General features: G+C 38.2%; 54 protein-coding genes and 1 pseudogene (1 of these 55 running past the window's edge). 40 read left to right on the forward strand and 15 right to left on the reverse strand.

Annotation, left to right across the window (positions count from 1 at the left end):
- Nucleotides 1–342 precede the first annotated feature (342 nt).
- Nucleotides 343–1,368, reverse strand: coding sequence for an IS110 family RNA-guided transposase (locus ABXG98_RS15305; protein WP_353539566.1), 1,026 nt, complete (start codon nt 1,366–1,368; stop codon nt 343–345).
- A 151-nt stretch (nt 1,369–1,519) separates the two neighbouring features.
- On the opposite strand from ABXG98_RS15305, the gene ABXG98_RS15310 reads away from it, so the two are divergent.
- The gene (locus tag ABXG98_RS15310; protein ID WP_353539567.1) at nt 1,520–1,882 is read left to right on the forward strand and encodes a DUF2059 domain-containing protein; all 363 of its coding nucleotides are present in this window, start codon (nt 1,520–1,522) and stop codon (nt 1,880–1,882) included.
- 72 nt (nt 1,883–1,954) lie between these two features.
- Here ABXG98_RS15310 and ltrA read toward each other — a convergent pair whose 3' ends face one another.
- On the reverse strand, nt 1,955–3,283 hold the full coding sequence (ltrA, locus tag ABXG98_RS15315; protein ID WP_353539568.1) for a group II intron reverse transcriptase/maturase: 1,329 nt from the start codon (nt 3,281–3,283) through the stop codon (nt 1,955–1,957).
- 623 nt (nt 3,284–3,906) lie between these two features.
- Here ltrA and ABXG98_RS15320 point away from each other — a divergent pair.
- A complete protein-coding gene (locus tag ABXG98_RS15320) occupies nt 3,907–4,800 on the forward strand; it encodes a hypothetical protein (protein WP_353539569.1) in 894 nt (297 codons plus the stop codon).
- A 240-nt stretch (nt 4,801–5,040) separates the two neighbouring features.
- On the opposite strand, the gene ABXG98_RS15325 is transcribed toward ABXG98_RS15320, so the two are convergent.
- Complete coding sequence (locus tag ABXG98_RS15325) at nt 5,041–6,021, reverse strand: transposase (RefSeq protein WP_353539704.1); 981 nt, start codon at nt 6,019–6,021, stop codon at nt 5,041–5,043.
- 304 nt (nt 6,022–6,325) lie between these two features.
- Here ABXG98_RS15325 and ABXG98_RS15330 point away from each other — a divergent pair, with 304 nt between their 5' ends.
- From ABXG98_RS15330 to ABXG98_RS15385, 12 genes are all read left to right on the forward strand, one after another.
- Nucleotides 6,326–6,910: a hypothetical protein gene (locus ABXG98_RS15330; RefSeq protein ID WP_353539570.1), complete on the forward strand. Its 585-nt coding sequence runs from the start codon at nt 6,326–6,328 to the stop codon at nt 6,908–6,910.
- Nucleotides 6,911–7,429: 519 nt separating this feature from the next.
- Nucleotides 7,430–7,918, forward strand: a complete 489-nt coding sequence (locus ABXG98_RS15335; RefSeq protein WP_353539571.1) for a hypothetical protein — start codon at nt 7,430–7,432, stop codon at nt 7,916–7,918.
- Between the two features lie 197 nt (nt 7,919–8,115).
- Nucleotides 8,116–8,451, forward strand: coding sequence for a hypothetical protein (locus ABXG98_RS15340; protein ID WP_353539572.1), 336 nt, complete (start codon nt 8,116–8,118; stop codon nt 8,449–8,451).
- 173 nt (nt 8,452–8,624) lie between these two features.
- Nucleotides 8,625–9,188: a hypothetical protein gene (locus ABXG98_RS15345; RefSeq protein WP_353539573.1), complete on the forward strand. Its 564-nt coding sequence runs from the start codon at nt 8,625–8,627 to the stop codon at nt 9,186–9,188.
- A 183-nt stretch (nt 9,189–9,371) separates the two neighbouring features.
- Complete coding sequence (locus ABXG98_RS15350; protein ID WP_353539574.1) at nt 9,372–10,682, forward strand: metal-dependent hydrolase family protein; 1,311 nt, start codon at nt 9,372–9,374, stop codon at nt 10,680–10,682.
- A gap of 310 nt (nt 10,683–10,992) precedes the next feature.
- Complete coding sequence (gene recC / locus ABXG98_RS15355) at nt 10,993–14,589, forward strand: exodeoxyribonuclease V subunit gamma (protein WP_353539575.1); 3,597 nt, start codon at nt 10,993–10,995, stop codon at nt 14,587–14,589.
- Nucleotides 14,586–18,377, forward strand: a complete 3,792-nt coding sequence (recB, locus tag ABXG98_RS15360) for an exodeoxyribonuclease V subunit beta (RefSeq protein WP_353539576.1) — start codon at nt 14,586–14,588, stop codon at nt 18,375–18,377. The genes recC and recB overlap by 4 nt, the downstream gene beginning before the upstream one ends.
- Complete coding sequence (recD, locus tag ABXG98_RS15365; RefSeq protein ID WP_353539577.1) at nt 18,377–20,428, forward strand: exodeoxyribonuclease V subunit alpha; 2,052 nt, start codon at nt 18,377–18,379, stop codon at nt 20,426–20,428. The genes recB and recD overlap by 1 nt, the downstream gene beginning before the upstream one ends.
- A 144-nt stretch (nt 20,429–20,572) precedes the next feature.
- Nucleotides 20,573–21,082 (forward strand): DUF3087 family protein, encoded by a 510-nt coding sequence (locus ABXG98_RS15370; RefSeq protein ID WP_353539578.1) that lies wholly within the window; start codon nt 20,573–20,575, stop codon nt 21,080–21,082.
- Between the two features lie 37 nt (nt 21,083–21,119).
- On the forward strand, nt 21,120–21,503 hold the full coding sequence (locus ABXG98_RS15375; protein WP_353539579.1) for a VOC family protein: 384 nt from the start codon (nt 21,120–21,122) through the stop codon (nt 21,501–21,503).
- Between the two features lie 130 nt (nt 21,504–21,633).
- Nucleotides 21,634–22,635 (forward strand): ABC transporter substrate-binding protein, encoded by a 1,002-nt coding sequence (locus tag ABXG98_RS15380; protein ID WP_353539580.1) that lies wholly within the window; start codon nt 21,634–21,636, stop codon nt 22,633–22,635.
- Nucleotides 22,636–22,649: 14 nt separating this feature from the next.
- Nucleotides 22,650–23,933, forward strand: coding sequence for a GGDEF domain-containing protein (locus ABXG98_RS15385; RefSeq protein ID WP_353539581.1), 1,284 nt, complete (start codon nt 22,650–22,652; stop codon nt 23,931–23,933).
- 139 nt (nt 23,934–24,072) lie between these two features.
- Here the strand turns inward: ABXG98_RS15385 and infA are convergent, their stop codons facing one another.
- From infA to ald, 5 genes are all read right to left on the reverse strand, one after another.
- Entirely contained in the window at nt 24,073–24,291 is a 219-nt protein-coding gene (infA, locus tag ABXG98_RS15390; protein ID WP_011043571.1) for a translation initiation factor IF-1, read from the reverse strand.
- A 181-nt stretch (nt 24,292–24,472) separates the two neighbouring features.
- Complete coding sequence (locus ABXG98_RS15395; RefSeq protein ID WP_353539582.1) at nt 24,473–25,189, reverse strand: arginyltransferase; 717 nt, start codon at nt 25,187–25,189, stop codon at nt 24,473–24,475.
- Between the two features lie 26 nt (nt 25,190–25,215).
- Nucleotides 25,216–25,959 (reverse strand): leucyl/phenylalanyl-tRNA--protein transferase, encoded by a 744-nt coding sequence (gene aat, locus ABXG98_RS15400; RefSeq protein ID WP_353539583.1) that lies wholly within the window; start codon nt 25,957–25,959, stop codon nt 25,216–25,218.
- Between the two features lie 28 nt (nt 25,960–25,987).
- Entirely contained in the window at nt 25,988–26,938 is a 951-nt protein-coding gene (gene trxB / locus ABXG98_RS15405; protein WP_353539584.1) for a thioredoxin-disulfide reductase, read from the reverse strand.
- 204 nt (nt 26,939–27,142) lie between these two features.
- Nucleotides 27,143–28,261, reverse strand: coding sequence for an alanine dehydrogenase (ald, locus tag ABXG98_RS15410; protein ID WP_353539585.1), 1,119 nt, complete (start codon nt 28,259–28,261; stop codon nt 27,143–27,145).
- A gap of 160 nt (nt 28,262–28,421) precedes the next feature.
- On the opposite strand from ald, the gene lrp reads away from it, so the two are divergent.
- From lrp to ABXG98_RS15485, 15 genes are all read left to right on the forward strand, one after another.
- The gene (gene lrp, locus ABXG98_RS15415) at nt 28,422–28,904 is read left to right on the forward strand and encodes a leucine-responsive transcriptional regulator Lrp (RefSeq protein WP_353539586.1); all 483 of its coding nucleotides are present in this window, start codon (nt 28,422–28,424) and stop codon (nt 28,902–28,904) included.
- A gap of 50 nt (nt 28,905–28,954) precedes the next feature.
- A complete protein-coding gene (locus ABXG98_RS15420) occupies nt 28,955–31,480 on the forward strand; it encodes a DNA translocase FtsK (protein WP_353539587.1) in 2,526 nt (841 codons plus the stop codon).
- A gap of 34 nt (nt 31,481–31,514) precedes the next feature.
- Complete coding sequence (gene lolA, locus ABXG98_RS15425; protein WP_353539588.1) at nt 31,515–32,198, forward strand: outer membrane lipoprotein periplasmic chaperone LolA; 684 nt, start codon at nt 31,515–31,517, stop codon at nt 32,196–32,198.
- Between the two features lie 119 nt (nt 32,199–32,317).
- Nucleotides 32,318–33,655, forward strand: a complete 1,338-nt coding sequence (locus ABXG98_RS15430; RefSeq protein WP_353539705.1) for a replication-associated recombination protein A — start codon at nt 32,318–32,320, stop codon at nt 33,653–33,655.
- Nucleotides 33,648–34,049 carry a fluoride efflux transporter CrcB gene (gene crcB / locus ABXG98_RS15435; RefSeq protein ID WP_353539589.1) on the forward strand — a complete coding sequence of 134 codons (402 nt, stop codon included), beginning with the start codon at nt 33,648–33,650 and terminating at the stop codon, nt 34,047–34,049. Before ABXG98_RS15430 ends, crcB begins: the two co-directional genes overlap by 8 nt.
- Nucleotides 34,050–34,087: 38 nt before the next feature.
- Nucleotides 34,088–35,368, forward strand: a complete 1,281-nt coding sequence (gene serS, locus ABXG98_RS15440) for a serine--tRNA ligase (RefSeq protein ID WP_353539590.1) — start codon at nt 34,088–34,090, stop codon at nt 35,366–35,368.
- A 197-nt stretch (nt 35,369–35,565) separates the two neighbouring features.
- Nucleotides 35,566–36,072, forward strand: a complete 507-nt coding sequence (locus ABXG98_RS15445; protein WP_353539591.1) for a TlpA disulfide reductase family protein — start codon at nt 35,566–35,568, stop codon at nt 36,070–36,072.
- A gap of 69 nt (nt 36,073–36,141) precedes the next feature.
- Nucleotides 36,142–37,284 (forward strand): M14 family metallopeptidase, encoded by a 1,143-nt coding sequence (locus ABXG98_RS15450; RefSeq protein WP_353539592.1) that lies wholly within the window; start codon nt 36,142–36,144, stop codon nt 37,282–37,284.
- A 304-nt stretch (nt 37,285–37,588) separates the two neighbouring features.
- Entirely contained in the window at nt 37,589–39,097 is a 1,509-nt protein-coding gene (locus tag ABXG98_RS15455; RefSeq protein WP_353539593.1) for an alanine/glycine:cation symporter family protein, read from the forward strand.
- A gap of 108 nt (nt 39,098–39,205) precedes the next feature.
- Entirely contained in the window at nt 39,206–39,532 is a 327-nt protein-coding gene (locus tag ABXG98_RS15460; RefSeq protein ID WP_353539594.1) for a zinc ribbon domain-containing protein, read from the forward strand.
- 7 nt (nt 39,533–39,539) lie between these two features.
- Nucleotides 39,540–39,893: a YeaC family protein gene (locus ABXG98_RS15465; RefSeq protein ID WP_353539595.1), complete on the forward strand. Its 354-nt coding sequence runs from the start codon at nt 39,540–39,542 to the stop codon at nt 39,891–39,893.
- Nucleotides 39,894–39,968: 75 nt separating this feature from the next.
- Complete coding sequence (locus ABXG98_RS15470; RefSeq protein ID WP_353539596.1) at nt 39,969–42,866, forward strand: DUF349 domain-containing protein; 2,898 nt, start codon at nt 39,969–39,971, stop codon at nt 42,864–42,866.
- Between the two features lie 71 nt (nt 42,867–42,937).
- The gene (locus ABXG98_RS15475) at nt 42,938–43,132 is read left to right on the forward strand and encodes a DUF1289 domain-containing protein (RefSeq protein WP_353539597.1); all 195 of its coding nucleotides are present in this window, start codon (nt 42,938–42,940) and stop codon (nt 43,130–43,132) included.
- Between the two features lie 947 nt (nt 43,133–44,079).
- Complete coding sequence (locus tag ABXG98_RS15480) at nt 44,080–44,394, forward strand: hypothetical protein (protein ID WP_353539598.1); 315 nt, start codon at nt 44,080–44,082, stop codon at nt 44,392–44,394.
- A gap of 43 nt (nt 44,395–44,437) precedes the next feature.
- Nucleotides 44,438–46,207 carry a bifunctional lysophospholipid acyltransferase family protein/GNAT family N-acetyltransferase gene (locus ABXG98_RS15485; protein ID WP_353539599.1) on the forward strand — a complete coding sequence of 590 codons (1,770 nt, stop codon included), beginning with the start codon at nt 44,438–44,440 and terminating at the stop codon, nt 46,205–46,207.
- Here the strand turns inward: ABXG98_RS15485 and ABXG98_RS15490 are convergent.
- The 4 genes from ABXG98_RS15490 to ABXG98_RS15505 are packed head-to-tail and all read right to left on the reverse strand — an operon-like array spanning nt 46,173 to nt 47,967.
- Nucleotides 46,173–46,451: an NRDE family protein gene (locus ABXG98_RS15490; RefSeq protein ID WP_353539600.1), complete on the reverse strand. Its 279-nt coding sequence runs from the start codon at nt 46,449–46,451 to the stop codon at nt 46,173–46,175. The genes ABXG98_RS15485 and ABXG98_RS15490 overlap by 35 nt on opposite strands.
- Before the next feature lie 8 nt (nt 46,452–46,459).
- Nucleotides 46,460–46,990 (reverse strand): DinB family protein, encoded by a 531-nt coding sequence (locus ABXG98_RS15495; protein WP_353539601.1) that lies wholly within the window; start codon nt 46,988–46,990, stop codon nt 46,460–46,462.
- Nucleotides 46,991–47,024: 34 nt separating this feature from the next.
- Nucleotides 47,025–47,300 carry an anti-sigma factor family protein gene (locus ABXG98_RS15500; protein WP_353539706.1) on the reverse strand — a complete coding sequence of 92 codons (276 nt, stop codon included), beginning with the start codon at nt 47,298–47,300 and terminating at the stop codon, nt 47,025–47,027.
- A gap of 7 nt (nt 47,301–47,307) precedes the next feature.
- Nucleotides 47,308–47,967: a sigma-70 family RNA polymerase sigma factor gene (locus ABXG98_RS15505; RefSeq protein ID WP_353539602.1), complete on the reverse strand. Its 660-nt coding sequence runs from the start codon at nt 47,965–47,967 to the stop codon at nt 47,308–47,310.
- Nucleotides 47,968–48,071: 104 nt separating this feature from the next.
- Here ABXG98_RS15505 and ABXG98_RS15510 point away from each other — a divergent pair, with 104 nt between their 5' ends.
- The 9 genes and pseudogenes from ABXG98_RS15510 (at nt 48,072) to ABXG98_RS15550 (ending at nt 52,294) form a co-directional block, all read left to right on the forward strand.
- Nucleotides 48,072–48,698 carry an HvfX family Cu-binding RiPP maturation protein gene (locus ABXG98_RS15510; RefSeq protein ID WP_353539603.1) on the forward strand — a complete coding sequence of 209 codons (627 nt, stop codon included), beginning with the start codon at nt 48,072–48,074 and terminating at the stop codon, nt 48,696–48,698.
- A gap of 251 nt (nt 48,699–48,949) precedes the next feature.
- A complete protein-coding gene (locus ABXG98_RS15515; protein ID WP_353539604.1) occupies nt 48,950–49,384 on the forward strand; it encodes a hypothetical protein in 435 nt (144 codons plus the stop codon).
- A gap of 57 nt (nt 49,385–49,441) precedes the next feature.
- The gene (locus tag ABXG98_RS15520; protein WP_353539707.1) at nt 49,442–49,525 is read left to right on the forward strand and encodes a hypothetical protein; all 84 of its coding nucleotides are present in this window, start codon (nt 49,442–49,444) and stop codon (nt 49,523–49,525) included.
- Between the two features lie 39 nt (nt 49,526–49,564).
- Nucleotides 49,565–49,735, forward strand: coding sequence for a MerR family transcriptional regulator (locus tag ABXG98_RS15525; RefSeq protein WP_353539605.1), 171 nt, complete (start codon nt 49,565–49,567; stop codon nt 49,733–49,735).
- A 207-nt stretch (nt 49,736–49,942) separates the two neighbouring features.
- A complete protein-coding gene (locus ABXG98_RS15530) occupies nt 49,943–50,332 on the forward strand; it encodes a heavy-metal-associated domain-containing protein (RefSeq protein ID WP_353539606.1) in 390 nt (129 codons plus the stop codon).
- Nucleotides 50,333–50,383: 51 nt separating this feature from the next.
- Nucleotides 50,384–50,600: pseudogene (locus tag ABXG98_RS15535) on the forward strand (Tn3 family transposase); the annotation flags it as partial.
- A gap of 183 nt (nt 50,601–50,783) precedes the next feature.
- Entirely contained in the window at nt 50,784–51,434 is a 651-nt protein-coding gene (locus tag ABXG98_RS15540; RefSeq protein WP_353539607.1) for a hypothetical protein, read from the forward strand.
- Between the two features lie 83 nt (nt 51,435–51,517).
- Nucleotides 51,518–51,766 carry a DUF3297 family protein gene (locus tag ABXG98_RS15545; protein WP_353539608.1) on the forward strand — a complete coding sequence of 83 codons (249 nt, stop codon included), beginning with the start codon at nt 51,518–51,520 and terminating at the stop codon, nt 51,764–51,766.
- Between the two features lie 114 nt (nt 51,767–51,880).
- Nucleotides 51,881–52,294, forward strand: a complete 414-nt coding sequence (locus ABXG98_RS15550; protein WP_353539609.1) for a GNAT family N-acetyltransferase — start codon at nt 51,881–51,883, stop codon at nt 52,292–52,294.
- Between the two features lie 30 nt (nt 52,295–52,324).
- On the opposite strand, the gene ansA is transcribed toward ABXG98_RS15550, so the two are convergent.
- Together ansA and sppA are read right to left on the reverse strand one after the other, a co-directional pair.
- On the reverse strand, nt 52,325–53,350 hold the full coding sequence (ansA, locus tag ABXG98_RS15555) for an asparaginase (RefSeq protein ID WP_353539610.1): 1,026 nt from the start codon (nt 53,348–53,350) through the stop codon (nt 52,325–52,327).
- 2 nt (nt 53,351–53,352) lie between these two features.
- Nucleotides 53,353–55,260, reverse strand: coding sequence for a signal peptide peptidase SppA (gene sppA, locus ABXG98_RS15560; RefSeq protein ID WP_353539611.1), 1,908 nt, complete (start codon nt 55,258–55,260; stop codon nt 53,353–53,355).
- A gap of 188 nt (nt 55,261–55,448) precedes the next feature.
- On the opposite strand from sppA, the gene ABXG98_RS15565 reads away from it, so the two are divergent.
- Nucleotides 55,449–56,147, forward strand: a complete 699-nt coding sequence (locus ABXG98_RS15565; RefSeq protein WP_353539612.1) for an HvfX family Cu-binding RiPP maturation protein — start codon at nt 55,449–55,451, stop codon at nt 56,145–56,147.
- Between the two features lie 63 nt (nt 56,148–56,210).
- Here ABXG98_RS15565 and ABXG98_RS15570 read toward each other — a convergent pair whose 3' ends face one another.
- Entirely contained in the window at nt 56,211–57,134 is a 924-nt protein-coding gene (locus ABXG98_RS15570) for a DMT family transporter (protein ID WP_353539613.1), read from the reverse strand.
- Between the two features lie 462 nt (nt 57,135–57,596).
- Here ABXG98_RS15570 and ABXG98_RS15575 point away from each other — a divergent pair, with 462 nt between their 5' ends.
- A protein-coding gene (locus ABXG98_RS15575) for an NAD(P)H nitroreductase (RefSeq protein ID WP_353539614.1) crosses the window boundary here: on the forward strand, nt 57,597–57,671 show its 5' portion. It continues 468 nt past the right edge of the window; the window shows 75 of its 543 coding nt (coding positions 1–75); the start codon lies at nt 57,597–57,599; its stop codon lies off the right edge, out of view.

Below are 57,671 nucleotides of genomic sequence, written 5' to 3' on the forward strand. Positions count from 1 at the left end.
AAAAAACAGTTTGCTGTTTTTCGTACCTCAAACATTTTAGCAAACAATTTTTTGCCTCTTAGCAAGGCTACATGGACTCCCCTTTGTCAAGCAATAACATCTCTTACAACAAGAAGATCTGACAGCAGCTCTACATTCGGCGTTTATTAGCTTTATTACGCTATCGCCCTGATGATTTGCGCTTGAGCAATGCCTCATTCGTTAAACAGAGTTTTTCAAAAGAATTACTCTTCCCGATTAAACAGGCTTTCTTGCTCTCGGTCTGACCGTGTTATCGTCATTTGCTATTACTGCGACTCGGTGGGGTTAACCTTTTGGTTTACCTCTTACTACATTAAAAAACTACTTTACATAATCTACCTGATATTCTTTGTCTGAGTGTAACAGTGCCCAGATTAACCGTGCATTTTTGGCGGCTAAAGCAACCGTTGCCCGTTTGAATCCTCGTCGTTCAACAAGGTCTTTTACCCATAAACTGGTTCGGTCGGTTTTATTTTTGCAATTAGCAATAACAGCGCGTGCACCATGAATGAGTGACGTGCGTATATGTTTTTCACCTCGCTTGCTAATTCGGCCTAAGTGAACTTTACCGCCTGTGCTATATTGCCTTGGTACTAACCCTATCCATGCTGCAAAAGAGCGACTTGTTTCAAAGTGCTTAGCATCGTTCACCGTTGCTACAACCGCAGTAGCGGTTATTTCACCAATACCAGGAATACTCATTAAACGTTTAGCGTCTTTCATTTTATTTGCTAGCGCGTATAGTTTTCTATCGTATTTGAGTATTTCTTCATTGAGATTTTTAATGCTGTGCCATAAGTCGTTGATTAACTCTCTCGCTAAACAAGGTAAACCATTTTCAGCATCTTCAAGAATCCCGCCAATGGCCTTTTGGGCGGGATAGCGACTGACAGGCATGATGATGCCAAATTCTGCTAACAGGCCACGTAACCTATTAATACGTGCTGTTCTGTCTTTGATAGCCCCTTGGCGAATACGATGTAAACAAAGTACCGCTTGTTGCTCTTCGCTTTTGATGCTGACAAAACGTGTTTTAGGTCTGGTAGCTGCTTCACAAATGGCTTCAGCATCATTAGCGTCATTTTTTTCATTTTGACGATAAGGAATAACAAACTTAGATGCCATGATGCGTACTTCATGACCAAGCTTAGTAAATTCTCTAGCCCAGTAATGCGCACCTGAGCAGGCTTCCATCCCGATAATGCAAGGTGGCAATTTAGCGATTTCAGGTAAAAGGTTGTTTCTTTTGACTGTTTTACGTAATTTGCACTTGTCATTAGTATCGACACCGTGGATACTAAAAACTAACTTGGCTAAATCGATGCCAACTGCTTTAATTGGATACATATGGACTCTCCTTTTATTGAATGTTTTAACACCTTTCAATATGGCACATAGATGCCGTTTGGTCAGGGGAGTCCATATCATTCGTTAGCCATACATTCGAAGGAGCATCAAAATCATCAGGTTCATTTTAACTTCCCTATGCCTATTTTTTTTGCATTCGGCGATTGCTGAAGATTCAAACTCATCTGACTCTCGTACTTATGCTAAAAAAATTTTTAAACTTTCCTCAGAAAATATTAATCTTGATAATTTAGTTACTTCATTTGTTAGCGGTGGTTATTCTGAAGAGGAAAGCACAAAGTTCGCTAAAATTTTTATAGCAAGGCTTAAATCTGGCGAATATGTAAAGTTGATTGAGGACATATACATTGAAGAGTTTACCGTCGAAGAATTAAAGCAATTATCAGAGATATTGGAGTACCCAGTTTTTAACAAATTCCTCAACAAGAGGTTAGTTATAAACGGTAAAATGATGAAAGTTTTAAATACAGTACCTAGCCAAAATGATGGCTAAATCGGGTAGCCGGAGGTTTCTACCCTCCAGCCCCCACACCACCCTGCATGCGGCTCCGCACAGGGCGGTTCATTAACCATGATGGATTTTAATCCAGATATCCCTAAGTGACACTAAACCTGCTTTAGCTAAATACTCGTTGCTTAATGCCAAATTAATTCCTTTGGTTTTCGCACTACGCCAAACCCCTTTTCTTGTCGCTCCACAGCTAATTGCTAGCGCTAATAGCACACCCCGTTTTAATAGATTTTTCACTTTGGTGCTTGGCTTTCGCCATTGCCGCCAATAACACATTCGTATTCTTCGGCGGATCCATTGATCTAAATCGACACATAACTGATAGCCGTTGGCAATGAGGAAGTAATTACCCCATCCTCGCAGGTATCGGTTAAGGCTGGCAATTTGCTTGCTCATGGCAATGCCCCAATTTCTGTTTGTTAAAGTGCGCACGCGGTGTTTAAATCGGTGCAATGAATTGTCATGTATATTGATACGTCCGTATTTGAAACCAAACCCTAAAAACTTGGTCTCTTTTACGCCACCAACACGACTTTTCTTTTCGTTAACAATGAGCTTGAGCGTTTGCTGTAAAAACAAGCACATACTGGCTAAAACGCGTTCACCAGCACGCTTACTTTTCACTAAAATGGTGAAATCGTCTGCATAACGGGCGAAGTGATGTCCTCGTTTTACTAACGTTTCATCAAGCTCATCGAGCATGATGTTAGAAAGCAACGGTGACAATGGGCCGCCTTGTGGCACGCCTTGGGTTGGTTTTACTCGTTTACCGTGTTCAACAGTTCTTGCCCGTAAGTACCGCCCAATCAATTTCATTAATACTTTATCTCTTACTTTTAACCCTATTTTATGCATGAGTAAATCATGATTAACACGGTCAAAGAATTTTGATAAATCAATATCAACGGCTATTTTACGACCTGATTTAATACCCGTTTGCAGGTGCTTTACCGCTTGTGCTGCATTGCAGTTTGGGCGAAAACCATAGCTATAAGGTGAAAAATACGGATCGAATAGTGGATTGAGCACTTGGTGGATCGCTTGTTGGATAAACCTATCGAGTACGGTAGGAATACCTAATCCTCGCGAGCCACCATCGGGCTTGGGAATGTTGACCCGTAGCACGGGGCTAGGGCGGTATGTTCCTTGAGTAATTTGTGCTTTGATGTTTTCCCAATTTGCGTTAGCAAAGGTAGGGAAGTCATCTATCGTCATTCCATCAATACCTGCACTGCCTTTGTTGGCCTTTACTCGTTTCCAAGCACTATCCAGATTGGCAGGGCATAACAGTTTGTCGATAAGATTTTCAGGTAAGGCTGGTGTTGATATGCCATGCTCAATAACATCATTACCAGACGGCAATGTCGATGTATTCAAATGCATAAATGTTCCTCCTTTAGTTAATGTTCAGGCCTTCACCATGTCCCAACCATTACGATGGGCGTTTGGCTACTATGCCGTCTGCTGACTTCTGCTTAATCACGAGGATAGTTACCTACCATCGCGCCTTCAAATTGAGCAAGTTCGCTCTTTTAAGTTGCTCAAACTTAAAAGCCAAGACTTATGGGTACCATAGCCTTAATGGTTTAAGGTTGAATGCGTGTTAAGCAGATCTCCCCAGATAAGAACATGCACTTTCTTTGCACTGCTGCATCATTTACGGTGACCATTAGATCACGTGGTTTCGTTATGCTTGGCTAACTCACCTCTAGTCTACGCCTCATATGATGTTCTTGTTCATCAGCTCGCAAATTTGCTAGCGGCTTCCTCCAGACCATTCCTCGCGGAAAAGCCCTTGCCATTCGCTAGTAGTTAGCGTTTAATAACAGTCAGTTACTTAAACGGTGATCTTCCTACAGAGGACTTTCACCTCATTAGTTCATGCCCATGCTGGGCGTACCAAGGCGCTCAAGAACGGACAAAAAACAGTTGGCTTTTGCTCGTTCCTCGCTAATTATAGCCAACAACTTTTTGCCGCTTAGCGTGGCGTTAGCAGTACCTATTGCATGGAGCATATAATAAATAAGGATATTGAAATGTTAAAGGTTAGAACAGTCCATGTATTGTGTTTATTGATGCCTATTCTGTTGTTTATCTGTATCACAAACCTAAGTGGTTGCCGGCAGGCGCCGCCTGTTCCCAAAGAAGGCGATGTAGTGATATGGAAACACAGCTCAGAGCTCATTGTTAAAGCCAAGCTAGGGCAGCGACGGGCACATGTAATAACTCACCCAAGCACCGACCATAGATTTTACGAACCTGAGTATGAGCGGTTTATCGGTCAATTTCCTATCGATTATGACCCAAAGCCTTTTCCTAAATTTACTGAACAAGAGCGCATTGCTTTTGAAAAAGAGTATGCTTCAAAGATACACGCGGTAAAGTCTATACATCTCATCGAGTTTAATTTGATATTGAATGGAGTTGAGGCTAAAGCTACAGATGTCAGCCATTTTGGTGGAAATAGAAAAATGGATGATGCAAATCAAGTAAAAGTAATTTTGGGGGGGCATGGCTCATTTCCAGTAATAATGAAATCAGGTGCTAAGCGGGCACCTTATAATACCCAGCAATTTTTTGAGCGTGAGTTGATGAAGGAATTAGATATAAGCTCTAAAAAAACAAAATATGGGCTAGATTGTTATCGTTTTATTGATAATAGAGGTGGTAAGCGATGTTTTGGTCAATCAGCAAACACAGCAGTATCAGGTTTTAGTTTTTATGATTCACATATTTTTAAAAATAATATATTAGTTACGAGCCAAGAGTTTATATACGGGGGCATTAAAGTCCAATGGTTTACAGATCCTAAAAATATAAATAGGGCAAGAGAGATTGACGCGGCAATTTGGCGCCTCTTAGATGCTTGGAATATTTCACCAAATCAAAATAGTAATTAATTATTTAGTGGCAATTAAATAAGCCACCCATAGTTACTCTCAGCAAAAACCAAACGTTAATCGGCAATTATTTTATTAAAAGTATTGACGCAATGATGAGGTAAATGGCTTAGTGAGCTGTTTTATTTCCCGTAACCAAGCTTTCTCTGACGTTTAGGTGAATTCTAGATGAGAGTCTGCCGTCACGCTTGGGAAACGTTGTTTTTTGATGTATTGTCTTTTTGTTATTTCCAAGTATGCTTAGGCACTATTCAAACAGGCTTGAGCGTTTGCTATGCCATGGGTGCGCTTTAAACCAACATGTTCGCTAAATTCACTTAAGTGCGCTGCGGTTCCTACAGCGCCAGTGAAAATACATTCAAATTGAGTAGTGAGTTTTAACCAACTGTCATCACTAATGTGTAGCCTTTTGAGTATATTGCCTGCTTTAGGGCTAATAGCACCACGTTTATCACTGCGTATTACTTTTCCTGTTTCATCTACTAGGGTTAAATACTCTTTTAAACTAAAGGTAATACCCTGAGTTTTGTCTTGGTGTTCGTTACCAGTAAAAGGGTGTAATTGTTTAGGTTGTTTACCGTTAATGGCAGCTTTGATGCGTAATTGAATACTAGTGAAACTTGATTGCTCGGGTGTAGGGGCAATAGCAGCCCTTACGGGGTTTAAATCAACATAAGCCATACAAGATAATAAGGCGCCTTCATCAAGCAGAGCTTGAGATTTAAAACGACCTTCCCAAAAGTGCCCTGTACATTTATCTTCTTTATTAGCTTGTCTGGCTATAGGCTCATTTAAGCTACGCATAAACCAACTGATATCAATTAAACGTTGTTTGTATATTTGGGTGGTTGCTTCAACCATCGCTAGCTGATATTTATCAAGGGGTTGGTTGTTTTGGTATTGCCGTGTGAGGTGAGTGCCTTTAAATAAGCGATGCCAGCGTTTCAGCACATCCATTACTGACCAATGTTTTATTTGCTCACTATCCACATGTAGCACCAAATGCAGGTGATTATGCATAATAGCATGGGCACAAATATCAATAGCAAAGACTTGAGTGAGTTGAAACAGGCGTTTTTCAATCCAACTACGTCGATGTTCAAAACTGGAGCCGGTTGTGTTATCTACACCGCACAAGAAGGCTTTCCGCACGGTGCGGCTGCAAATATGGTAAAACGGGGTATCGAGTAAACTAATTTGTTGTGAGCGGGGTTTAGGCATCATAGCGTCCATACTTGATTAAAGTACATAAAGTGTAGTTTATGTTGGGGAAGTTGCAAAAGTTATTATGGGTGGCCTGATAACATCAATTGCATGAAAAAAAGGATTTAACCAACAGTTCACTCGTCAACCAGTTGTAAACTTTAGCATTAAGTTATTGATGAAATGAGGTGATTAACGTATTGTAGGTTCTTAAAAAATCATGAAAGTAGGGTGAACTTCGTGTTTAAATATGAAGGTTATCCTGCTGATAAGCTGTTATATTTTTAGCTCGCCCAACTATTTCCGATAGGATGCATAATTAGTGGATGAATTCAAAAGCGTTATAAATAGTGAGGAGAAAAATCAGGGTAAAGGTATCCAAATTTTTTCTATGATTTTTGCAATACCAGCAATAAGCCTATTTTATTCCGCAATTAGCGAACAATCACTGGGTAGTCTTTTTGGAGCTATAGGTTTTTCCCTATTCGTTGCATTAATGTATGGAATTGGTTTCTTTCAAAAGAAAAAATATAACAAACTTGGAGCAACACCATTAACGCTAACCCCATCATTTTGCACCATAGGTTCTGAGTTTAGTGGGTCGATCGAAATACCTAGAACTCAATTCAACAAGGTTAAAGATTTATCGATCACCTCATGGAAATATACCAAAATAACAAATGATTCCTACCAATTTGAAAAGGTTTGGGAGTCAACAATAACCCCAACTATAAAATACAAAAAAAACAAAACGATGTTAGAGTTCATTTTCACAATTCCTGAAGGAAGTAAACCGTCCTATAACGGTTTTTTTTCTAAGAACAAACATCATTGGGAAGTTAGTTTTGAGTTTGTAGAGTCTATGGAAAATATTAAGAGAAGCTGGAGAATTCCTGTAAAAATATAATATTTAAAATGCAATTAAATAAGCCAATTAATTAAATAAGCCACCCATAATTACTCCAAGGAAAAACTAAACGTTAATTGGCAATTGTTTTATTAAAAATATGACTCAATGATGAGGTAAATGGCTTAGTGAGCTGCTTTTATGTCCCGTAACTACACTTTCTCTGACGTTAAGGCGAACACAAGGTGAGTGTCTGCCGTCACGCTGGGGAAACGTTGTTTTCTGATGTATGAGTTATAAGGCTGAGATATCAGGCCACCCATGATATTTTTATTTATTTTTTGTACTGTATAAAAATCAGTTTTGTTCAGAATGATACCAATTGCATGAAAAAAGGATTTAACCAACTTTTCACTCATCAATCAGTTGAAAGCGTTAGCGTTAAGTTATTGATAAAACAATGTAATTAGCGTATTGTAGGTTTTTTAAAATTTATGAAATAAGGATGAACCTCGTGTTTAAACATGAAGTGTATCCTGCTAATAAAGCTATTATGTTTTACTTGAAGGTGTAATTGTTATGAAAAGTATTGCGATACTTACTTTGTGTCTTTCTTTTTCTGTATTTGCAGATGACTTATCAATTGTAGATGCGCAGATGGGGTGTATAGATAAAAAGAAAGACGCTATTAATGACCCTTTCAAGTATCGTTATGGGATTGAGTTAATAATAAAAAACATTAGCAAAGGTAAGATTACTTTACTGACAAAAATAGACACTGTCGCTTTGGTTCCAGAACCAAATAGCACGCAAAGAGTCCTGCATTATAGTGAGAGTAGTAGAGGTGGGGCAGTAATTATTCCACCAAAAGAAAACTTAAAATTAGTGGAACTATTTCCTGGAGATCAAACAATAATTTCTCATCAGTTTTCAGATAAAAACTTTATAGAAAAATCGAGCTTTGAATATTACTCAAAATCAGTATACGGTGGCCGATTTAATAACTGGGCAGGTAGATTACAAAGCAAAGAAATAAAGACACAAGTATTGTATAAATGTAAAACATAATAAATAAAGGATAGGTTGCGCTTGTCACAACTTAATCCTGTTGTCGGAAATTAAATGAAAATTAAAAATTTATCAGAAATTTATCAGGCCACCCATGATAATTTTTGTAGATTTTTATAAATTTATGTAAAAGCGTGAACTTGTGGTTAAATATTAAGTAAATCTATCTAATCAAGCTGTTATGTGCAAGGAGCACTATGAAATCATTTGTCCTATTAATCATCATATTATTTTCAAGTAACTTACTAGCACATGAAATAGATAAGCCACCAGAATTATGGTCTTGGTTTAAAGATCTTAAGAAATCAAAAGAGGCTTGTTTAACACAAAGCTTTTTGGCTCTAGATGAAATTAATCTTGAAAATACTATAAAAAATAAATATGGTTTTTATGGCAATATTAAGAATAATAAAATAGTGGTCAAGTGTCTTGCTAATGGTTCAAATAACTCTAAAGTAATGGTTGCAGTCGCTGGATCAAATCGTAAATCAGTGGAGTATTTGCGAAATACAATTATCAAATTAATTAAATAATGCGCATATTAAATTAAATAAGCCATCTATAATAATTCTTACCATTAAAAACTATAATTTCATGCCCGTCCAAAATCTTTAGATAAGATATATTGAGTACGGGTCATAAAAAGGTAGTGGCATACTCAATAATAATCGTGGGTGGCCTGATAACTTGCCACGAAGGAAAAAACATGACCATGACAACTTACTTCACTTTTACTAGGCAGCAGCGCTCTTCAGCATTACTACTTATGGTCAATGCAGGAGTAGCTCTACTTATGTACTTGGCAGCACACAAATACCTCCCTAATTTAACTAGCGATAAAAATGCGTTAACACAACTTCTTGATATTCTAGATATTGCTATTTGGGTTGTTGAAGCTTTTTTGCTTGGCTTAGCACTCTGGTTTTGGCTTGAAAATAAGCAAATTAAGGTTTGTGTAACGTCTAGCTATTTGTCTTACTTTGATCCTACTTTCAGCGATGTGAGTTGGCAGGTCAATATTTTCGACATTACAGAATTAAAGCAAGTAAGTGATTCAAGACAAGATTTTATGTCTAACTTGATTGTGCTTAAAAATGGCGAGCAGAAGCAACTAATGTATGGAAATTATCGTGGGTTTGATCGACGAGCTTTTTTTGACGCGCTTGTATTAGCCAACTCGAACATCATTGTCCCAGAAAATATATATAGCTACAAAATACAAAGGCCATCATGGGCTAAGCGTATTAGAAAGAGATTAGGATTAGATTAGCAGTCTTTGAAGGATACAAGAATTGGCATAATAATATAGGATCGGTTGCGCTTTCCTGTTAGCGGTCATTTGTTGACGAAATAAGTTAAGCTGTTAAGGTAGTTAGCAGCCAAACTTATTTTTCTATTATCTTGTTAGGTTAACAAATACCGCAACGAGAAATAGCACAACAGGATTCGTGTCATGAAAATCAGTACAACAACAATTAAATCGCTGAAAAACTCTATACTTGCACTTTCAATTTTATCTTCTTTTAATCTACTGGCACAAACCCACGTTATTCACGCAGGCACGCTACTTAAAGTTGCTGGTGAAAAAACCAAATCAAACCAAACATTGGTTATTGTTAACGGTAAAATAACGCGCATTGAAAATGGTTTTATTAAACCGAGCGCCATCGCAAAAAATGCCAAACTGATAGATTTATCCTCAAGTTTTGTGATGGCTGGATTAATGGACATGCATGTACATTTGCAAGGCGAACTAGGGCCAAAGAATGATAGTCAATCGCTAAGAATGTCAGATGCGGATGTATTGATGCAAAGCGCCGCTAACGCTAATAAAACATTAATGGCGGGTTTTACTACCGTCAGAGATCTAGGTGCAAAAGCAGAGCAAATATTTGCGCTACGCGATGGTATAGCAAAAGGTTGGATTGATGGCCCACGCATTATAGCTGCAGGCTCTTCAGTATCGGTTACTGGTGGCCATGGTGATGTTGATGGCTTAAGCCCTGATATTCTTGATATGCGTACTAGTAAAACGGTATGTGATGGGCCTTTTGATTGTCGCCGTGCAACCCGTCGAGCGATAAAATTTGGTGCTGATGTTATTAAAATCACCTCAACCGGTGGGGTATTATCTGATACTAATACTGGTACAGGGCAACAAATGGCAAATGATGAACTTGAAGAAGTGGTTAACGCGGCACATGCATTAGGACGAAAAGTAGCTAGTCACGCTCATGCTGCACAAGGTATTAACGCTGCATTGAAAGCAGGGGTTGATAGCATAGAACATGGCAGCTACGCCAATAATGAAAGCATCAAGCTTTTTAAGCAAACGGGCGCTTATTTAGTGCCAACATTAATGGCAGGCAACACAGTTGTGGGTTTGGCAAAAAACACTAACTTTATGTCAGATGCGATAAAAACTAAGGCTATTCGTGTTGGTGCAGATATGACCGCCAATTTTAAAAAATCTTTTAAATCAGGAGTTAAAATAGCCTATGGCACAGACAGTGGTGTATCACCTCATGGCAATAATGGTAAAGAAGGTGTGTTAATGGCTCAAGCAGGGATGAGTCATAGTGATATTTTAGTTGCTGCAACGCTGCATGCGGCAGACCTAATTGGCATGTCAGACAGTTTAGGCACCATAACTACTGGCAAAATTGCCGATATTATTGCTTTTGATGGTAATCCTCTCAATAATATTGAAGAATTACTTGATGTTGATTTTGTGATGAAAGGTGGCAAAGTGATTAAAAATTAGGTGTGTTGTCAATGGCTACTAACACACCGGAACAAACACAAATACAAGCGCTTGAATAGCCAGCACTTGCATATACGTAAGTAATTAAAGGTGAATCATTTGAACTAGGGGAAACATTATCTAGCAGTGCGCAGCAAAATTTAATGCAAGCACAAACCTTTGCTTTTCAATTATTAACAGATTGCCAGCTATCAATTTGGCAATCGTTAAGTAATAACTAAGAATGAGCAAATTTTCAAGGTATTGGTGGTTTTCAATACTTGCTTGTGGTTAAATTTAGTTTATCAAGCTTCATACGGTAGACACAGAATTGATCAACCTTTATCCCGCCAACAAAATGGAAAATTTGTTGCTGCTGCTCAATAAAATTTCCCAACTTTCTCCGCTAGGTGTATTTAATCAAGAAGTAGTAGTAGTACAAAATGCCGGTATGCAACACTGGCTAAACCTTGCGATTGCTAAGGAGCGTGGTATTAGCATGAATATGCGTTACGCGTTACCCGCCCAATATTTGTGGCAGCTAATAAGAACGCTAGCTAGCGATGAAAAAGTACCTGAGCAGTCTCCTTATTCAAGAGAGGTGTTAACTTGGCGTATTTATGCATTATTAGCAACGCAAACCGTAATTAATGACAATGATTTTACGCCTGCTACTCGTTATTGGCTCACCCCATCACCTGCGGAGCAACACCTTAATAGCCACTCAAGCTCAGACAACTATTCAGGCCAGAACAATTTAAAACGTTATCAGCTTGCCGGTCAAATGGCTGATCTATACGAGCAGTATTTAATTTTTCGCCCTCACTGGTTAGATTCTTGGCAAAAAGGTGAGGCCATATCACAACTTGCTAATGACGATAAATGGCAAGCTAAATTATGGCAGTTACTAATTCAGCAGCAGGCATATAACCCTGTGGAATTGCTGCAAGATGCAATGTCAAATATCGACACTAAGCTAGCACAAGATCCGTTGCTATTACCTAAGCGGTTAAGCTTTTTTGGTATTAACAGCATGGCACCAATGTGGTTAACTTTTCTTAATGCTATTAGTGAACACATTGAGGTTGATTTTTTTCATTTAAATCCCTGTTTTTCTTATTGGGGCGATATCATCAGTGAAAAGCAAGCGATGAAAAAACTTGCCCATTGGTCAGATGGTGTAAGTGATGAGCACTTGTTTGTTGGCAACCCGTTGTTAGCGAACTTTGGCCAACAGGGCAGAGAGTTCTTAGCTTTATTGCAAGAATACAGTACGGTTGATGTTGAGTTGTTTGTTAAAGCAGCGGGTGACAACACCCGTGAGCAAGAAAACACATGCATTTTACATCGTTTGCAAAATGATATTTTATCCCTAGAAGATGCCACTAAAACACCAAGCAAAATAGTAGATAACTCAATCACCATTGTCAGTTGTCATAGTGCCTTGCGCGAAGTGCAAGCTTTGCATGATTATTTGCTGCATCAATTTAATGATTCGGCAATTAATGCTATCAATCCAAATGATAAACTCACCCCTAAAGATGTGTTAGTAATGTGCCCTCAAATTGAGCAATATGCTCCTTATGTTAATGCAGTTTTTACACGTGGTTGGCAAGACTTGAATGATGAAGTGCCGCCATTGCCGTGTTCTATTGCTGATCGCAGTGCTAAAGATAGCGACCCATTGATTGCTGGTTTTACCGAGCTTCTTTCATTACCTGATTCGCGCTTTCAAGTCTCTCAATTATTAAGCTTTATTCGTTTACCCGCGGTAGCAAATAAATTTGCTATCAACGCCGAAGACAGTGAAAAAATCAGTCTATGGTTGGCGCAAGCTACTGTGCACTGGGGGCTTGATCAAACTCACAAGCAGGAAATTTTAGGTGCAAACGCCACTAGCAATTTTACTTGGCAGCAAGGTTTATCACGTTTATTACGTGGTTTTGCCTACGCAGACGTTGACAGTATATATCAAGATCAACTGGTATTAGCTACGGTAGAAGGTGATGATGCCGTGTTGCTTGGGCAGTTGCTTTTATTTATTGAACAGTTACAACAGTTTACTAAGCAGCTTAGCACCCCGCGAACGGCTAACCAGTGGCAAGGGTTTTTATTAAATCAACTTGAGTTGCTATTTGCTACTGATAGTGTTTTTTCAGACGGCGCATCTAAAGGAAATAACCAACAACTGAACAGCCAAATTGAAAACAGTTTAGCTATTATTGAACAGGCAATTGCTGGCTTAGTTGAATATTGTCAGCATGCCCATTTTGAAGAAAAAATTGATCTCGCTATTGTGGTCGACTTTTTAAATAACCACTTTAGCCAAGGTGATTCAAGTCGGCAATTTATGATAGGGCAAGTGACCTTTTGTTCTATGTTACCTATGCGTAGTATTCCGTTTAAAATTATTGCGGTATTGGGTTTAAATGATGGAGAATTCCCAAGACAACGCCAACCACTAGGTTTTGATTTAATGGCGCAAAGTCCAGCACAGCTAGGCGACAGATCGCGCAGAGGTGATGATCGCTATTTGTTTTTAGAAGCGATGATTTCTGCCAGACATGCCCTGTACTTAAGTTTCCAAGGGAGAAATATAAAAAATAACAATGAAAAACAACCATCTTTAGTACTTAAAGAATTAATGGACTACCTAAGTCAAGGTTATGGTTGGTGTTTTACCTCCAACAACATGGTTAATGGTGTTGTTCAAGAAAATCACTTACAACAACTGCCAATGCAGCCTTTTAGTTTAGCAAATTATCATACCAATGAAGCATTGCTTGGTACAAAGCCTAGTTTCGATGCTAATTGGCTTACACTAGCACAACACAAACAAATCAGCGCAAGTAACAGCCCATTGGTTGTAAATGACGAAAAATCTAGCTCCGATCCTTTAGCAATAGCAGATCTGATACGTTTCTTTCACCACCCCAGTAAAATGTTTGCACAAGGTACACTTAATTTATATTTAGATGATCGGGCTGTGTATTTAGATGATGTAGAACCTTTTAGTGCAGATCATTTAGAAACGTATTTATTAAAACAAGATCTTCTTGCGGCACATTTATTTTGTGCTAACCAGCAAACACAAAGTAACGAGCAAGCACTTGACCCGATCGAGCAAGTACTTGAGCGAGCAAAACTTAGTGGTAAATTTCCTGACTTGCCTAGTACCACAACACAGTTTGAAACATGGCTTGAAGACACCGAGCTTTTTAGTGGTGCGATCATCAGCCAAGGCTGTGAAAATCCAGAATTTGTTGATTGTCATATTACCTTAACGCCTGAGTTAACATCCACGCTAGCGTCTGAGCTAACATCACCACAGGTGTCATCAGTACCCAGAGTAATCACCGCGAAACTGCCGCTGAAATTCACTCATGATGGAGCGAAATTGGTGTTTTATCGCAGCTCAACGGCTAAAGCAAAAGATCGCTTTACGTTATATCTGCATCAATTGTTTGTGCAAGTATGGCAATTGCAAAATATGGAAACTGATAATTATCAATCTCACCCCTTAAGCCAAGTCCAAGGCACTTGCGGTTTTTATTTCAATACCAAAGCACAACAAGTAGAGCAACTCAGTGTCACCGATATTGAGGGAGCGCAAGCACAATTAAAACAGTTATTTCACTGTTACCTGCAAGGTCAGCAACAAGCTTTATTGCTTAATGGCGACTTAGCTGGCTTAGTCTTTAAAAAATCTCGGGGAAAAAGTGTTGAAATGACACAGGCGCGCTTTGAAGAGTTTTGGTCAGGTGCAGCAATGCAAGGAAAAGATGCTATTAAAGGTTTTGGTGAAGATCCTTACATACAGTATTTTTGGCCACAATGCCCTGATATTAGTGATTGTTTATCCCAATTAACCGCGTTATATCAAGGGTTGTACGACAGTATAACTAGCATAAAGGGAGATAGCGCATGAGTCATAATAATCATCTAAGCCCAAACAGCGGCCTAACACTGACTAATTTAGATTCAGCTACCATACCTTTAACAGGCAGACATTTAATTGAAGCGAGTGCAGGAACGGGGAAAACGTACAATATCACCCGGATTTATTTACGTTTATTGCTTGAACGAGAGTTTACTGTAGAACAAATCTTGCTGATGACTTTCACTAAAGATGCCACACAAGAGCTGCGTGGTAGAATTGACGCGTTTATTAGAGACGCGTTAACTAATTGGCAAACCTTATGTGAAAATAACAATGATAGTTATTTTCGTGCCATTGATGCGCGTGTCGATGCTGATAAAAGAGTATTTTTATTAAAACGTGCTTTACTATTTTTAGACGAAGCAGCCATTTTTACTATACACGGCTTTTGTCAACGGGCATTAACACAGCATGCTTTTGCCAGTGGTCTCCCGTTTAATGCCACTATGTCTACCAACAGTAGTGAGCTGGTGTTGCAAGCCAGTCAAGATTGGTATCGCCAACTTTCTAAACAAAGCAATGAAGACTTTGCTTTAGTTACGCAGTTTTGGGCCACACCTAGCGCATTTGTTTCTAGTTTTGCTAAAGCTATAGCCCATAGAAGTGAACTTACGGTAATTGATGTTCAACAGTTAGTTGGTAACTTTTGCCAATTAGCCAAGCAAGCGGTTAAATCATTAGCAGCAAATGAGCCTTTACTCGCCGAAGGTTTAGTGAGTCATAAAAATGAAAATGAAAGAGACATTCGTGCCGCAGAGTTAATCAAGCTTACCTCCTGGCTAAGTCAGGTGAGTGAATGCCAAAATGAGTTTGAGTTACTAGCCGCTGTTTCAGCGCCCATGCCAGACTATTTACTCAATGCTAATCGCCACCCTAAAGCGTTTAAAACACAATTAGCACAGGTGCTAGCTAGTGCTAAAGCAATCAAAGCTCAAGTAAAAGAGCTTGCTAAAAATATTAATAAAGCCAAAGCGTATCAAATAATTAGAGTGGGTATTTATCAAGTTAGAGAAAAAGTAAAACAAGATAAAGCACAGTTAACGCTATTAGACTTTGACGATTTAATTAATACCTTGGCAGACTGTTTGCAAAATGAGGGGAGGGATCAACACGAAAATGTGCTGGCCAAAACCTTATTGGCACAATATCCGGTTGCCTTAGTGGATGAGTTTCAAGATACTGACCCGCAACAGTTCGCTATTTTACAGGGGATATATTATCAAAACAGTGAGCAGCAACAGCCACAGGTAACAAGTGGAAGTAGAGGTGCGAGCGCATTAAAAAGCAGTCCAGCACTCTATTTGATTGGCGATCCTAAACAAGCCATTTATGGTTTTCGTGGTGGCGATATTTTTGCTTACCTTAATGCGCGCAGTGATTGTGATTATCACTGGTTGATGGATACCAACTGGCGCTCAAGTCTAGATATGATCGATGCTTACAATCAAGTATTTGCATGCAAAGCCGATGCTTTCGGCTATGGTATCGCCTATCAACCCGTGCTAGCAGGGAAAAAGAGTGAAAAACGCGTTGTAATTAACGGCGACAGTAGCGATGTCGGTCACGATGTAATTCACGATAAAAGTAAAGCGCTGCAATTTGTTCACTTTAGTGAAGAAGAGCCAAGCGGTGAGCAAAAACCGTCAACAAAATCGACAAAAAAAACTGCCGATAAAGTTAACCAATCAGCTCGAACACTCATGGCAACATGGTGCGCTAATGAAATTATACATTTATTAACGTGTACCAGCACCAAACCACAAGATATTGCTATTTTAGTCAGAGATGGCCGTGAAGCGAACGATATTAAAGAGGCATTGCTTAATGCTAATTTAGCAAGTGTGTATTTATCAGATCGCGCCAACTTGTTTCATAGTGATGAAGCACAGCAACTTATTCATTTATTAAAAGGCATATTATCACCAGAAGATGAACGCCTTTATTTACGGGCACTTACCTCGGGCTTACTGGGTTATAATGCCCAAGCTCTGTATGCGTTACAAAATGATGAAATTGCCTATCAAAAGTTAAAGTTCTGCTTTTTTGATTACCGTACACAATGGCAACGCCAAGGCTTTATCACCATGGCTATTAATATCATGCATCAGCATTTTGATTTTTCAACAGCTCAAGTGTTGAGTAATAAAGATCGTACGTTAACTAATCTTTTGCATCTGTTTGAAATACTACAGTCTGCGAGTCAACGCTTTTTGCAACCACAAGAATTACTGCATTGGTTTGAACAACAATGCAGTGAAGACTTTAACGCCAATAGTGAATTAGAAGCCGAGCAACGTCTTGAAAGTGATGGCGATCTTATTCGTATTGTTACTCAACATGGTGCTAAGGGGCTTGAATATCCTGTGGTATTTATTCCCTTTGCTACTCGTCATAAAGATCCGCTTAAATTTGGTAATAAATCGGTGAGTTACCTTGAATATCATGATGAAAAAGGGCAGTTGTGTTTGAGCTTAGATGGCGATGAGCAGGCGAGATTGGCAATGGCAGATGAAGTTTACGCCGAAAGTATTCGCTTGTTATATGTTGCAATAACGCGTGCGGAGCAGCGCTGTTATATATTGACTACAGCTTTTGACAAATATGCCTTATCGCCATTAGGTAAAACCCTGCAATGGCAAGCTGACCAAAACATTGTACAAAGCTTGCAGTGCGTTGTTGCCCAAGCGCCACAAGTGATAAATGTTCAACAAGTAGCATTTGCAGAAATCAGTGCTGATTGCCATGTATTAACCCATAGCGACAACCTCACCACGTTACAAGCCAGTAAGTTTGTTGGAAAAATAGAGCGTGATTGGTGGTTAAGCTCTTTCTCTGCGTTAACCAGAAACCTCCGCCATGGCGGCGTTTCAACCCCAGATAGAGACAGTAGTGAATTACTTAGTAGTGTATTAAGTGCAGCAAATAATCGCTCTAATCAACAGGCAAAACAATTGCGTTTTGAATTAGCCAAAGGAGCCCATAGCGGTAACTTGTTACATGACATATTAGAGCACAGTAATTTTATGCCTAGCGTTCAACTTCAAAGCAATTTGCTTGATAGTTTAAAATGGCCGTTAGTAAAGTACGGTGAGTTAACAACAGGCTTTGACCAGACGGACTTAGTGGCTTGGCTAGATGATATTGTTAGCACCCCATTGATTTCTAACCAAAATAACACCAAGCCATTTAGCCTACACGATATCCCTTTGCACCAAACCTTACGTGAAAGTGAGTTTTATTTTCCGATGGCTCAGGCTAATGTTGCTCAATTAGAAGAATTGCTAACCGATCATCGAAATACTGGCGTTGATGCGGAACGTGAAGGTTTAGTCAATACGGTACGCTTGCCAAGTTATCAGTCCTTAAAAGGCATGATGCATGGTTTTATTGATTTAGTGTTTGAGCACAATGGTAAGTACTATGTTTGTGATTATAAATCGAGTCATTTAGGTGATGATTTTAGCGACTATAATCAACAGGCATTACGTGGAAATATTGAAAAAAATTATTATGATTTGCAATATTTGATCTACAGCTTAGCTTTACATCGTTTTTTACAGCAAAAAATACCAGACTACCGTCCTGACATTCATTTTGGGGGAATTTACTATTTATATTTACGAGGCATGACAGCAGATGAAAATCATCAAGGAGCCGGGGTATATTTTCGTGAAATACCCGCAACAGAGCTTTGCAAATTAGATGATATTTTTTCCGGCTCTGTGAACGCAACGTCCAAGGACACCGCAGTACTAAGCCAAGAGGATAATAGGTAATGGCTAATATTTACGGGAGTTTTAATCAAGCTCAACAACGGTTATCAGGCTTAGAAGCAATAGATTACTTTTTTGCCAAAGAGATGCATAACGCATTAGTTATTCCAACTAAAGTTAATGATGAGCATTCACAACACTTATTCCATTTATTTATTGTTTTGAGTAGTAGTTTGCGAGCAGGGCATACTTGTTTGCCTATAACAGAAATATCAGATATACACTGGGCAAACGCGTTCGATGAACAAGGTTTATCTACCCACCAAGGTTATAAGTTTCCAAGCAGCCAAGACATTGATTCAATGCTGACGACCATATCCATAGGGGCGGATGCTGCACAACCTCTCGTATTTGAACATAATAGACTGTACCTGCGACGTTATTTTCAATTTGAAAATGAATTAGCACAAAGTATAAAAGCACGAATAGCAAAATCTAATGTTAACTCTATTGTTGAAATCAAGGCCATTGTGACGACATTATTTGCCAATGAGGAAGCTCTTCACTCACAAGTTAATGAAAGCCAGGAGCTAGAGGTTGATTGGCAAAAAGTAGCTGTTGCTAATGCCATGAATAAGAATTTCACCGTCATTGCAGGTGGTCCCGGTACAGGTAAAACCTATACAGTAACCAAATTACTTGCTGCATTATTAATGCTCAATGCAAACAGCAATGAGCAAACAGCAGAGCCTAATCAGCCACTAGAAATTGCCCTTGTTGCCCCAACCGGTAAAGCTGCTCAGCGTTTATCTGAATCTATTATTAAAGCCATTAAAGGCTTCAAAGGCTTAATTGCAGATGAAATCTTAGCCTTGATGCCAACAAAGAGCAAAACCATTCATCGCTTGTTAGGTGTTATACCAAACAGCCCAAATTTTAGGCATCACCAAGCAAATCAACTTAGCTGTGATGTGCTACTGATTGATGAAGTATCCATGGTGGATCTTCCAATGATGACTCGGCTTGTTAGGGCGCTAAAACCTGAAGCTAAAATCATATTACTTGGTGATGCTGATCAACTGCCGTCAGTTGCTGTGGGTAGCGTGTTAGCGGATATAGCACCACGACCTCATGGTGGCTATAGCAGTGACAACCTTGAGTATTTAGCACAGGTATGTCAGATACCATCAAAGCAATTTGATAGTGTTTTTCAACAAGAGCAGCTAGCCAATACAAACCCAGAGCATTGTATTGAGCAATTAAGTTGTGCAGACCATGTCAGTTTTCTGAGAAAAAGTCGCCGGTTTGATGGTGAAGGTGGTATTGGTCAATTAGCCTCTTTTGTTATTCAGGGGCAAACAAGCCAGAGTTGGCAATTGTTAAATGAGTCAGATATTGCCAGTACACCTGAACATCAAGAGCCTAAGCAATTACAGTTAGTAGCACATGATTTATCAACTTGGTTATTGCCGTTAATTAATAACTATTATCGAGAAATAGCGAAATGTAAGGACATTGACCATGCATTTACTTTATTAGCAAAGTTTCGGGTATTGTGTGTGACTCGTCAAGGCGAATTTGGTGTAGATGCCCTAAATTATTGGATAAAAGAGCAGTTAGTCTCACGTTTTGAACTGAGCCAAAACCTTTATCATGGTATGCCAATCATGATCAGTGAAAATGATTATCGTCTTGGGCTTTATAATGGTGACATTGGTTTACTTTGGCGTAGTGAAGATGGCCACCTAATGGCATATTTTGAGAATACTGATCAAGTTGCAGAAAGTGTAGAAAGCCAAGAGGTAAGCGGCTCGACAAACGGTGTAACCGAAAAAAAATTATCACCAAATAACGCTTATAAAATACTCTTACCATCAAGGTTACCGAAATATGACAGCGTTTATGCCATGACTATTCACAAAACACAAGGGAGTGAGTTTGAACATGTCGCCATTGTGTTACCTAAACAAGCCGAGCATCAATTACTTTCCCGAGAGCTTTTATACACTGGAATAACGCGAGCTAAGCAACAATTGACTATGGTTGCAACTAAGCAAACCTGGCAATATGGCGTGAGCACGGCAATTAAACGACACTCAGGGTTGAATATATGACATAATATGTCTAGTTGTTATTCGTAGATATAGCTTTAAACTCACCATTATTGGTGATTATGCTTTGTTGGCCTAAAGTTCAGCAAAATTAACATTTACAGTAACCGAATTATATTTTTATTATTCCAAGGAGTTGATTCTGCAATGCAGTTGACTGATATTGATAAATCCCGCTATAGAAAACATTTAAACATTGTCATTGCCGGATTTATCGGCACACTTTTGGTGTTAGCACTTATTTTTGGCCAATTACTTATCGTTAGCTTCGGTCAAGAAGGGGTGAGCAATTTCAGGTACAACTTACTTGGCGTGATTTTGTCATTACTCGCTTGTGCAGCGATTTTACATCAACTAAAGAGTTCATTGTTTTTTGCTGAAATTTATTATGTATGGCAACTCAAGCAGTTGCAGAACTTGATCTTTAGAAAATTAAAAAAACTGAAACTAGCGGCAGATAATGACGACAAAAATGCGCTTATTGTTCTATTGTTTTATTATCAAAGCCTGCAACAAGTTTATCACCTTGATGACAATACATTAACGATAAACACGGTAGATAAAAATCTAACAGACCTACAGGAAACAATTGCTAACAAAAACCTAACTATTAGGGTTGAGCAATTTGATAAAAAACTGCTAAGTTCTTATAGTTAAAGCACATACATCACATTAATTAAAGAAGGAATTACCCATGATAGGTTATGTTACTCTCGGTACAAATGATTTAGAAAAAGCAGTGTCTTTTTATGATCAATTATTTGGCACAATTGGCGCTGGACGGTTTATAGAAACCGAGCAGTTTGTTGCCTGGTCTACCGGTATGGATCAAGCGGGTGTATCAATTACTAAGCCTTTTGATGGCAAGCCAGCTACAGTAGGGAATGGTACTATGGTCGCGATAATGCTTGATTCCAATGAAAAAGTAGATGCTTTTTATAACAAAGCGATTGAGTTAGGGGCTACTTGTGAAGGTAAACCGGGACCACGAGGTGAGATGAGTGGCTTTTATGCCGGTTATTTTCGTGATTTAGATGGCAATAAACTCAATGCCTTTCATATGGATATGCCACAATAATCTTCTATTTATGGCGCTATGCGAATAGCGCTATCTTCACTGCTTGTACTAAATTGCACTGAGATTTAACAATTTATCATTTCTTTATCTATACTAGTTAAATTGAACATTAAAATATAAGTTAGTTACTTTGCGAATCAAGCTGCCTGTTTTTATTATCACCTTACTAGTGATTGTTATTAGTGTCTTATTGGTCACTTTTACTTCGCTAGACCTGTGGCAAGGTAAAAAATACCCGGTCACTATCGCAGTGTCAAAAACACCGTTATCAACGCCTTTTTATGTAGCAAAAACTATTCATGCTTTCGACAGTACTTGTGTTGATGCAACATTCATTGACGTAGTTGGCGGGCAAACAGCATTTGCTATGATGATGTCAGGTGAGGCTGACTTTAGTACTAGCTCTGATTCAGTGATTGCATTTCAAAGCTTAACCGGCAAAGCCTTTGTTAGCCATGCGGTATTTGCCCAATCGGATAATGATGTCAAATTAATCACGCAAAGAGCAGATAATAATAAAACAATAGTAGATTTAAAAAACCAAACTATAGGGGTAACTAAAGGGACTGCCAGCGAGTACTTTTTAAGTATTTTATTAGCTATGGAGGGTATGACTTTGGATGATGTAAAAGTCAAACATTATCCTACAGAACAACTTGTTGAGGGGTTAATTAACAATGAAGTTGATGCCATAGTCCCTTGGGAGCCTTATGTTTATCAGGCTAAATCTCGCTTACAAAACGAAATTAGTATTTTTGATAGCAAAAACCTAAACACTTTGACGTTTAATTTGTTATCACAGCCCGCTGATAACGAACTGGTTGAAAAGGCAGGTTGTGTGATAGATGCTTTGCGAATCGCTATTGACTATATAGCAACTCACCCTTTAAAAGCTCAACAAATAATGATGAGTAAATTAACGTTATCACCTTCTTACATAGATTGGGCTTGGCCTGATTATATTTTTAAGCTTGGCTTGAATCAATCATTACTGCTCAACATAAAATCTCAAGCAAGATGGGCAATTGAAAGTCAAATGGCTGATTACCAACAAACACCTAGCGTTGATGCTTTTATTGACACTAGGGCAATGTTTCAAGTTGATGCTAAAGCCGTCAATATTCCGCAATAGCAGGAGGTACAACGATGAACATAAGCCTGTCTAAACGGATCTACGTGTTTACCATGAGTTGTTGCTTATTGTTTGCTATTATCGTGAGCAGTATCTTTTGGGCCTCAGCCAAAGTCGAGCTTGCTTTTACTCGCAATATTTACGCACAAAAAGTTGAAAACCATACTAATATCCTTAAACAGCATATTATTAGTGAAGATATTTACGATAAGCAATACACCGCAGATACCTGGCTATTGTTACAAAGTAAATTGGTAAAGTTACTAAGAACTGCCCCTGATTTAACCCCTCAAGAGCAAACAATTCAAAATAGTATCATTAGTCACAGTAATAATGTTAAGCGATTATTTAACAAAATAAATGCCAATAAATTAAAAAATGCCAATGAAACTATTAAAAAACACTTAAAAGCCCGACTGATGACTCAGCTAGAAATCATTAGGGCAGATTCAGAGCAACTTTCAATTACCGTTCAAGACGACATACAAACAGAGATCAAACGGCAGGTGTTTATCATCATCGGGATACTAGCGGTAAGTTTTATTTTATTATTTTATGGCTCATTTAGATTAACCTATATTTTTAGAACGTCATTGGGTGAAGTAAAAGCTGCATTTAAAAAAAACCACAGTGGCCACTTTCAAAAAATAAAATTGTCTAAGTCAACAGTGGAGTTTGAAGCAGTGGTAACAGCATTTAATTTAATGAATCATAAGTTAAGTGAAACCACTGTTTCTTTAGCCCAGATGAAAAAAACGGTGGCAGAAAAAACACAAGATTTAGAGCAGCTATCTCGAACCGACCCTTTGACACAAGTAGCCAATCGTCGTGCACTTTATGAGCGTGGCAATATAGAGTTAGCACGTAAAAATAGATCAACTCATCAATTAAGTTTGATGATGTTAGATTGTGATTATTTTAAACGGGTAAACGATGAATTCGGTCATAGGGTAGGTGACAAACTGCTTAAACATATCTGTAGTATTTGTCATCAAGAAATCAGAGACATTGATTTTCTAGCGCGTTATGGCGGAGAAGAGTTTATTATAGTTTTGCCTGATTGCGACCTAAATGGCGGAGCAGAAATAGCCAAGCGTATTCAAACGGCGTTAACCAATCATTGTCTTAAAATAGATGATGCTGAGGTTTGTATAACAGTTAGTATTGGTATTTCTACCTTATGTAATAAACATCAAAATTTTGAACAGTTAATTAATGATGCTGATAATGCGATGTATATGGCCAAAGAGAAAGGGCGTAATCGAATTGAAGTGTCCAACGAGAAAAATTTGCATTAATGATGTTGGCGCTTTTTTATTTCTATTTAAGGTTTCGCTCATAAAAAAACCAGCATTAGGACTGGTTTTATTATGTCGATGGCATTGATTAGCGATAAGCGTTTAAACGAGGCTAATTTACCCTTGACTCAATTATCTATTATCTGGCACGGAAAATAATGCGACCTTTAGATAAGTCATAAGGTGTTAATTCAACCGTGACTTTATCACCAGTTAAAATACGAATATAGTTTTTACGCATTTTACCTGAAATATGAGCAGTAACCACGTGGCCATTCTCTAATTCAACTCGGAACATAGTGTTAGGTAACGTGTCTAAAACCGTACCTTGCATTTCAATATTTTCTTCTTTCGCCATGGGGCGCTAAACCTCTGTATGTTGTGCAAATAAGTCAGAATTTCAAACGATATTGTTAGAAATTGTGAACGATAAAAAAAGCTGCGCGAATGATGCCTAATTGTGCAGCTAAAGTAAAGCTTTGTGCTATTTTATTTGCTACAGAAGGTGATTTTTTGCTTGGTGTTAATAGTGCAAGGGTCTATTTTTCAATGCGTAACCATTCTTGGTCAATAAATTGTTCATAAGGAAAATAACGGTTTTTGTAATTCATTTTTGCACAATCATCAATTTGATAACCCAAATATAAAAAAGGTAAGTTGTTTTTTTTACACAAATCGATTTGAGAAAGAATCGAGAAAACACCCAAACCTTGCGATCTCATATCTGGATGGTAGAAGGTATACACTGCAGACAAGCCATTAATTAGCTGATCGGTTACCGCAACACACACTAATCTTTTATTTTCATTATCATGCGCCCAAGTTTCAATAAAGAGTTGTTGAGTTAAATTACTTGAAAGAAAACTTTTAAATTGTTGGAAATTAGCAGGGTACATGCTGCCATCTTGATGGCAAGTATTAATATAGGCTTCATATAGAGGGTAGTAGTTATCTTTTAGCTCTGATGAAATAACTATCTGCAAGTGTTTATTACGCTTTAATGAGCGTTTTTGGCTTTTCGATGGCATAAAATCATTAACCAGAACCCTAACAGATTGACAAGCGTTGCAGTTAGGGCAGTGTGGACGATAAGATTGATCGCCACTACGGCGGAACCCTTGAGTCATTAATAAGCTGTAGCTGTGATTGTTTTGCAATCGCTCATCTAAAGCGATTAATAACCGTTCTTCTTCATTCGGTAAATAGCTACATGGAAAGGTTTTGGTAATGCCCACTTTAAAATTACTATCATTCATGGTGTTACTACTCAGCTGGTTTTGCGTTAAATGTCCAGCGCTCTTGGTTGCCAAAAATCTGTTGTTAGCCTTTTATTTATAGCAGTTTGTTGACGTTTAATAAAATCTATTCGTGATATCTCTATTGCCCCCATATCAGCTAAGAAAGGATTAAGTAACTGACAATCAATAAACTCACTATCCATTGTGCTAAGCAGCTTAGTTAATGCCACTAAGGCAAATTTTGAGGCGTTAGCTTGGGTATAAAACATCGATTCACCTGAAAAAAAGCCATTGATGGCAACGCCATACAAACCGCCAACTAAGACTTTTTTTTCGTCTGTTGGCTTGTTTTCATCTATAGTATCAGGGATTGCTGTTTGCCAAACCTCAATAGAGTGCGCATAACCTAACCGATGTAAATTAGTGTAAGCTGTTTGCATTTGGGGAACAATCCAAGTGCCGTCTTTGCGAAAAGGAGCATCAGCACAATGTGCTATCACTTGTTCAAAGGCAGTATTTATTGTCACGCTATAGGGTGATTTTTTCAATGCTTTACGCAAAGTGCGATTAATTTTTAAATCTTCTATGCAGATTATAGCGCGTGGGTCGGGTGACCACCACATCAAGGGGTCATGCTCACTAAACCAAGGGAATATGCCTTGGCTGTAGGCATGTATTAATCGTTTTGGCTGTAAATCACCGCCAACAGCTAATAAGCCATTGGGGTCAGTTAATGCACAATCTAGTGCCGGGAAAGCAACATTATCATCATTAAGTTGATAGAGCATGACTATTCTCCGGCATCAATCTAGTCGCTTATTGTGCGTCTAAATAACGCTCAGCATCGAGTGCGGCCATACAGCCAGCTCCTGCTGAAGTAATTGCTTGACGGTATATGTGATCAGCAACGTCACCTGCGGCAAATACACCTTCAACACTCGTTTGGGTAGCATTGCCTTGGCTGCCACTTTGAATGGTTAAATAACCATTTTCCATCGCTAATTGGCCAGCAAAAATGTCGGTGTTTGGCTTATGACCAATGGCGATAAAGACACCTGCAACATCAATAACTTCGGTTTTATCAGTCGTAGTCTCTTTTAAACGCAAGCTAGTAACGCCCATATTATCCCCTAGCACTTCATCTAGGGTACGATTTGTATGCAATACAATATTTCCATTTTTAACTTTTTCTTCTAATCGAGCCGTTAATATTTTTTCACTACGGAAAGTATCACGACGATGTATTAAATGTACTTCACTAGCAATATTAGATAAATACAAGGCTTCTTCAACCGCGGTATTACCACCACCAACTACAGCAACTTTTTGGTTTTTATAAAAGAAACCATCACAAGTGGCACAGGCTGAAACACCACGCCCCATAAAGGCTTCTTCTGAGGGTAAACCTAAATATTGAGCTGAAGCACCAGTGCAAATAATAAGTGCGTCACAGGTATAACCACCATTATCACCGGTTAACTTGTAAGGTTTTGTTGAAAAATCAACCTCATTAATGTGATCAAAAACAATTTCAGTTTCAAATTTTTCTGCATGTTTTTGCATACGCTCCATTAATGCTGGACCTGTAAGGTCATCAGCATCACCTGGCCAGTTTTCAACCTCAGTGGTCGTTGTTAATTGTCCACCTTGTTGCATACCTGTGATCATTACAGGTTTTAAATTTGCGCGTGCAGCATAAACAGCAGCAGTGTAACCAGCAGGGCCTGAGCCTAAAATAAGCAGTGGGCAATGTCTAACGTCGCTCATGAATGAGTTCTCCGATGTGTATTTTGAAATTAATACCTAGCGGTATCAGTAATAACTATAGTAATTGGGATGATAAGGAAATAAAGCAAGGGGGTAAATCATTTGTTTGTTATATGCTAAATAAAAAAAAGCACACTTTTACTTAACTGTAAGTAAAAGTGTGCTTTTTGCACTGTGAATGAGTGCGTTTGTATATTTTAAATGTTAAGCGTTCAATGCCACACTAGGTTCAACGTATTCATACCCTAAATCGTCAGCAACTGGTTTGTACGTTATTTTACCACCCGCAACGTTTAAGCCTGCTAGTAAATGTGCATCATCAAGTAACGCTTGTTTAGCACCCTTGTTAGCAATAGTTACCGCAAATGGCAAGGTAGCATTAGTTAATGCCATGGTTGAAGTTCGGGCTACACCACCTGGCATATTTGCAACACAATAATGTACCACGTCATCTACTACATAAGTTGGCTCTTGATGCGTGGTGGCTTTTGACGTTTCAAAACAACCCCCTTGATCAATTGCAACATCAACAATAACAGCCCCTTTCTTCATCATTTTGATGTGTTCTTTAGTGACTAATTTAGGTGCTGCTGCCCCTGGAATTAATACCGCACCAATAACCAAATCGGCTTCAACAATCAGTTGATCCATAGCATCGGCAGTAGAGTAAACTGTTTTTAAACGGCCATCAAACTCAGTGTCTAGTTGACGTAAACGCGGTAAAGAACGATCTAAAATAGTGACATCTGCCCCCATACCAACGGCCATACGCGCAGCTTGAGTGCCAACAACGCCACCGCCTACAATAAGCACTTTCGCAGGAGCAACACCCGGAACCCCACCTAACAACGCACCTAAACCACCTTGTGCTTTTTCTAAGGCATGAGCACCTGCTTGAATTGACATACGGCCTGCAACTTCAGACATGGGGGCTAATAAAGGTAAGCCTCCTGTAGGTGAAGTTACTGTTTCATAGGCAATACACGTTGCACCAGAAGCAACTAATAATTCTGTTTGTTGTGGATCTGGTGCTAAATGTAAGTAAGTAAATAAAATTTGCCCTTCACGCAGCATTTTACATTCAACCGGTTGTGGCTCTTTAACTTTTATGATCATGTCTGCACTTGCAAATATTTCAGCAGCACTTTCAATAATTTTAGCACCTGCAGCAATGTACTGTTCATTGTCAAAACCAATTGCAGCACCGCCATCATGCTCAACAATCACTTCGTGACCATTAACTGATAACTCTTTAACGCCCGCAGGTGTTAAGCCAATACGGTATTCATGGTTTTTAATTTCTTTAGGTACACCAATAATCATATATTTCTCACTTAGGTTAACTTATTGTTTGAGTTTGCTGTAGCAAACTTTTATTTTAGATACCGCTAGTATAAACGCCATTAGCTAGATTAACCTGTCGTAATTTTTAGTTTGCCGATATATAATGCTACCATATTCTATTTTTTTAGTGATAAATATAATGAACGCATTGATAGAAAAAAAATTGGATCGGGTTGATAAAAATATATTGGTTGAATTACAAAAAAATGGTCGACTTTCAAATGTTGAATTATCTAAGCGGGTTGGATTGAGCCCAACACCTTGTTTAGAAAGGGTTAAACGTTTAGAAAAAGAAAAGTATATTCTGGGATATCAAGCTAATTTAAATCCAATAAAACTAGATGCGGCATTACTAGTTTTAGTTGAAATTACCCTAACCAAAACTAGCCCAGATGTGTTTGAAGAGTTTGCTGCTGCAGTTCACAAACTAGATGTTATTCAAGAGTGTCATTTGGTTTCAGGGAATTTTGACTTTTTATTAAAAACTCGTGTTAACGATATGTCGGCTTATAGAGAATTATTGGGTGACACCGTTTTACGTTTACCCGCGGTGAGTGCAAGTCGTACTTATGTGGTGATGGAAGAAATAAAATCTACTAATATGTTACCAATCAAGCGATAATTTGTTATTTTACTTACTAGTATCGCTCTTCGTATATCATGGAATAATAATTGTCTTCTGAACTTTTGAAAAATACAGACGAAACGCATCATGACCATCATGCTGCGCAGGATGAGTCAACAACAAAGCAGTTAAGTGGCGTTCAGCGTCTACTTGAAACGGGCTTACTCTTTTTTACTGTGCTAGCAATGTTTTTAATGCTGGCATTGTTTAGTTTTGATCCTGCCGATCCCGGTTGGGCCCAAACGGGTTATCAAACTCCGGTAAGAAACCTAGGAGGTGCTGTTGGTGCCTATGTTTCCGATTTATTGCTTAATCTTTTTGGTACAATTGCTTATAGCTTACCTTTTATTATTGCCATTATCGGGTGGTTGTTGTTTCAAAAATTTCATCAATTAATGCAGTTAGATTATTTAACGCTTGGTCTTAAGTTGGTTGGTTTTATTCTTTTTTATCTAGGAATAACAGCGTTAGCAAGTATGAACTTTGATGATATTTTTTATTTCTCAGCCGGAGGAATATTAGGAGATGTATTAAGCTCGACTTTTTTGCCTTATTTTTCTTTTATTGGTAGTACCTTAATATTTTTGATGTTCACCTGTTCAGGTATAGTATTTCTAACAGGGTTCTCTTGGTTAACCTTTATCGATAACGTTGGACGTTATACTATAGCAAGTGTCATTTTTTTACAAAAATTGCCTCATTTTATTATCGAAAAATTTGGTGTGAGTGAACAAAGCCCAACCACGAACAACTCATCGAAACAGGCCTCAACATCAAGTGATGTAACACAAGCTGTAATTGAACCTCCTGTTGAGAAACAAGCATCAATGTCAGTTAAAGGTGGTCAAGTTGATCGCAATGCGGAACAGCCATTAGAGCCATTTGTTGATATTAATGAACTAATGGGCGGGCCACTTGAAATCAATGTGCAGGAGCATGTTAACGAAGAAGAGATTACAGCTGCTTTTGCTGATGTAGAGAAGATAGACGTGGGTGACGATTCTAAGCGTGGTGAATTATCTACTAGCTCAGATACTCATCAAGTGAATCTAGTGCCTAACACCGAAGAGCCGTTAGACAGTTTACCATCAATCGATTTACTTGATCGGGCCGATAAAGCAAAAAACCCAATTAACCAAGAAGAATTAGAGCTAGTGAGTCGTTTAGTTGAAGCTAAACTACTCGACTTTAAAGTTGAAGCGCAAGTTGTTGCTGTTTACCCTGGCCCTGTGATTACCCGATTTGAACTTGACTTAGCACCTGGCATGAAAGTGAGTAAAATCAGTTCATTGTCAAAAGATTTAGCGCGTGCATTATCTGCCATAAGTGTTCGTGTAGTTGAAGTCATACCGGGTAAATCTGTTATTGGTTTAGAGTTACCTAATAAACACAGAGAAATAGTGCGTTTAAGCGAAGTTATTTCTTGTCCTGAGTTTGAGCAATCAAGCTCTGCATTGACTATGGTTTTGGGTAAAGATATTGCCGGTGAGCCCGTAGTGGTCGATTTAGCCAAAATGCCGCATTTGTTAGTTGCAGGAACAACAGGTTCAGGTAAATCTGTGGGCGTGAACACCATGATTGTCAGCTTGTTATATAAATCAACACCTGAAGATGTTCGCTTGATTATGATTGACCCGAAAATGCTTGAATTAAGCGTGTATGAGGGAATTCCACACTTATTAGCTGAAGTGGTCACTGACATGAAAGATGCCGCTAATGCTTTACGTTGGTGTGTTGGTGAAATGGAACGTCGGTACAAATTAATGTCAGCATTAGGGGTGCGTAATCTTAAGGGTTATAACACTAAAATTCTCAAAGCGATTGATGCTGGCGAACCGATTATTGACCCTTTATGGCAACCCACTGACGGCTTAGATCAAAAACCACCGCTATTAGAAAAACTGCCAAGCATTGTTGTCATTGTTGATGAATTTGCCGACATGATGATGATAGTTGGGAAAAAAGTAGAAGAGCTGATTGCGCGTATCGCGCAAAAAGCCCGTGCTGCGGGTATTCATTTAATTCTAGCAACGCAACGTCCTTCTGTTGATGTTATCACTGGATTGATTAAAGCTAATATCCCAACTCGAATGGCGTTTCAGGTATCCTCAGGGTTAAACTCACGCACTATCTTAGATCAGCAAGGTGCTGAGCAACTACTGGGGATGGGTGACATGCTGTATTTGCCGCCTGGGACTGGTGTGCCAACGCGAGTGCATGGTGCTTTTATTGACGATCATGAAGTACACGCAGTGGTTAAAGATTGGAAATTACGTGGTGAACCAAATTATATTGAAGAGATTCTGGCAGGTGGTAGTGATCCTGATACCTTACTACCAGGCGAATTAGCAGAGGGTAGTGAAGATGAAGAGCTCGACCCCTTATATGATGAAGCGGTAAATTTTGTTACAGAAAAGCGTCGTGTTTCTATTTCAAGTGTACAACGACAGTTTAGAATAGGCTATAACCGCTCTGCTAGAATAGTGGAACAAATGGAAATTCAAGGTGTTGTTAGTACAGCTGGCACTAATGGGGCACGTGAAGTGTTAGCGCCACCGCCAATTAGAGATTAGCATTAACAACACATTAATCACATTCGGATAATACATGAAATCACATTCTATAACGTTAGTCATTCCAGCCTTCGCCGCTTTAATGATAAACACCTTAGCAATCTTTGAAACTTTAGCGCAGCCAACGTTAGAGACAGCAGTGGTACAAGCTGACGCTAAAAGTAAATTAATGAAAAAACTGGCCAACTTACACCACTTTAGTGCCAATTTTAGCCAACAAGTAGTAAGTGAGTCAGGTGAAGTATTAGCGCAAAGCTCTGGTGAGTTGGCTATCAGTAAACCAAATTTGGCTAACTGGCATACTCAAATGCCTGATGAATTAGCGATAGTTTCAGATGGTAAAGATGTGTGGTTTTATAATCCTTGGATCGAACAAGTGAGTGTTTATGCGTTATCAGCCGCCATAGCTAAAACGCCTATTTTATTATTAACCAGTAAAGATAAGTCGTTATGGCAGCAATATGAAGTTACTCAGTTGGCTAACAATGACAGTTTTGTCATCAGTGCCAATGATATCAATAGCCAAATTAAAAGTTTAACCTTGGTATTCGATAATGAAAGCAGTGGGCAACTAAGCCAGTTTTCATTTCTCGACGCTACCGGGCAACTAAGTAATATCACGTTAAGTGACTTTAATGCCGTACAAAAACCAGAGCCTAGTTTATTTACTTTTGATGTTCCTGAAGGTGTGCAAATCGATGATCAACGTGCTAACTAGGAATAGTTGTGACTAATTCTGAGCCTAACGAGCATCAACAAACCAGTCTTTTTGCAGAGCCGTCAGCGGCAAGCGAAACCCAACAGACCTTAGCCGCTAGTAATAACACCTTAGCACCTTTGGCCGCACAGTTACGCCCGAAGACTTTAGCTGATTATGTGGGTCAGCAGCATATTCTCGGCATAAATTCGCCGCTTAAACAAGCAATAGAGCAAGGTAATTGTCATTCACTTATTTTTTGGGGACCACCCGGAAGCGGGAAAACTACCTTAGCTGAAATTATTGCCACCCATGCTAAAGCTAAAGTTATTCGACTGTCTGCGGTTACTTCGGGTATCAAAGAAATCAGGCTTGCTATTGAGCAAGCCAAAATCAGAGCAAGTAACAGCCAAAGTCATCCCAATGAGTCATTAGGTAAAACCGTTCTCTTTGTTGATGAGGTCCATCGTTTTAATAAATCACAGCAAGATGCTTTTTTACCATTTATAGAAGATGGCACGCTTATTTTTATAGGCGCGACCACTGAAAATCCAGCCTTTGAATTGAACCAAGCGATTTTATCTAGAGCACGAGTTTATACCCTAAAAAAACTGACTAAAGATGAGTTAGCACAAGTGTTAACTAGAGCTTTGTCTTTAGTTGAAAACAAGCAACATGTAGTGCTAGATGATGATGCCGTTCAAAGTTTGCTAAATCGCAGTGATGGTGATGCCAGACGTTTACTCAATTTATTAGAAAACTGTTTAGATAGTCTACCTAACTCAACGACAGAGCAAGAAAGCACTAAAACTATTACCGTAGCATTAATAGCTCAAGTTGCCGGTAGCAAAATCGCGCTTTATGACAAAGGAGGCGATGCTTTTTACGATCTCATTAGTGCATTTCATAAATCAGTACGTGGCTCTGATCCTAATGCTGCTTTATATTGGTACGCTAGAATACTTACCGGCGGTGGTGATGCCCTTTATGTTGCTCGTCGTTTGTTAGCCATTGCCAGCGAAGATATTGGTAACGCCGACCCTAGAGCTATGCAGTTAGCCATAAATGCGTGGGATACCTTCCACCGTGTTGGACCAAGTGAAGGTGAACGCGCTATTGCTCAAGCAGCCGTTTATATGGCATTAGCACCAAAAAGTAATGCCGTGTATATGGCGTTTGGTCAAGCCAAAGCTTTAGCCAAGCAAACGGCTAATTTAGATGTGCCACACCATTTAAAAAACGCCACCAGTGATATCACTAAAGAATTAGGTCATGGTGTTGACTATCGCTACGCACACCATGAAGCGCAGGGGTTTGCTGCTGGAGAAAACTATTTTCCCGAAGCTATAGCAACAGCTGAGGGTTATAATACTGCGTTCTATCAGCCAAGTGATCGAGGCTTAGAGAAACAGCTAAAAGCAAAATTAGACTATTTATCTCAATTAAACCAACACAGTGACGAGCAACGTTATGACTAGTACCATTAGTAATTTCACCCTTTATGCGTTTGTAGCGCTTGGTGGTGCCTGTGGTGCTAGTTTACGTTTTTATATTTCACAATTAGTGTTAAATTGGCTAGGAAAAGGGTTTCCTTTTGCGACTTTGATGGTTAATATCACCGGCTCATTTATTATGGGTTTGTTATACCAGTTAATAGAACATGAAATTTTAGATATTAGTATCCACAGAACCTTAATTGGAATTGGGTTTTTAGGTGCATTTACTACTTTTTCAACATTTTCATTAGACTCTTTGTTATTAATACAACAAGGAGACTTGTTAAAAGCGGCCATTAATATTTTATTAAATGTGTCACTTTGTATTGCCGCTGCGGCCTTGGGTCTGTACCTCGTTTCCGCGATAGCAAAATAGAACATTACTTTTACACTTAAACAAATACGTGAATAATTATGCTTGATGCCAAAGAACTTAGAACAAATTTAGATCACATCGCTACGCAGTTAGCAAAACGTGGCTTTACTCTTGATACACAAACGTTAACGGCGTTGGAAGAGCAACGTAAAGCAATCCAAGTCAAAACCCAAGATTTGCAAAACGAGCGTAACACTCGATCTAAATCTATTGGTCAAGCAAAAGCCCGCGGTGAAGATATTGCGCCATTACTTGCTTCGGTTAGCCAATTAGGTGCTGAGTTAGATGCCGCAAAAGAAGAACAAGATCAAGTGCTTGAAAAAATCGAAACCATTGCCAGCGCTATTCCAAATATTTTACATGAATCAGTGCCTGAGGGAGCCGATGAAGATGACAACGTTGAAGTTAAGCGTTGGGGAACACCACGTCAATTCGACTTTGAAATAAAAGATCATGTTGATCTAGGTTTTGGGGTTAACAAAGGCTTAGATTTTGAAAGTGGTGCTAAATTAGCAGGTACCCGTTTTGCGGTAATGCGTGGTCATATAGCTAAGCTGCATCGTGCACTTGCACAATTTATGCTTGATATGCATACCCAAGAGCATGGCTACCAAGAAATGTATGTACCTTATTTAGTTAATGCAGCTTCTTTGTACGGAACGGGTCAATTACCAAAATTTGGTGAAGATCTTTTTCATACTGATTTATCAGGTAAGAACTTTTCATTGATCCCTACATCAGAAGTACCCTTAACTAATATGTACCGTGATGAAATTGTAGATGAAGCTGACCTACCTATTAAAATGACCGCACATACGCCATGTTTTAGAAGTGAAGCGGGTTCGGGCGGACGTGATATTCGAGGACTTATTCGCCAACATCAGTTTGACAAAGTTGAAATGGTGCAATTAGTTAAACCTGAAAACTCTTTTGACGCGCTAGATGAACTGACTCGTCATGCTGAGGCTATTCTTGAAAAATTAGGGTTACCTTATCGTACGATGGCGCTTTGTAGTGGTGATGTAGGCTTTAGTGCTACTAAAACATTTGATTTAGAAGTGTGGTTACCGGCACAAAATACTTACCGTGAAATTTCTTCATGCTCAAATATGGGAGCCTTCCAAGCTCGTCGCATGCAAGCACGTTTTCGTAATAGTGAAACCAATAAGCCAGAATTACTGCATACGCTAAACGGCTCAGGCTTAGCAGTAGGGCGTACTTTAGTTGCTATTTTAGAGAACTACCAACAAGCCGATGGTAGCATTGATATTCCGACGGCTTTACAGCCTTATATGAATGGTTTAGCAACTATTAGTTAAGATACCAATAAAAATAACAACCATTTATCTGGTGTTGTTTTTACAATGATTGAGCTACTAATGTTTCATTAGTAGCTTTTTTTTATGCTTAACGTTGTTTACTCGCCTTGTAATTTTTTGTTGAAAGTCGGGTCTATTAAATTATTAAAGCTAAAAATTATTGTTACAACTAAAATCTAATTAATAGGAACATCCAATTGTTAACCACACTCAAAAGCCTTTTTTTACAAGGGTTGGTATTTTTCATTATTTTTCAAAGCATTTCGTTTTTTCGTGAAACCAGCATGTTGTCTACAGACACTCGTATTTCTCAAACGAATCAATTATCTTTTGATAATGTGCCAACATTGATGGGTGAAACGGTGTCGTTAAACTCTCAAGGTAAAAACACAGTTATCTATTTCTTTGCACCTTGGTGTCAGGTTTGTCATGTGAGTATTGGTAATTTACAAGCCTTATACCAGAAAAATAAACAGCTTGATGTTATTGCAGTAGCATTAGATTATAGCAGTGTTGATGAAGTGATGGCGTTTACTCAACAGCACCAATTAACATTTCCTATTGCTTTAGGCTCCGAAAAAATCAAACAAGCTTTTTCAATATCAGCTTATCCAAGTTATTATGTAATTAACAAAGAAAATTCTATTATTGGTAAATCTTTAGGTTATTCTTCAGCATTGGGTCTTTATCTAAGATCTTTGTAGTGATCTTATTTATGTTTGTGTACACTGTTCCTTTCTTTCTTTTCTATCAGAACGTAAAGGCCATTTCCTATGCAAATATCTGACAACTTTGATAGCGGTAATATCCGTGTTATCGATGCAACAAACGCTAATAACATCCAACTTGAAATCAAAAAGGATAATCAATCTGATTTCTACCAATGGTTTCATTTCAAGCTTCAAACGGATGTGTCACCGACAAATGAACGTCAAGAGCATGTTATTCATTTAACTAATGCAGGCAAAGCAGCTTATGTTGAAGGCTGGGAAGACTATCAAGCAGTAGCATCCTATGATCGTGATCATTGGTTTCGTGTACCTACTAGCTATGATGGTGAAAAACTCACTATTACCTTAACACCAGAATATGACTCGGTATATTTTGCCTATTTCTCGCCTTACAGTTACGAAAGACATCAAGATTTATTGCACAATGCTCAGATGCATTTAGACTGCCAATTACAAGTGTTAGGACAAACTCTTGATGGTAGAGATATGAGCTTGTTGAAAATTGGCGAAGAAGGCGAAGGTAAACGTGTTATTTGGTTAACTGCGCGCCAACACCCGGGTGAAACCATGGCTGAATGGTTTATTGAAGGGTTTCTAGACCGTCTACTTGATGAAGATGATGGTGTAGCACGTGCGTTATTAAATCAAGCCGTATTTTATATTGTCCCTAACATGAACCCTGATGGCAGTGTGCGTGGTCATCTTCGTACTAATGCTGTTGGCGCCAACTTAAACCGTGAATGGTTAGAGCCAAGCATGGAACGTAGTCCTGAGGTTTATCTAGTGCGTGAAAAAATGTTTGAAACGGGCGTTGATATGTTTTTAGATGTTCATGGCGATGAGGCATTACCGGTAAATTTTGTTGCTGGTTGTGAAGGCGTGGTAAATTATGATGCTCGTCATAAAGCCCTTGAAGATAAATTTAAAGCGATTTTGTTATCGTTAACCCCTGAATTCCAAGATGATCGTGGCTATGATAAAGATGAGCCAGGCAAGGCTAACCCAACGGTTGGCACTAACTGGGTCGGTAATCAATTTAAGTGTTTAGCTTACACGATTGAAATGCCATTTAAAGATAACGATTTATTGCCTGATTATAGTATGGGTTGGTCTGATATTCGTAGTAGCTTATTAGGACGCGATTTCTTAGCTGGTGTTCATCATATGATAGATGACTTAAGGTAGTTATTAACAGTTATGCTGAACGCTAGCATAAAGTAATAATATCAATCAGGTTAATTAAAGGGTAGAGTTTGACTAAGAATATTTAACCATGCCTTTTTAGTTAGCCTGATTGTTGTCAACATCAATAGTTGTTATTAATAGTTTCATCATACAATACCTGAATGTGTCGGCAAAATAGTAAAAAAATTACGGATTAATGAATTTATTCACTCTTTAGTGTGAATAAATTCAGACATTTTAAAGTAAAGACTCTTTTAGCAATGTGATATAAATATAAAAATATAAAAAGATAAGAGGAAATTAAATGCAAGACTTAGTCAATACTATCAATGGTTACATATGGAGCAGTGCGTTAATTTATCTGTGTTTAGGCGCAGGTTTGTTTTTCACCGTGATGACTCGATTTGTACAAGTACGTCAATTTTCAGAAATGTGGCGTTTATTAATGTCTGGCAAAAGCTCCGAGCAAGGCATATCACCTTTTCAAGCGTTAGCAATTTCTTTATCTGGTCGTGTTGGAGCTGGTAATATTGCAGGTGTTGCTGCTGCAATCGGCTTTGGTGGCCCAGGGGCTGTATTTTGGATGTGGGTTGTGGCTTTTTTTGGTGCAGCAACCGCTTATATCGAATCAGCAAATGCTCAAATATATAAAGAAGAGCATGATGGCAAGTACCACGGTGGACCCGCTTATTACATTGAAAAAGCTATGGGGCAAAAGTGGTATGCTTGGACTTTTGCTGTTGCCACTATTTTGGCTACGGGCGTACTGTTACCTACGGTACAGTCAAATACTATCGGTACAGCAATAGAACAAGTTTTTGCTAATACAGGTAGTATAGATACAGCTATTGGCGTTATTAGTTATGCTAAACTTTATACTGCAACAGGCATTGTGTTATTACTTGGTTTTATCATTTTTGGTGGTGTTAAACGAATTGCTAACTTTACCCAAGTAATCGTACCTTTTATGGCATTAGCCTATATTTTGGTTTCATTAATTATAATTGGTTTAAATATCACCCAACTACCCAGTGCCTTTATGTTAATTGTTGGTGATGCATTCACCCCAATGGCTGGTTTCGGTGCTGCAATAGGCTGGGGGGTTAAACGTGGCATATACTCAAATGAAGCGGGTCAGGGCACAGGGCCTCATGCGGCAGCTGCTGCCGAAGTTGAGCATCCAGCACAACAAGGATTAGTTCAAGCCTTTTCTGTTTACATTGACACCTTATTTGTTTGTTCAGCAACAGCGTTTATGATCATCATTACTGGCACTTACAATGTTCATGGTGCAGGTGATTTATTTGTGGTACAAAACATAGCCAGCGATGTGGTTGCTAGCGGTCCTGAATATACACAAATTGCGGTTGATAGTGTTTTTACTGGCGTTGGTAAACCTTTTGTTGCCCTTGCATTATTCTTCTTCGCATTTACCACCATATTGGCTTATTATTTTATCGCGGAAAACAATATTTATTACATTAAACGCACTTTCAAACTACCTGGCGCGGTATTTATGTTGAAAGTTGTTATTATGACCGCAACTTTTTATGGCACAGTAAAAGCTGCTAGTATAGCTTGGGGTCTCGGTGATATTGGGGTTGGCTTAATGGCATGGCTAAATATCATTGGTATTATTATTATCTTCTTTATGTCAAAACCGGCAGTCAAAGCACTTAATGATTACGAACAACAACAAAAAGAGGGTGTTGAACATTACACCTTTGATCCTAAAAAATTGGGTATAAAAGGAGCAACTTTTTGGGAAGATCGCTTGGCTAAATCTAAAGGTAGTGACGTGAATATGTCTTAGCGCAATATTTTATAGTTTAATGATAAAAAACGTCCATAAGGACGTTTTTTTTTGTGCGAAAAAAGGTAGAATATTTGTCACATTATAAATGTCGAATTGAGTCTTTTAATGGCAGTGATCAATTGCCCAAGTTGCAAAAAAAAAATATCCGATAAAGCAAACGCATGTAGTCATTGTGGTTTGTCTCTTCAGGCATTAGACACAGATAAAATTGCCAACCTTGCCAAGGTTAATCGTATCAACCAAGCACAACGGTTAATGAATTATTCTTTCATCGCTATGTTATTATTTTGTGGCGGTTTTTTATTTATGTTTTGGGATAATGTTGAACAGGGTACTTGGCAGTATTTATTAGCGATGACAAGTACTATCATAGGATTTATTCTCTATATTGTTATTCGTATTCGATTACTTTTCTTTAAACGTCAAAAATAGGGCGACCATGAATTTAGAAAGCACCATTGAAAATATGCCAGAAACAATGTATTTACGTTTGAAATGTGCCGCAGAAACCGGAAAATGGCCTGAAGGTACTGTGGTTGAGCAAGCACAACGTGATACCGCATTACAACTGATTATGGCCTATCAAGCGCGTCACCTTGATAGTGATGAAATGCTGACTATAGGTAGCGATGGTCAAATGGTACATAAAAACAAACGGCAATTAAAAGCTCAGTTCACTACAGCCGCTAAAGATAAACCAATCACGCCTTGCGCTAAACCGGCAGATGCCAGCGTTGACCCAGACGTTAATAACGAGAGTAAAAGCGACATCGCTCATTTTACTAATTTATAAATAGTTTCTATGTCATCTGCCAACATTATTGGTGGCAGATGACGTACTATCTTGACCACTAAAGTGTAACCTCCCATGATTTTTAAATTGTTTAAAAGTAAAAACAGCTGGCAACATAAAGACAGTAATGTGCGAATATCGGCGATAAATGATGAGTTAGATAGTGATAACAATGAAGATAAAGCCATTTTATTATCTTTACTTGAAGGTGACCCAAGTGAATTAGTGCGCAGAGCCGTTTTATTAAAGTTTAATTGTTTCGATCATTATCTCACTGCTGTTTCTGAAAATGACCATAGTGCGGTGCAAGCATTTGCAGCGGCACAAATTCGCGACATCTTAGCAGATAAGCACACGATCAGTTTGTCGACAGCACAAAAGCAAGCCTTTATTAATACAACGATTCAGCGTGACTCATTTGACACGGCATTGTTTAGTTACTGGTTAGAACATGAGCAAGAGCCAAGTATCATTGTTAGTTTAGTTGAAGCGCTTTTACCCAAGAAAAACACCGCGCAATTTCTGTTACAAACGTTCAGTAAAAAACAGTCCCCAGCAGTGCAAACACTGTTGTTATCGTTAGCGCTGCCAGAATTATCTGATCAAGCTTTTTTAGCCAAACTAGTTAAAAAAGCGGGAAGTGATGACATTGTAAAATTAATAAATGATCGTTTAGCACAGCAACGCGCACAATTAGAAAAACCGAAAAAATTATTAAAGCAAAACCAACTGATTCTGGCAAAACTGTTAGCACTAAAAGATCAAAGTGATTATGGCCACTACATCACCAAAAAAGCGAGCTTAGCACAAGAGTGGCAGCACAACAGGGCCGACATTGATTGTTTAAGTGAAGAAGATCAGCAAACGCTCGAAACAAAATACGATAAAATCACTGCTCAACTAACCGAGTTATTTGCGCCGAAAGAGGAAGCATTTCAACAAGCTCAAATCGCCGAACAACTTTTACAAGATAAACGTGAGGCTAGGGCACAGCTAACTGATAGCATCGCGGTGTTAAACCAAGAGATCATTACAGCTGTTTTTGAAGAATCTGATCACACCGATGAAAGTTTGGTTCAACAAGCGTTTGCTGAAAAACTTAAGCAGTTAAATCAGCAGCTGGGTAACAGCGTACTTAATGAAAGCGATCAAGCTGAATTTGCCAAGCAAATAGCACAACTAGAAAAACGCTTAACACAGCTACCTGAAATCGCACAATCTGTCAGTGAGGCAACTTATCTTGTTTCTAAAATTTCACAATTATCACTGCCACAAACGCTAGCTGAATTATGCGATCGACAACAAATTTATCATGACTGGCTAAGCCAATGGAAACTTGTTGATAAAAAAGCTTGTGGTATTTTACCTCAGTCCATTGTAGACGCACATTTAGAGATAACCAAACTGTGGCGTGCAGGACTTAAGCCTTTGGAAGCGGAACAAAGACAATTATTCAACCAAAGCAAGAAAAAGTTAATTGACTTAAAGCGCTTACTTGCAGCTGGCAAGTATAAAGTTTGCTTTGGCATTTTTAAAGGAGTTAAACAAGCAATGCAATTGTTGTCTAAATCACAACAGTTACAATTACAGCATGATTATTCCATTGTCAGTGAAAAAATCGCTGAAATCAGTGATTGGGAACATTATATTGCAACGCCGCGTAAGCAAGAACTACTCGCTGAAATAAATGCCATAGTCACCAATCCTCTTGATAACCCGAATGAACAAGCGGATAAAGTTAAGCACTATAGAAAAATATGGAATTCGTTAGGTCATGCCGATGAAGAGATAGATCAAGCATTAAACGAACAATTTAACCTTGCTTGTGAACAAGCCTTTGCCCCATGTCGACAATATTATGCGGAGCAAGAAAAACGCCGTGAGCAACATTTAGCTAAACGCCATGAGCTTCTTAAACAAGCTGAGCAGTTAGCGCAAATGGTCACTAGCTCAAATGATACCGCTGAGGTCATTGATTTTAAAGCGCTTGACGGTAAATTAAATAAACTGCAACAGCGCTGGCAACAAGCAGGTGAGGTTGATAGAGAGCACTATCAAAAACTGTTGAAACAATATAAGCACCTAATTCAACCTATTCGCAAAGCGATTAAAGACTTTCATGATGCTAATGGAGCAAGCAAACAGGCATTGATTAAGCAAGCTGAGCAACAACTAGCTGTTGAAGACATATATCAGGCGATAGATACTATCAAACAATTGCAACAACAATGGCGGGATGTTGGTTTTGCTGGCTCTCATCAAGAGTCGAAACTCTGGCAAAACTTCCGTGCTATTAATGATCAAGTCTTTGCCAAACGCGAGCAGGTAAAATCTAAGCAACAAGCGCAACTTGATGAATTAGCCAATAGTTACAATGACGCACTCGCTCAACTTAAAGTGGAAGCAGAAAACACTGGTAATGACCAAACTCGATTAAAACAGCTTGAAAATGAAGCATCAGATTTATTCGATCAAGTACGTGCAATTAGGCCTGTACCTAAATCTTCAGCTATCGCTATTGAACGTTTTATTGCTGAACTAGCGGATAAAATTGCGTTAATTGAACATAAAAAAAGCAAGGTTTCTTGGCAAAGCCTGTTTGCTTTACTCAATAAAATATCCAATAATTCAGACGGTTATACAATAGAGACACTTTCTGATGAAACAGAGTTTCAGCAACTTTCAAGTTTTTGGAAAAAACGTTTAGCTGAGCAATGCCAGTTAACAACAATTGCTGATTGTGATATCAGAGCGGAAAAAACATTGGCTTTAGAGATTTTGGCAAAGGTTGATTCACCTGCTGAACTTGCAGATCAGCGTATGGCGGTTCAAGTCGGCTTGATACAAACGCAAATGCAATCATCAGTTGAAGTAGATTTAACTCAGAGTTTTGTCGATTGGTTGCGCTTAGGCAAATTACAAGCGAGTGACTCTGTTTTACTAGCAAGATTACAAAACATCTTTGTTTGTTAATTTTATCATGTGCTAGCACCTTTGTTGTTTAGCACATGGGTTTTTCTGCTTTTGGAGCACAGTAATATACCATGTTTATCGGAAATAATAATGTAATCACTCCTTGCATTAGTCAATGCAGACTTGATGACAATGATATTTGTCAGGGGTGTTACCGTACTTCATCTGAAATTACTGATTGGGCAAATAAGTCAGAAGACGCAAAGATTGCTATTACTATTCGATGTAAAAAAAAGATCGCTCTGCGTTGTCAAGATAGCCAATAATTCAAGTAAAGCTATAACATACAAGTAGGTTGGCAGTTCATACTATACAAAAGGAAAGCTGCAATCAGATGATTAAGGTGAAACACTTTCAAATTGCCTTTTATGTAGGTTTATTTGCCACAATAATTGGGTTGATTGCCTTTTCTGTGAGTTGGCATTCGTGGCAGTATTTTGATGGGCCGCTACCCGGGTATGATATTCTGCTGTTTCCAGGCAACCTAACACTGATATATTTTTGGCATCCGATTTTCACTGAAGAAGTAGACTTTTGGCCTAAGCTGGCAATGTTACTCTTTGGTCAATGTTTTGTGGTAAGTTGTTTTGTCATGATGTACATAGTTGTGAAAAGCAGCCTTTTATTCATTCTACGTCAAATTATCCGCTCTATTAAATAATCGACTTAACAAACGTGCATTTTGTTACACATGTGCATCGTTTACCATGATGTTTATGTGCTAAATTGAGGTCAGGCCGGTAAAAGTGTTGAACTTAGCCACTAGGTAAGTAATATATTGATTTTATATTAATATTTTTGGAATCATCAAAAAAAAATCACCATGTCATTACTTGAACTGTCTTGATAATGCTTTTCTTGCCGTATTACTTTATATTAGCCAATTTAGAGTAATACTATACTCTTAAATCGTATTTCTATCATCGAGATGTAGGAGAGGTACCATACTTTTATGCAGAACATCAAACACAAGTCCTGATTAATAAACAAGGCAACCTTAAGCAATACTTTCATACAACACCCTCAGATATAAATTCAATTATTGAAAAGTTAATTAATGACGAGTGACAAAACTAAATCATTACAGCTCCTCAATAAAACGGCTATTTTATAAATTTTGTAACCTAAACAGCTTTAATGACATCTAATGACTAGAGCGCACTAATTAGCGTATTTTCAGGTTAATATATAACTAAGGTATTCGGAGGTTTATATGTGTAGCACACCAAGACCCAAAACCGCAGTAAAAGCTAAACAGTTGCTAAGTGGCACCATATTATCAAATATGAGTTCTGAAGCGAGAAGCCGTTTCGCCGAGCGTGCTAATGCTGCCCAAGAGCGTCGTCATCAAATTGCCCTCAAAACGCGACAAACAAGGCTCCGTCTTGATGCCTCCCAAAAAGGTACAAAAAAGGTAGTGAATAGTTCTCTTAATCAATCTTCGCACAACATCAGCTATTGGTTACTTAACGCGAGCCTGAAAGAGTTATTTATGATGGTATTCTTTGGTCATTCAAAACGTGCTTAACTATAAAACTGACGATAAATTTTTTTGAAATATTAACGATACTATGGATAACGCAGATAAACCTCTTTCAGATCTCCGACTGGCTTCAATGGCTCCCAACACATTTTTAGGTGCGCTGCTTAAATTTACTGGGCCGATATTTGATAGGTTATTAGGAATAAAGAAATTACAAAAAATTTATCTTAATAGCGAATTGCCGGGCTTAGATAAACAAGCATTTTCGAAAAAGCTAATCGACATTCTAGGTGTTCAAGTTTCTGGTGTTGATGATATTTTAGCTAAAATACCGCAACATGGTCGTTCTATAGTGGTTTGCAATCATCCTTATGGCATGATTGAAGGGGTGATTATTGCTCATTTACTGTCATCGTATCGCTCGGATACCAAAATAATGGCCAATGTTGGCTTACAGATGTTTAAAGAAATTAAAGATTACTTTATCTTTGCTAATCCATTAAAGCCTAAAGCTGCGATCAATACTTCAGCCATAAAGCAATGCTTTGCTCATGTGAAGAATGATGGATTATTAGTTATTTTCCCCGCCGGAAGAGTTTCTTTTTATCAACCAGAAAAAAAACGAATCACAGATGGTGACTGGAATCGCCTAGCGGTCCAAATTGCCAAAAAAACAGAGACCCCCATCTTGCCCGTTTTTATTTCTGGTACAAATAGCAAATTATTTCATCGAATGGGCAGAATTTATTACCGCTTTCGTTTGTTAATGCTAACGCGTGAAATGCTTAAATTACAACAACATAAAATTAGTTTAAAAACAAATAATTTAATTAAAGTTAAACAACTTAACGAATTCGATGGTATTGAAAGAATGAATGATTTTGTGCGGTTACAATGTTACTTAAATGATGAACACTATTTTACTCCTTGGTTAGAAGATGATAAACCAACATCATTTAAAGATATTTTACCAATGGCAGATAAAGCCACAATGAAAACTGAATTATCTCTACTCCCTGAAGAGCAACATTTGTTAGATTTTAAAACTTTTTCTGTTTATTACGGCTATCAACAGCAAATACCAATTTGTGTACAAGAGATCACTCGGTTAAGGGAAATAACATTTCGAACACTCAATGAAGGCAGCGGTGAAGCCTGTGATACTGATAAATTTGACGCAACTTATATGCACTTATTTATATTCGATCATAAAAATGAAGAAATTATTGGGGCGTACCGAATAGGACAAACCGATCTTTTACAGAAAAATGGTGATGTATCCCAACTCTACCTTTCCCAAATGTTTAATTTTGAGCCTGAATTTATTAATCAGCAGCAGCCCTGTTTGGAAATGGGACGCTCTTTTATTATAGAAGCGCACCAGAACAGCTTTCATGGATTACTATTGTTATGGAAAGGTATTGGGGCATTTGTTTGTCAAAACCCGCAATATAGAACCTTGTATGGCACTGTGTCATTAAGCAAATTATATGATCCTCGCTCAGTGGCTTTAATCAATAAAGTCATAGTAACTAACAGTACAGGTGTTACGGCAAAATCATCATTTAAGGGGCTACTTCACCCAGAAGTTGAAGACTTTCTACATATCAACACGTTAGGTATTAAAGAATTGTCAGCGTTGGTGACGGCGTTAGAAAAAGATAATAAAGATATTCCAGTATTGCTCAAACAATACCATAAACTAGGCGCTAAATTTCAATGCATGGGAATTGATATGAATTTCAACCAAACGCCCGGCTTACTCCTTAGTGTCAATTTGCCTAACGCACCAGATAAATTATTAAATCTCTACCTTGGCAAGGCTAAGGAAGCATACTTACGATATATAAAAGAATAAATGTAATGATCACAACATGCGGTGAGTTATTAAATTGTGCTTGATAATTATTTAGCAGAGCCAAAGTTAAACCCTGCTGATTAACCGCAATCCATGTACCTTTTCCTTGAGGGTCTACAGGAAAAATAGCATTTATAGATGAATAAAATGCTGGCAGAATGGCGGGTGAACGAGCGCGTTGTTCATCTCGGTTAAAAAATATTTCATAGCCGTTTTCATGAAGCAGATAAGCTAATGTACACATTCAATTATCTACTGCTTTGCTGTGTTATTAGCTTGCTTACTTTCTTGCCTTAAAAATGTAGCAGTAGCAGGGGCTAAACCAAATGACGACGGTTGAGCATTCTTTTGAGCAAAAGAAATTTGCGCTATCATGGCGTAATGATGCACCGCATGGCTGCCAGAAAAGATTAATTCTCTGGCAACAGAGGTCTGTACTTTTTGAATGTTTTTGTTAGTTACCGAAACTTCTGTAGATAGCATAATATGCTTATTCAACTTTTCTTCTGTCAGTGATTTAACCCAATCAGCGATTTGATGTAATTTTTCAATAGCTAGTGTTGGAGATAGTTCATATTTACTACCTCGCTCCCTAATATCGTAGTTAATCAGTTCACAATTGAGACCTGAGATAATAGCTTGATAATGGTCGATAATATGTCTCATATGGGAACCTGCCGAACTGATAAAGTTCGGGGAGACAATCTCGGTATAATCCTCTGTAGATACAGAGTTTAGGTATGAAAGACCTTGTTCAATGATTTTCAACTGGCTTGTGATCATTACTTATTTTCCAATAAAACAGCTAAGTATAAAGCTAATTTTTTGTTCGACTTTTCAAGATCACTTCCAATAGTTCTTCAGGTATATTCTCTATAGGCTCTGCTTTTTTAAAACCGGCTTGAGAAATACGAATGGTATTTTTATACCCACGAACATAGGCTCTGCATTCTGCACACATACTCAAATGTAGCTTAAATTTCACTTTTTCTATATTGGAAAGCTGTCCTTCATGAAAGTCGTATAAAAAACTATCAACTTCTTCACACGTTAACATGCCAGGTACATACTTGGTCATTAATCGTTTGATCATTAGCACGTTAATTTACCTTCCAATTATTTTCTAAACTTTCTTTGTCGTGTTGTTCTAAAATTGCCTTTAAAAGTAATCTTGCTCGGTGTAATTGAGTTTTCACCGAAGTTTCAGTTATAGCTAATAACTCGGCGGTTTCTCTAGTACTTATCTCTTGGATGTCTCTAAGCAGCAAAACGTTACAATATTTTTCTGGCAGTTGATAAATAATTTCATTTAGCGATATTTTTGTTTCATTTTTCTCAAATAACGTTTCAATATTATTCTCGATAAAACGACCTAGTTCACCGCCTTCATCATTTGTAAAGTCAGTTCGCTCACCATACACATTGTAATGTTGAGCAAAACTTTCCAGCGACATGGTCTTTTGTCTTTTCTTCTGCCGGATCATCATTAGTGCTTCATTAACGGTTATTCGGTGCAACCAAGTCATCAAACTTGAATCTTTTTTGAAAGATAAAATATTTTTAAACACTTGAATAAAAGCTTTTTGCAAACATTCTTGAGCGTCATCATCGTTATTAAAAAAACGGCGAGCAACGGCATACATTCTTGTACTATATTGACGTACCAAGGTTTCATAAGCTAAGTCATCATTTTCCAATAACCCATCAATCAGTTTTTTTTCGTTAGCATCGTCAACAATGGCTGAAGTTTGTTTTTTCAAAAATATTGTAACCTTATTAATTGAGCGGCATCAAATAGTTAAATTAACCAATATTTATCTAAAAATCACTATGTTTTTTAAGTGCTTTTTGCAAGGAGTAGACATTGAAATCACTATTAATAAAGCTTCACTCAAAACTAAATACAATACAAGCAGTTGATTTCTTAGCCCCTTTAATGCTTAGAATGTATCTAGTGCCGGTTTTTTGGATGGCAGGAACTAAAAAAATAGAAGGTTTCGAAGGTATTGTTGAATGGTTCGGCAACACCGAATGGGGCTTAGGGCTACCTTTCCCTTTTTTAATGGCTATTTTAGCCACGGCAACAGAGTTTTTCGGAGCGATAGCACTATTTCTTGGTGTCGCGGTAAGATGGTTTTCAATTCCGTTGATGGTCACTATGTTAGTGGCTGCAGGAACAGTTCATTGGGACAATGGTTGGCAGGCAATCACAGATCCCAGTGCGCCATTTGCGAATGAGCGAGTTATAGAAGCGTCAAACAAATTAGCGATTGTTAAAGACGTATTGCAAGAGCACACTAACTACGACTACATCACGTCAACGGGCAGTGTGGTTATGCTTAACAATGGCATTGAATTCTCAATCACTTATTTTATTATGTTACTCGCCTTATTATTTATCGGTGCAGGCCGTTACGTTAGTGTTGATTATTGGATTGAACGAGCATTATATAAAGAACAAAAAGCACCTACCGCTAACTATAGAAAATAATTAAAACGGTAACGATGGCAGTGATTATTAATGACAATGCGAAAAATTAAAAATATCATTCTTCCTGCCATTGATGGAACAATATTTGACTTACATAGCATAACGGAAAAGCCTTTTATGTTGTTTTTTTAATTGATGCTAAGGGTATTATTCATCAAGCCTATTATGGTAAAGATGAAGGCGATCACTTATCTTTTGAACGGGTCAAAGAGTTTTCATTTCGGCCGTTATAAACAAACAGAGTCAAGTTTATGCAAAAATTTAATCTGCTCAGTCAAGTTCAACGTAATGCCGTAGCAATCATAAGCCTTGTTGTTGCGCTCACAAGCTTGGGGTATAACACATGGCGTAACGAGCAAAGTGAAGGTAATAGAAATCAACGCTTTGCCTCTTTTATGCTGTTAACAAAAATTAATGAATTACAACAACTCGTTTTTCATCGTAGATATGATCCTGACTTGGTGGCAAATGGCAATGCTAGAACGGGCTGGACCTATATTTTAACGATTAGAGACCTATCTCAAGTACTACCTCCTCCTTTGCCTGACAATGCTGATAAATTACGTGCTACTTGGAATATTAATTGGGAAGATATCGAAAATAATCAAACCAGTGCTGACAATATATTAACTGGACTTGATGAAATGCGAGATGAAACGATTAAGTTATTGAAACAATTAAAGTAAGAATTTGGGCCATAATGAAGGTATTGTTTACATGAGTAAAAAAATACCCCATTAACCATCGGAAGATTAGCTAAGGTTGCTGATGTGAACATTGAGACAATACGTTACTACCAACGTAAAGCGTTAATAAGGCAGAAATAAAGCAGTTACTAATCTTGGGGGGATGAACATTGTGGTGACGTGCAAACATTAGCTCAAGAAAAACGGGACAAAATCAAACAACAAATCGCTGGGTTACTCACCATTCAAACAGTATTAGATGAATTAATATCAACGTGTCATAGTGATAGTGCTACAGATCACTGTGGTTTTATCGAAGGGTTATCTCAAAAAGGCTTTTTAGAAAACTAGCTTTACGCATTTTCAATTTTTTGTACTTAACTGTTGACTCTGGTCTAAACCACAGAGTGTAAGCTATCTCATATCATCTTTATTTGAGATCTAGTTATCTCTAATTCGTCGATTCCTAATCGTTCTTTATTATTAGCGGTGATCACTGGTATTGGAGTATCTGCGTGCTGATTTAACAATTCATTATTAACTTTTGGAGATACGATAATGAGAACACGTTATACCGTTTCAATATTGTTAAGCTCGGTATTTATATTTGGCTATGTAATGGCAACGCCTAATAGCGACGCAACGACTAATGCAGCTACTCAAGAGCTATCTGAGAAAATTTTCTCCATTGAAAAAATGACCTGTAAAATGTGCCACATAATGGTTCGTAAAGCGATGGAAAAGGTTGTAGGTGTCGTAAAAGTAACCGTCGATTACGATCAAAAAACAGCGACAGTTTTGTTCAATCCTCATAAAGCAACTAATGAAGAAATAGCGCTAGCATCAACAAATATTGGTCCCACGGAAACCGTACGCTCAGTGCGTGGGGTTTCCCGTAAACAGGTAGCCTGGCTAAATTTAAAACGCACAACCGAGGCTCGTCTTTAGAGAGCTATTGCCAAGCTTAACACTGAATATAAAAAATACCGGTTAATTGAATGTTGGGTCAGGCAATAGTGTATCTGCAGATGGTAAACTTTGGGATCTTTATGAAGATAACCTTCTTTCGGAGTACCATATTCGATATGGTAGCTATGGCGGCATTGCTTATTATCACGTATCGGATACTTACATTGCTTTGTTTAGCCATTTTATTCCCTGTGGTGTATATGAAGCTATTTATATTCTGGACGGGCTGTTAAACGATGATTCCGAATGCAACGCTTTTAACGGCCTGACCACTACATAGTTGTGAAAAGCTACCTTTTATTCATTCTACGCCAAATTATCCGCTCTATTAAATAATCGACTTAACAAACGTGCATTTTGTTACACATGTGCATCGTTTGCCATGATGTTTATGTGCTAAATTGACTTTTTGTCAGTCAAGGGGATTGTTATGGGTAGCATACAAAAATATGCGGGTTGTGCAGCTATCGGCCAAGCGGTTATTTATATAACGGCATTTATTTTCTTTGGGGCGTTTTGGCATTACCCTGTTAATGCTGATAATGTTCAAAAACTTGTTTTCCTGTCAGATAATCAACTTAGCATTTCACTAATATATTTCACCATGTATGTGTTGTTTGGGCTTTTTTTAAGCGTACTCGTTTTAGGACTGCATCACCGATTAAAATCTGAAGCTTCAACATTATCTCAAATGGCCGCTATTTTTGGCATTATTTGGGTAGGACTAGTAATAGCGAGCGGTATGATTGCTAATATAGGCTTAGGTGCTGTTATTGATTTATCAGATAAAAACCCTGAGCAAGCAATAAGTTTGTGGATTACTATCAATACCATAGTTGAGGGATTAGGCGGAGGGAATGAAATTGTAGGTGGTTTATGGGTGTTGTTAGTGAGTGTTGCAGGGTTAAAAAGTAATGAATTTCCTAAATGGTTAAATAGTTTTGGACTATTTATTGGGGGAGTTGGAGTACTTACCCTTTACCCTACGGATATATTGACAGAAATTTTCGGGTTAGGTCAAATATTGTGGTTCTCATGGTTAGGCGTTAACTTGCTTACCAGCTCACAAAGTGATTATTAAAAATGAAGTTTTTCTGCCATCTATTGAGCGTTAGGGGTAATTTGTCTACAATAGCGCACTTTTATTAACTTCAGGTATCGACTATGAACGATTCAAAATCATTACCAAACTTACCCGATCGCCTTTCTGGTAATCCTCGTAGTCCACATCATGTGGAAGAAATTTTTGAGCATAACATTGGCATTAAACTTAATGGCAAAGAGCATTTCAATGTTGATGAATATTGTATTAGTGAAGGTTGGATAAAAGTTCCTTCACCTAAAGCGCTAGATCGTCGTGGTCAACCACTGATGATCACATTAAAAGGCAATGTTGAAGCGTTTTATAGTTAATCAACTGACTGAGATTTAGTACCCCGGTATGACATTGATTGGCCTAAACCTCTTTAGGCTAACTTGAAATACCGGCGTTTTTTAGTTCGTTATACATACTGTTTAGGAGTTATGATGAATATTGAAATACTCGATGCTCCTGAGCAATCAGTTATCGACTTCTTAGATAAAAAAATTGCTGAGTTTAATTGGGCTAACTGGGAAGTTGATCAAAGATTACCATTGGCTGTGCAAATAAAAAACCCACAAGGCGATATTATTGCCGGTGCTGCAGGTAGAAGTTTTGGCGACTGGCTGTTATTAAATACGCTGTGGGTATCAGAAGAGTTACGTGGCCAACATGTTGGCAGTAAACTTTTACAACAGTTTGAAGCATCAGGTAAGCAAAGAGGGTGTAATAAGTGTTTATTAGATACGCTTAACTTTCAAGCAATGCCTTTTTATCAAAAACATGGTTATGAAACGCAGTGGATTCAACAAGGATACCCTCAAACCGGTTGTAAATACTACATGACCAAATCGTTATAGCTTTTGCTTTTCACCACAATCAACGCTAACTTAAAGCGCATGGGTGAGTTCACCACGCAAATTTACTTCCATTAGCTGGCAGGTTTCGTTGTAACTCAGGTTTTGACTGAGTAAATAGTGTAGTTTTGTTAACGTAGCCTCTAATGTCATGTCGTGACCACTAATAACGCCTGCTTGTCTTAAGGCGTTTCCTGTAGCATAACCCGACATATTTACTGTGCCTTTAATACATTGACTGCAATTAATCACCACAATCTCTTGCGCTTTCGCTTTTGTTAAACACTTAAGTAGGGCGTTATCTTGTGGTGCATTTCCGACACCATAACTGCGTAAAATTAACGCTTTCACTGGTTGCCTAAGCGTATTTTTAATGACATCACTACTGATGCCTGGGTACAAATGTACAACACCGATCGGCTGAGGGATAATATCTCGAACAATGACCGCAGGCTCTAACTCAACACAAGGCGAAATTTTACCCGCTATGACATTAATATTAATACCTGCCTCTAGTAGAGGAGGTAAATTAGGCGAATCAAAGGCGTTAAATCCATCGGCATAGGCTTTTATCGAACGATTACCACGATACAGTTTATTATTGAAAAACAGTCCTACCTCATTGATTGGATAATTCGCCGCAATGTAAAGCGCATTAAGAACATTTACTTGACCATCTGAGCGTAATTGACTTAGTGGGATTTGTGATCCAGTGACAATAATCGGTTTGCTGAGGTTTTCAAACATAAACGATAAAGCAGAGCTAGTGTAGGCCATAGTATCTGTGCCATGTAACACCACAAAGCCATCATAATCATCATAATGAGCCTTAATATCATCAGCGATGCGTTGCCAATCGCTAGGCGTCATATTAGATGAATCGATTAATGGTTGATATTCATTAATGGTAAACTCAGGCATTTCTTCACGATGAAATTCAGGTAAGCCATTAAGAGAGTCAGTTAAGTGACCATTAACAGGAATATAACCTTGATCACTTTTTTTCATACCAATAGTACCGCCAGTATAGGCGACATAAATTCGTTTACTTGTTAACATGATTATTGCTCACTACAGGCTAAACAAAGAGAGTAAATGCCTTGTGGATCATTAAATTGATTCATTTTGGTTAGCTCTGTTTGCAGTTGAGAAATAAAGTTTGTCATAGGTTTAGTGCTAATGCTATTTGGTGAAGACAAATCACTATCTAACAACAACTCACTGTTAGCTGCCATAAACGTGCTAGCTTCTCCCAAAAACTTTTGTATAAGCTTATTGCGCTCTGAAATTTCTTTTTCAATTAACAAAGTGTCATAGTTTTCAATACCAGCGAGCTGTGCTGCGGCATCAATGGCATCGGTTAAATTGCCAAGTTCATCGACTAAGCCTAGCTCTTTCGCTTTTTTACCTGACCACACTCGCCCTTGGGCAATAGCATCTACTTGCTCTAAGGTCATATTTCGGTTGTTAGCCACTAGGGTTAAAAAATTCTGGTACCCCTTATTAATGGTTAATTGAAATAACTGCGCCATACCTTCGGTTAAAGGCTGAGTAGGACCAAAACCAGAAATATCAGTGGTTCCAACACCGTCAGTATAGATACCTAGTTTTGCGAGTGAATCTTCAAATGTCATCATCATCCCGTAAATACCGATTGAGCCTGTGATTGTTGAAGGCGATGCATAAATTTTGTCTGCTGGTGCTGAGATCCAATAACCACCCGATGCAGCATAAGTCCCCATTGATGCAACCACAGGTTTACCAGCCGCTTTTAATAACTCAACTTCTTGGCGAATTATTTCTGAGGCGAAGGCGCTGCCACCTGGGCTATCAACCCTTAGAACGACAGCTTTTACTCGATCGTTAGTGCGGGCTTTACGTAATAATTTGGCAGTAGAATCACCGCCAACAGTGCCGGGCTTTTGTGTGCCATCTAAAATAGTACCTTTGGCAACAATGACGGCAACTTTGTCAGACGAAAGCGGTTTCATGTTGGTCATCATCGCTTTGTTTAAAGTCATTACAGATAAATAATCTTTATAACCAATATGGCTATAGCTAGTGCCTTTTTTATTCTCACCTACCATTGAAATTAATGCTTCTCGCATTTGCGCACGGGTCTTAAGTTGATCAACCCAGTTATTGGTTAGCGCATATTCGGCAAAGCTACTGTTCGCTTTTGAAAATTTGGAAATTAAATCACTAATGCCTTCATCAAAGTTATTAATGCTTACACCGCGTTGCTTGGCAACATCTTGTTTATATTGCAGCCATAAATCATCTAACCATAATTGATTTGCTTCTTTGGCGGCAGCAGACATATCATCACGGATATAAGGTTCAACAGCCGATTTAAATGTTCCTACTCTGAATATATGTTGATTGATAGCTAACTTATCTAACGCAGACTTATAATACATTTTATAACGACCATAACCATCAAGTAGCATAAAACCTTGCGGGTTCATCCAAATATCATCAGCATAACTAGCAATGTAATATTGTTCTTGGGTGTATTGATCGCCCAGCGCAATGATTGTTTTACCTGAGCTTTTAAAATCAGTTAATGCTACACCCACATCTTGTAACTTGGTTAATCCCGCAGAGCGAAGGCCTTGTAGCTGTAATACTAATATTTCAACCCGATCATCATTTTTAGCTTGAGCTATTACATCAAGCACATTGGCTAATAATACCTCAGGGCGTTCTTCTTCTTCCCCTAAGGCGTTGGTTAAAAAAGCATCCATTGGGCTAACTTCTTGTTTTTGTTCAACAAGGTCACCAACTAAATTTAACACTAATGCCGTTTTCTCTGGCACGGTGATTTTATTACCATCACTGACCAACATGGCGATAAAACCAATGAAAAATACGATGAAAATTGTGTTCAATACCACTGAACGAGTCAAGGTGAAAGCTCGCCAAATCCCGCTTAGAATACGTTTGCCAAAGTCTAATAATGTGCTCATAAATATATCAATATAAAAAATAAGGAAATTAGTTTTATATTACCTTAATCACTGAGCGAATTGACTAAAAGATTGTAAAAAAATGCGTATTTTTACTAAAGTAATTAAGCGATTGAAATTATTTACCCAAATTGAGGTTCTTATCTTTTATATAACGAACAAAATATTACTTATTGAGACATTCTTTTATGACCTTATTAATAAACAGCTATCAAAATTTTTTAAAATATTTATCTCATTTTGATGGTGTTCCTGCATTATTATTACGACTTTATCTTGCTCCTGTTTTTATTATGGCAGGCTTTAGCAAAACTCAAATGCTTGATCCAGACGTAACTGGAGTTGCCGCGCTAATGGCTGATCCCAATATTATTGCGTGGTTTGGTAATAGTGACTGGGGATTAGGCTTACCTTTTCCTGTACTTTTAGCAAATCTAGTGATCCTAGTAGAGTTTTTTGGTGGTTGGTTACTACTTGTGGGGGCATTAACACGTTTAATTTCTATTCCATTAATGTTCACCATGATTGTTGCAGCAACAACGGTTCATGCCGACAATGGTTGGTTTGCTATCACCCCAACTAATCCTGATATTAGTCCAGCCAAAATGTTAACTTGGGTCGGTGTTGAGCAATCACAAGAAAGTTTAGCAAACAGTACGGCAACGGCAAACCGGTTAGATAAAATGCGTTCAATATTAGATGAAAATGGTAATACTGACTGGTTATATGAAAAGGGGAATATCGTGGTACTTAATAATGGAATCGAGTTTTCAGCCACTTATTTTATTATGCTGTTGGCTTTATTTTTTATAGGTGCAGGGCGTTACACTAGTGTTGACCATTATCTATTTAAACGCCTTGTATCTCATGGCAAAGCTGATTTTTAATCAATAAGACAACCATGCGGGTATTTAGCGGTTAGTTGAATGTTACAACGAACCGCTAAACTACTAGGTTTTATCAGTAATGCCCTTTGTTGTGATGGATGGCTCTTGCTTAAACTTTTTCAATAATAACTCGCCCCAGTGATATATGGCGAGACCTGAAATGACCAGTACCGCACCAGCAATTAACTTACTATTGATCACTTCATCATTGAGAAGTGCTCCTAAGGTTAAGGCGATAATAGGAGTTACTAAGGTTATTAACGCAACAGTACTTGCGGTTAATCTTTGTAATACAAAAAAGTAAGCAAAAAAACCAATAAGCGAGCCAAAAACACCTAAGTATAAGGTGGCCCAAATAGATCGCATCTGCCACTGACTGACATCCAAGCTACCATCAAGCAGCAACCAATTAATTAAAAACAACGGCAGGGCAACAGAAAGTGCACCTACTGTGGTTGCCATAGGATGAATAGCTAAAGAGACACTCTTGACCAAAACACCACTTAAACTAAATAAAAACACCGCAATTAACACAAAACCAAGGCCATAGACGCTATCACTATTTAATGAAAAATTATCAGCGCAAACCAAGGCTAGACCGATAAATGAAAGCAGCATAGATAATTTACGTAAAGGTGATATTTTCGGCTCTGCCAATATTCTTCGCGCTAATATAGCTGATAATACGGGGGCTAGACCAAACACTAATGATAACACCCCTGAAGGTAAATAAGCGGCCGCTAAATAAGAAAATGACATACCACCAAAAATACCTAATGCAGAGTAACTGTATAAGCGCAGTGCTTGTTTATGCCATGGAAGTTCTATGTTTCTTATAAAAATAATAAGTCCACCTAAAACAACAGCAATGAGCATGCGTAACAATACTGCCATAGTTGGGTTAATTGATTCACTGCTCCAGACTATCCCCAATGGTGTGGTAGACCATATTAATAGTACCGCTATATAGGCAACAGACACTTGCATTTTTACTCTCCTTTTGGTGTTTGCATGGGGTGCAGAGGCTTTTGTGGTACTTTCTCTTTAAATTAACCGTCGATAAAAAGAAAAAGCCGCAAAAGATAAATTCTGCGGCTTAAAATGTGCTTGGTTAATTGAGTTGCTAACGTTAACTTGAGCGGTCCGCAGTATTTGGCCATAAGCAAATGACCATATTCAGCCAGCATAGCGTGGCCAGAATAAAGTTTTGCTTATATAGAACCTTGGAGGTTACTGCGAAAATTTTAATCATGATTGTTTCGTGATGATTTGGTGTTGTCATCGTTAATTAGCTCAATTTATAATTTTAATACTGAGGTGATGTAAGGTGTAAGTCAAGTAAAAATAACTGTTATTCGTATTTAAAAAATTAGTAGAATTACATTGAGCATAAATGATCATAGATATACACTTGATACACTTTTCATTTGTTAAAAACTTTATTTTATCATGACAGCTATTGAGTTACTTTTACAACGGCAATCAACTTCTTTTCTAGTTTCTCCTGCCCCTAATACACAAGCG

The sequence above is a fragment of the Colwellia sp. KU-HH00111 genome, assembly GCF_040362745.1.
Lineage (GTDB): Bacteria > Pseudomonadota > Gammaproteobacteria > Enterobacterales > Alteromonadaceae > Colwellia.

What these genes read in the sequence shown, in the direction of transcription:
- ABXG98_RS15305 (WP_353539566.1), bottom strand. Translation starts at nt 1,368, where the DNA reads ATGTATCCAATTAAAGCAGTTGGCATCGATTTAGCCAAGTTAGTTTTT.
- ltrA (WP_353539568.1), bottom strand. Translation starts at nt 3,283, where the DNA reads ATGCATTTGAATACATCGACATTGCCGTCTGGTAATGATGTTATTGAG.
- ABXG98_RS15320 (WP_353539569.1), top strand. Translation starts at nt 3,907, where the DNA reads ATGGAGCATATAATAAATAAGGATATTGAAATGTTAAAGGTTAGAACA.
- ABXG98_RS15325 (WP_353539704.1), bottom strand. Translation starts at nt 6,021, where the DNA reads ATGCCTAAACCCCGCTCACAACAAATTAGTTTACTCGATACCCCGTTT.
- ABXG98_RS15335 (WP_353539571.1), top strand. Translation starts at nt 7,430, where the DNA reads ATGAAAAGTATTGCGATACTTACTTTGTGTCTTTCTTTTTCTGTATTT.
- ABXG98_RS15340 (WP_353539572.1), top strand. Translation starts at nt 8,116, where the DNA reads ATGAAATCATTTGTCCTATTAATCATCATATTATTTTCAAGTAACTTA.
- ABXG98_RS15345 (WP_353539573.1), top strand. Translation starts at nt 8,625, where the DNA reads ATGACCATGACAACTTACTTCACTTTTACTAGGCAGCAGCGCTCTTCA.
- ABXG98_RS15350 (WP_353539574.1), top strand. Translation starts at nt 9,372, where the DNA reads ATGAAAATCAGTACAACAACAATTAAATCGCTGAAAAACTCTATACTT.
- recB (WP_353539576.1), top strand. Translation starts at nt 14,586, where the DNA reads ATGAGTCATAATAATCATCTAAGCCCAAACAGCGGCCTAACACTGACT.
- recD (WP_353539577.1), top strand. Translation starts at nt 18,377, where the DNA reads ATGGCTAATATTTACGGGAGTTTTAATCAAGCTCAACAACGGTTATCA.
- ABXG98_RS15370 (WP_353539578.1), top strand. Translation starts at nt 20,573, where the DNA reads ATGCAGTTGACTGATATTGATAAATCCCGCTATAGAAAACATTTAAAC.
- ABXG98_RS15375 (WP_353539579.1), top strand. Translation starts at nt 21,120, where the DNA reads ATGATAGGTTATGTTACTCTCGGTACAAATGATTTAGAAAAAGCAGTG.
- ABXG98_RS15385 (WP_353539581.1), top strand. Translation starts at nt 22,650, where the DNA reads ATGAACATAAGCCTGTCTAAACGGATCTACGTGTTTACCATGAGTTGT.
- infA (WP_011043571.1), bottom strand. Translation starts at nt 24,291, where the DNA reads ATGGCGAAAGAAGAAAATATTGAAATGCAAGGTACGGTTTTAGACACG.
- ABXG98_RS15395 (WP_353539582.1), bottom strand. Translation starts at nt 25,189, where the DNA reads ATGAATGATAGTAATTTTAAAGTGGGCATTACCAAAACCTTTCCATGT.
- aat (WP_353539583.1), bottom strand. Translation starts at nt 25,959, where the DNA reads ATGCTCTATCAACTTAATGATGATAATGTTGCTTTCCCGGCACTAGAT.
- trxB (WP_353539584.1), bottom strand. Translation starts at nt 26,938, where the DNA reads ATGAGCGACGTTAGACATTGCCCACTGCTTATTTTAGGCTCAGGCCCT.
- ald (WP_353539585.1), bottom strand. Translation starts at nt 28,261, where the DNA reads ATGATTATTGGTGTACCTAAAGAAATTAAAAACCATGAATACCGTATT.
- lrp (WP_353539586.1), top strand. Translation starts at nt 28,422, where the DNA reads ATGAACGCATTGATAGAAAAAAAATTGGATCGGGTTGATAAAAATATA.
- lolA (WP_353539588.1), top strand. Translation starts at nt 31,515, where the DNA reads ATGAAATCACATTCTATAACGTTAGTCATTCCAGCCTTCGCCGCTTTA.
- crcB (WP_353539589.1), top strand. Translation starts at nt 33,648, where the DNA reads ATGACTAGTACCATTAGTAATTTCACCCTTTATGCGTTTGTAGCGCTT.
- serS (WP_353539590.1), top strand. Translation starts at nt 34,088, where the DNA reads ATGCTTGATGCCAAAGAACTTAGAACAAATTTAGATCACATCGCTACG.
- ABXG98_RS15450 (WP_353539592.1), top strand. Translation starts at nt 36,142, where the DNA reads ATGCAAATATCTGACAACTTTGATAGCGGTAATATCCGTGTTATCGAT.
- ABXG98_RS15455 (WP_353539593.1), top strand. Translation starts at nt 37,589, where the DNA reads ATGCAAGACTTAGTCAATACTATCAATGGTTACATATGGAGCAGTGCG.
- ABXG98_RS15460 (WP_353539594.1), top strand. Translation starts at nt 39,206, where the DNA reads ATGGCAGTGATCAATTGCCCAAGTTGCAAAAAAAAAATATCCGATAAA.
- ABXG98_RS15465 (WP_353539595.1), top strand. Translation starts at nt 39,540, where the DNA reads ATGAATTTAGAAAGCACCATTGAAAATATGCCAGAAACAATGTATTTA.
- ABXG98_RS15470 (WP_353539596.1), top strand. Translation starts at nt 39,969, where the DNA reads ATGATTTTTAAATTGTTTAAAAGTAAAAACAGCTGGCAACATAAAGAC.
- ABXG98_RS15475 (WP_353539597.1), top strand. Translation starts at nt 42,938, where the DNA reads ATGTTTATCGGAAATAATAATGTAATCACTCCTTGCATTAGTCAATGC.
- ABXG98_RS15480 (WP_353539598.1), top strand. Translation starts at nt 44,080, where the DNA reads ATGTGTAGCACACCAAGACCCAAAACCGCAGTAAAAGCTAAACAGTTG.
- ABXG98_RS15485 (WP_353539599.1), top strand. Translation starts at nt 44,438, where the DNA reads ATGGATAACGCAGATAAACCTCTTTCAGATCTCCGACTGGCTTCAATG.
- ABXG98_RS15490 (WP_353539600.1), bottom strand. Translation starts at nt 46,451, where the DNA reads ATGTGTACATTAGCTTATCTGCTTCATGAAAACGGCTATGAAATATTT.
- ABXG98_RS15495 (WP_353539601.1), bottom strand. Translation starts at nt 46,990, where the DNA reads ATGATCACAAGCCAGTTGAAAATCATTGAACAAGGTCTTTCATACCTA.
- ABXG98_RS15500 (WP_353539706.1), bottom strand. Translation starts at nt 47,300, where the DNA reads ATGATCAAACGATTAATGACCAAGTATGTACCTGGCATGTTAACGTGT.
- ABXG98_RS15515 (WP_353539604.1), top strand. Translation starts at nt 48,950, where the DNA reads ATGCAAAAATTTAATCTGCTCAGTCAAGTTCAACGTAATGCCGTAGCA.
- ABXG98_RS15530 (WP_353539606.1), top strand. Translation starts at nt 49,943, where the DNA reads ATGAGAACACGTTATACCGTTTCAATATTGTTAAGCTCGGTATTTATA.
- ABXG98_RS15540 (WP_353539607.1), top strand. Translation starts at nt 50,784, where the DNA reads ATGGGTAGCATACAAAAATATGCGGGTTGTGCAGCTATCGGCCAAGCG.
- ABXG98_RS15545 (WP_353539608.1), top strand. Translation starts at nt 51,518, where the DNA reads ATGAACGATTCAAAATCATTACCAAACTTACCCGATCGCCTTTCTGGT.
- ABXG98_RS15550 (WP_353539609.1), top strand. Translation starts at nt 51,881, where the DNA reads ATGAATATTGAAATACTCGATGCTCCTGAGCAATCAGTTATCGACTTC.
- ansA (WP_353539610.1), bottom strand. Translation starts at nt 53,350, where the DNA reads ATGTTAACAAGTAAACGAATTTATGTCGCCTATACTGGCGGTACTATT.
- sppA (WP_353539611.1), bottom strand. Translation starts at nt 55,260, where the DNA reads ATGAGCACATTATTAGACTTTGGCAAACGTATTCTAAGCGGGATTTGG.
- ABXG98_RS15565 (WP_353539612.1), top strand. Translation starts at nt 55,449, where the DNA reads ATGACCTTATTAATAAACAGCTATCAAAATTTTTTAAAATATTTATCT.
- ABXG98_RS15570 (WP_353539613.1), bottom strand. Translation starts at nt 57,134, where the DNA reads ATGCAAGTGTCTGTTGCCTATATAGCGGTACTATTAATATGGTCTACC.